The organism is Candidatus Omnitrophota bacterium (assembly GCA_016209275.1).
Classification (GTDB): Bacteria; Omnitrophota; Gorgyraeia; order Aquiviventales; family Aquiviventaceae; genus JACQWM01.
Map to the genome: position 1 here is coordinate 1 of JACQWM010000036.1, position 41,257 is coordinate 41,257.

At 61.7% G+C, this 41,257-nt stretch carries 33 protein-coding genes, 4 tRNA genes, 1 other RNA gene and 1 riboswitch; of the genes, 7 read left to right on the top strand and 31 right to left on the bottom strand.

The features are described from left to right. Positions 1-154: 154 nt before the first annotated feature. The 6 genes from HY737_05135 to HY737_05160 form a co-directional block, all read right to left on the bottom strand. The gene (locus tag HY737_05135; GenBank protein ID MBI4597772.1) at positions 155-487 is read right to left on the bottom strand and encodes a hypothetical protein; all 333 of its coding nucleotides are present in this window, start codon (positions 485-487) and stop codon (positions 155-157) included. 37 nt (positions 488-524) lie between these two features. Then, positions 525-845 carry a GIY-YIG nuclease family protein gene (locus HY737_05140; protein ID MBI4597773.1) on the bottom strand — a complete coding sequence of 107 codons (321 nt, stop codon included), beginning with the start codon at positions 843-845 and terminating at the stop codon, positions 525-527. Positions 846-977: 132 nt separating this feature from the next. Then, positions 978-1,051: transfer RNA gene (locus tag HY737_05145), tRNA-His, on the bottom strand. A 46-nt stretch (positions 1,052-1,097) separates the two neighbouring features. Beyond that, positions 1,098-2,390: a DUF748 domain-containing protein gene (locus HY737_05150; GenBank protein ID MBI4597774.1), complete on the bottom strand. Its 1,293-nt coding sequence runs from the start codon at positions 2,388-2,390 to the stop codon at positions 1,098-1,100. Between the two features lie 30 nt (positions 2,391-2,420). After that, positions 2,421-2,493, bottom strand: a tRNA-Arg gene (locus HY737_05155). A gap of 30 nt (positions 2,494-2,523) precedes the next feature. Further along, positions 2,524-2,600: transfer RNA gene (locus tag HY737_05160), tRNA-Pro, on the bottom strand. Between the two features lie 143 nt (positions 2,601-2,743). Between HY737_05160 and HY737_05165 the strand changes: the two genes are divergently transcribed. After that, on the top strand, positions 2,744-5,380 hold the full coding sequence (locus HY737_05165) for a DUF748 domain-containing protein (protein MBI4597775.1): 2,637 nt from the start codon (positions 2,744-2,746) through the stop codon (positions 5,378-5,380). Here HY737_05165 and rdgB read toward each other — a convergent pair. The 8 genes from rdgB to HY737_05205 all read right to left on the bottom strand — a co-directional run bounded on the left by rdgB (position 5,304) and on the right by HY737_05205 (position 11,068). Continuing rightward, positions 5,304-5,966 carry an RdgB/HAM1 family non-canonical purine NTP pyrophosphatase gene (gene rdgB, locus HY737_05170; protein ID MBI4597776.1) on the bottom strand — a complete coding sequence of 221 codons (663 nt, stop codon included), beginning with the start codon at positions 5,964-5,966 and terminating at the stop codon, positions 5,304-5,306. The two genes, HY737_05165 and rdgB, sit on opposite strands and share 77 nt — an antisense overlap. Next, positions 5,959-6,705, bottom strand: a complete 747-nt coding sequence (gene rph, locus HY737_05175) for a ribonuclease PH (GenBank protein ID MBI4597777.1) — start codon at positions 6,703-6,705, stop codon at positions 5,959-5,961. The genes rdgB and rph overlap by 8 nt, the downstream gene beginning before the upstream one ends. Further along, positions 6,702-7,511: a glutamate racemase gene (locus HY737_05180; GenBank protein ID MBI4597778.1), complete on the bottom strand. Its 810-nt coding sequence runs from the start codon at positions 7,509-7,511 to the stop codon at positions 6,702-6,704. Before HY737_05180 ends, rph begins: the two co-directional genes overlap by 4 nt. A 9-nt stretch (positions 7,512-7,520) precedes the next feature. Next, a complete protein-coding gene (locus tag HY737_05185; GenBank protein MBI4597779.1) occupies positions 7,521-8,255 on the bottom strand; it encodes an N-acetylmuramoyl-L-alanine amidase in 735 nt (244 codons plus the stop codon). A gap of 97 nt (positions 8,256-8,352) precedes the next feature. After that, positions 8,353-8,752, bottom strand: a transfer-messenger RNA (tmRNA) gene (gene ssrA / locus HY737_05190). After that, positions 8,741-9,223: an SsrA-binding protein SmpB gene (gene smpB, locus HY737_05195; GenBank protein ID MBI4597780.1), complete on the bottom strand. Its 483-nt coding sequence runs from the start codon at positions 9,221-9,223 to the stop codon at positions 8,741-8,743. The genes ssrA and smpB overlap by 12 nt, the downstream gene beginning before the upstream one ends. Then, positions 9,223-10,068: a methyltransferase domain-containing protein gene (locus HY737_05200; GenBank protein ID MBI4597781.1), complete on the bottom strand. Its 846-nt coding sequence runs from the start codon at positions 10,066-10,068 to the stop codon at positions 9,223-9,225. The genes smpB and HY737_05200 overlap by 1 nt, the downstream gene beginning before the upstream one ends. After that, on the bottom strand, positions 10,061-11,068 hold the full coding sequence (locus HY737_05205; GenBank protein ID MBI4597782.1) for a D-alanine--D-alanine ligase: 1,008 nt from the start codon (positions 11,066-11,068) through the stop codon (positions 10,061-10,063). Before HY737_05205 ends, HY737_05200 begins: the two co-directional genes overlap by 8 nt. An 83-nt stretch (positions 11,069-11,151) precedes the next feature. On the opposite strand from HY737_05205, the gene HY737_05210 reads away from it, so the two are divergent. Both HY737_05210 and HY737_05215 read left to right on the top strand, forming a co-directional pair. Further along, positions 11,152-11,233: transfer RNA gene (locus HY737_05210), tRNA-Leu, on the top strand. Positions 11,234-11,245: 12 nt separating this feature from the next. Continuing rightward, positions 11,246-11,662, top strand: a complete 417-nt coding sequence (locus tag HY737_05215; protein ID MBI4597783.1) for a YjbQ family protein — start codon at positions 11,246-11,248, stop codon at positions 11,660-11,662. Here HY737_05215 and HY737_05220 read toward each other — a convergent pair. Genes HY737_05220 through HY737_05250 form a run of 7 tightly spaced genes read right to left on the bottom strand, consistent with a single transcriptional unit; the run spans position 11,644 to position 19,773 of the window. Next, a complete protein-coding gene (locus HY737_05220; protein ID MBI4597784.1) occupies positions 11,644-12,177 on the bottom strand; it encodes a gamma carbonic anhydrase family protein in 534 nt (177 codons plus the stop codon). The two genes, HY737_05215 and HY737_05220, sit on opposite strands and share 19 nt — an antisense overlap. A 15-nt stretch (positions 12,178-12,192) precedes the next feature. Next, positions 12,193-13,455 (bottom strand): hypothetical protein, encoded by a 1,263-nt coding sequence (locus HY737_05225; protein ID MBI4597785.1) that lies wholly within the window; start codon positions 13,453-13,455, stop codon positions 12,193-12,195. Next, positions 13,452-15,773: a hypothetical protein gene (locus HY737_05230; protein ID MBI4597786.1), complete on the bottom strand. Its 2,322-nt coding sequence runs from the start codon at positions 15,771-15,773 to the stop codon at positions 13,452-13,454. Before HY737_05230 ends, HY737_05225 begins: the two co-directional genes overlap by 4 nt. After that, positions 15,773-16,441: a peptidoglycan editing factor PgeF gene (pgeF, locus tag HY737_05235; protein MBI4597787.1), complete on the bottom strand. Its 669-nt coding sequence runs from the start codon at positions 16,439-16,441 to the stop codon at positions 15,773-15,775. Before pgeF ends, HY737_05230 begins: the two co-directional genes overlap by 1 nt. Next, positions 16,422-17,000: a M23 family metallopeptidase gene (locus tag HY737_05240; protein MBI4597788.1), complete on the bottom strand. Its 579-nt coding sequence runs from the start codon at positions 16,998-17,000 to the stop codon at positions 16,422-16,424. Before HY737_05240 ends, pgeF begins: the two co-directional genes overlap by 20 nt. Next, entirely contained in the window at positions 16,997-18,394 is a 1,398-nt protein-coding gene (gene lpdA, locus HY737_05245) for a dihydrolipoyl dehydrogenase (protein MBI4597789.1), read from the bottom strand. Before lpdA ends, HY737_05240 begins: the two co-directional genes overlap by 4 nt. Next, the gene (locus tag HY737_05250) at positions 18,391-19,773 is read right to left on the bottom strand and encodes a GGDEF domain-containing protein (protein MBI4597790.1); all 1,383 of its coding nucleotides are present in this window, start codon (positions 19,771-19,773) and stop codon (positions 18,391-18,393) included. The genes lpdA and HY737_05250 overlap by 4 nt, the downstream gene beginning before the upstream one ends. An 86-nt stretch (positions 19,774-19,859) precedes the next feature. Here HY737_05250 and HY737_05255 point away from each other — a divergent pair, with 86 nt between their 5' ends. Further along, entirely contained in the window at positions 19,860-20,429 is a 570-nt protein-coding gene (locus tag HY737_05255) for a YbaK/EbsC family protein (GenBank protein ID MBI4597791.1), read from the top strand. Here the strand turns inward: HY737_05255 and HY737_05260 are convergent. After that, positions 20,426-21,070 carry a histidine phosphatase family protein gene (locus HY737_05260; protein MBI4597792.1) on the bottom strand — a complete coding sequence of 215 codons (645 nt, stop codon included), beginning with the start codon at positions 21,068-21,070 and terminating at the stop codon, positions 20,426-20,428. The two genes, HY737_05255 and HY737_05260, sit on opposite strands and share 4 nt — an antisense overlap. A gap of 36 nt (positions 21,071-21,106) precedes the next feature. After that, positions 21,107-21,505 carry a bifunctional nuclease family protein gene (locus HY737_05265; GenBank protein MBI4597793.1) on the bottom strand — a complete coding sequence of 133 codons (399 nt, stop codon included), beginning with the start codon at positions 21,503-21,505 and terminating at the stop codon, positions 21,107-21,109. Between the two features lie 143 nt (positions 21,506-21,648). Between HY737_05265 and HY737_05270 the strand changes: the two genes are divergently transcribed. From HY737_05270 to HY737_05280, 3 genes are all read left to right on the top strand, one after another. Next, on the top strand, positions 21,649-22,056 hold the full coding sequence (locus tag HY737_05270) for a hypothetical protein (protein ID MBI4597794.1): 408 nt from the start codon (positions 21,649-21,651) through the stop codon (positions 22,054-22,056). An 82-nt stretch (positions 22,057-22,138) separates the two neighbouring features. Then, a complete protein-coding gene (locus tag HY737_05275) occupies positions 22,139-22,558 on the top strand; it encodes an exosortase system-associated protein, TIGR04073 family (GenBank protein MBI4597795.1) in 420 nt (139 codons plus the stop codon). A gap of 44 nt (positions 22,559-22,602) precedes the next feature. Continuing rightward, positions 22,603-22,794, top strand: a riboswitch (cobalamin riboswitch). 126 nt (positions 22,795-22,920) lie between these two features. Beyond that, positions 22,921-24,975: a TonB-dependent receptor gene (locus HY737_05280; protein MBI4597796.1), complete on the top strand. Its 2,055-nt coding sequence runs from the start codon at positions 22,921-22,923 to the stop codon at positions 24,973-24,975. Here HY737_05280 and fabF read toward each other — a convergent pair. From fabF to HY737_05320, 8 genes are all read right to left on the bottom strand, one after another. Further along, a complete protein-coding gene (fabF, locus tag HY737_05285; protein MBI4597797.1) occupies positions 24,972-26,204 on the bottom strand; it encodes a beta-ketoacyl-ACP synthase II in 1,233 nt (410 codons plus the stop codon). The two genes, HY737_05280 and fabF, sit on opposite strands and share 4 nt — an antisense overlap. Positions 26,205-26,318: 114 nt before the next feature. Then, positions 26,319-26,567 carry an acyl carrier protein gene (gene acpP / locus HY737_05290; GenBank protein ID MBI4597798.1) on the bottom strand — a complete coding sequence of 83 codons (249 nt, stop codon included), beginning with the start codon at positions 26,565-26,567 and terminating at the stop codon, positions 26,319-26,321. A gap of 46 nt (positions 26,568-26,613) precedes the next feature. After that, entirely contained in the window at positions 26,614-27,354 is a 741-nt protein-coding gene (gene fabG, locus HY737_05295) for a 3-oxoacyl-[acyl-carrier-protein] reductase (protein MBI4597799.1), read from the bottom strand. Positions 27,355-27,407: 53 nt separating this feature from the next. Then, on the bottom strand, positions 27,408-28,523 hold the full coding sequence (locus HY737_05300) for a response regulator (GenBank protein ID MBI4597800.1): 1,116 nt from the start codon (positions 28,521-28,523) through the stop codon (positions 27,408-27,410). Positions 28,524-28,581: 58 nt separating this feature from the next. Next, positions 28,582-30,057 carry a GAF domain-containing protein gene (locus HY737_05305; protein ID MBI4597801.1) on the bottom strand — a complete coding sequence of 492 codons (1,476 nt, stop codon included), beginning with the start codon at positions 30,055-30,057 and terminating at the stop codon, positions 28,582-28,584. Next, positions 30,058-30,435, bottom strand: coding sequence for a response regulator (locus HY737_05310; protein MBI4597802.1), 378 nt, complete (start codon positions 30,433-30,435; stop codon positions 30,058-30,060). It lies immediately after the preceding gene. Between the two features lie 116 nt (positions 30,436-30,551). Next, positions 30,552-31,817, bottom strand: a complete 1,266-nt coding sequence (locus tag HY737_05315; protein ID MBI4597803.1) for an ATP-binding protein — start codon at positions 31,815-31,817, stop codon at positions 30,552-30,554. Between the two features lie 186 nt (positions 31,818-32,003). Continuing rightward, positions 32,004-41,057 carry a S8 family serine peptidase gene (locus HY737_05320; GenBank protein MBI4597804.1) on the bottom strand — a complete coding sequence of 3,018 codons (9,054 nt, stop codon included), beginning with the start codon at positions 41,055-41,057 and terminating at the stop codon, positions 32,004-32,006. Positions 41,058-41,257: the final 200 nt, after the last annotated feature.

The window sequence follows — 41,257 nt, forward strand, 5'->3', positions numbered from 1 at the left end:
ATGCCCTCTCAGTGCATATATTGCATCTAAACTAGCATTATAGTCAAGTATTAGTTACTTTATTATTCAAATTAGTGCCTTCACAGGGCACTATTATCATATAAAGTATAACATATCTGCCATCTTTCTGACATGATAAACCCCGTCCCTCGCTTCATGCTACTCCGAGAATCCAGCCTTCGAGGTCTGCGACGGCCCGTTCGTCCGCCGTCAGCGGTGGCTGAAATAGCGGCGCCAGATCGCCCGCCAGATCGGCTTCCTGCAGCCAGCGGCTGACGGTGTAGGCATCCTGCTGGTCCGATGTCCGTCCTGCGGCTGGATAGCGGCCGCGCCAGAAACGCGGATACACTTCCGCGATCACATGGACGCCGGACTTCGGTACCCATCCATCGAACGGCCAGAAATGGACGGTCGGCCAAAGGGTCCGGCGCAAAAATCTGAGCCACGGAATGCCAGCATGGCTGGAGTTGGCGACGGAGCCCGGCACGCCAAATGTCAGGTGTGCTCAGCCTGGACAATACGTCTCAGAACACCAACGCGCCGTGCCGGAGTGGCACGGTGTGTTGCTCCGGTTGCGCTGGGTGCAGAATTGATGGAAGCTTCGGAAGTAATCGCTTCTTGAGGAACGCATGGCCGGAGCCGGATTTGAGGTAGCGCTCGAATCTCTCAGCTACTTGCTGATCCTGAAAAGCCGTATACGCTTCAAGCTCCCACGAAGCATAGGTCTTGCTGTAAGTACCATCACCCCGACTGTGCTCAACGAGCCTCTTCTCGATATCTCGCGTACATCCGATGTAGAGGCGCTTCGGGTGATTGATACTGCGGAGGATATAGACGTAATGCATGAGTGTGCTCTGTTCTGCTTCGCTCTCCTACGCGCTTCGCGCTCCGGAGCAGCTTCGCAGCAACGCCTTCTTCGCCGCCCCTCAGCAAGCGCTTCGAAGCCGCCTCACGAAAGTGAGGCGGCGAAGAAGGCGGGTGAGCGAGGGGACTCGAACCCCCAACCCCCAGGGCCACATCCTGGTGCTCTAACCGGTTGAGCTACGCCCACCATGAAGGACAGGATCAATTGGAAGGGTGGTGAGTATCTTACCTGATCAGGCGCCGTCCGGCAACTGCCCAGCGGACGTGTCCGGTGAAGGCGCGGGCGATGACGGCGCCGTCGGCGGCGATGGGGCGGAAGGAGGCGGAACAAGGACCGCGTCATCGATCGCTGGCACGCTCGGCAGCTCCACCGGTGCTTGCGATGGCTCCTCGGCCGGCATCGCCAGCACCTCCAACGCTTCCTTAATCTGCTTGCTGGTCGCCTCGATCTCCGTCATCGTCGCCTCGGTGGCCGGCACTAAGCTGAGATTCAGCCGATGACCCCACAGCGGCAGCTGCACTATTTCCACCCCCCGATCGAGCAATCGGTTCGTCATGCTCTGCACCTGGTCATCCCCCGCCACGAATTCCGCGTGCCAGGCCTGCGGCTGCTCCATCGGCCCGATGAGATTGATTTCGCCTCGCAGCGAGAATTCCCGGTTCCTGCCGAATTGCTTCACGTCAAAGATCGTCCGACCGCTCACGGAGAAATCTTCGCCGGTTAAATGCCCCAACTCGAGCTGCACTTTCGCCTGCAAGACATTCCCTGCGGCCGACCACTGGCTGGTGATTTGCAGCGTCGTCCCGTAGACGCGAATCCGGCGCGGCCCGCGCAAGTATGACTCGAGCGCGGCCATCGGCAGCGGCTCCAGCTGGCACGACCCCTGCAGATCCCCCGCGACCGGCGCGATCCAGCCCGAACAGTAGAAGGGCGCGGCGTGCCCGGCATCTCCCGCCAGCTCCCCGCGAACGGCAAAGCTAATCGGCAGATCGCGCAGCGGCGCCGTGATGGGTCCCGCCGACAGCGAGAGGTGGTCAATCATGCCGTGAAACGGCTTGGCCGGCTGCTCATCCACAAAAATGAGCGAGCCGTCAACGATGTGGAGCGAATCGATGGAGAGCTGCCAGCCGGCGGGCGCTGGCAAGGCACCCCCTGGCGGCGACACGCTGGGCCAGCGCCAAGCGCCCTCGCGGGTCCGCGTGGCGCGGATGACGGGCTGGTCAATCGTCACGGCGTCAATCCACAAGGTCTTGGTCGGAATGGAGAATCGCCGCGGGACCACGGTCGCCCGCTGGATCGCGAAGGCGCGCTCCTCCGTGTTGGTCCGCAGCCGAAGGTGGCTGAGCGTCGAGGTAAATGGCAGGGACAAGCGCACGCGGCCCACGGAGACAGCGCCGCCTGCAAGCTGCCGGATGGCGCGCAGCACATACCTTGGTGCCAGCACCGTCAGCGCAATGTATTCGCCGAGCAGCAGTGCGCCGCAGCCAAGCACCAGCGCGCGAATCCACACGCGCGGACGTTTCATCTCACGTCTTCATAGGAGCAGCAGAGGAAGCGCGCCCGGAGGGACTCGAACCCCCAACCAACGGGTTAGAAACCCGCTGCTCTTCCGATTGAGCTACGGGCGCACGGTCGGGGCGGTCCCGCACACACGCTGATGGTCGGGGAGGTGGGACTCGAACCCACGGCCTCTTGGTCCCAAACCAAGCGCTCCACCAAGCTGAGCTACTCCCCGGTTGTGTGTGCGGGACGACCTACTGGTCCCAAACCAGTCGCTCTACCAAGCTGAGCCACGCCCCGGCAGTATTCGTGTAGAGACTTGTAAGCTTAACATATCGGATTCTTCCCTGTCATTAGCCTTGCTATAATGACCACGGAATGAAGCGCATCCTCATAACGGTTGTGGCCATCGTCATCAGTGTCGTGCTCCTTGGCACCCTCATCTTGTGGTATGTCCTCGCGTCGTGGCTGCCCACCGGGGGCAAGGCGCTGCTCATGAGAGAACTAGAGCGCAGCGCGCCGATTGAGGTGACCATCGCCGCCCTGCGCTACCATCCGCTGCACGGGATGCTGCTGGAGCGCGTCGTGGTCAATGAGCGCGCCACGCATGAGCGATGGGCCGCCATCCCCCGCATGCAGGTGCACGTGAACTGGCCGCTGCTCGTCTTCCGGCGCCAAGCGCGCTTCAGCGGAACGATCGTGCTGGAGCATCCCTGTGCGACGACGTTGTCCGTCTCAGGACGCGTCGCCGTCAAGCCACGAACGGCCGCGCTTGATCTGCGCACCGATGAGATCGACCTCGCCTCCCTGAAGGCTCCGCTGAACCAGTACGTCCCGTCCTCATTACAGGCTGGCCGATTTCGAGCGGATCTGCATCTGCGACAACCGACGCCGGCTTCAACCATCATCTCGGGACGCCTTGAGGGCGCGGCCGTCCAATGGGTCACGCCAACAGGGACGCTGCGCGGTCGGATCACCGCGGAGGGCGCGCTCACCTCGCCGTCAATCGATCGCGGGGCCTGGAACATCGAGGCTGTGGTGGCGCTCCAAGAGGCCGAGGTCACCCGCGTGCCGACCATCGGCGCGATCAGCCGCCTGCACGGAGCCGTGCGCGTCACGAATGCGCTCATCGCCTGGGAACAATTGACCGGGACGGCCCTGGGGGCTCCGTGGAACTCCAGCGGAACGATCACCACACAGCCGCCCATGCGCATGGAGACGCTGCTCACCTCAACGGTGAAGATCGAAGAGGCCGCCGCGGCCCTGCCCCAGATCTTTGCGCCGTGGACACCAACGGGATTGGCGGATGTTCGCCTTGTGTGCCGCGCCGTTTTCGAACCCTCAGCGCCTGTGGATTGTCTCGCGCGCGCAGCGCTGCATCAGATCACGGTGAACGGTCCGAAACTCCCGGAGCCGCTCACGAACGTGACCGGAACGCTACACCTCGATGCGCTCGGACGGCATCTGTCCATCGAAGAGCTGAAGGGTCAGCTGCACCATCAGCCCCTGGCCGTTTCCGGCGACGTGGAGCTGACCACCCCGACCCGGCTGAACCTGCATGTCGAGGGCACGCTGCCCTTGGACGCCGTGCGGCCATGGCTGCCATCCTCGATCTCCCTTGAGCAACTGCGCGGGCTGGCAGAGCTTGATGTGCAGCTCATCGGCCCGGTCACACGCCTTCAGCCGTCCGGTCGGATCGGATTTCAGGATGCCACGCTGATCACGCCCTCCGTGAGCCTGGAGCATGCGCATGGCGCTGCCCTCATCGCCCCCCATCGCGTCGATCTCTCGAATGTTTCGGTCCGCCTTCATGGCGAGCCGGTCACGATCAACGCGGTCGTCAGCCCGCTTGAGCCGTTGACCGTCGCCGGAACCATCGCGTTTTCACATGGGCAACTCGTCCTCAACGGCCGCATGACGCCGCGAACGTTTGCCATCGACGACAGCCGCCTGAGCCTTATCGCGACGCAGATCAGAGTCACCGGAACCATCGGCCGAACCGCCGCCGCGCCGAGCGCATTGGACGCCATCGGCACAGTCGAGCTCTCAGAGCTGGCGGAGGTGCCGTACGCGAAGCTCTCAGCGCTCGCCGCGTGGCAGCCGCGCGGGCTCGTCAATGTGGAAGCGCAGTTCCGCGGGCAGCTCTCAGCCTGGGAAGCCGCTGACCTGCACACGCGCCTGCGCGCGCACACCGTCAGCATCCGAGGCATTCCTCTGGATGAGATCACGGTCGCGGTTGAGCAGAGCGGCGGGCTGCTGCGCGCGCGCATCCCCTCGGCGTATGTGGCCGGCGGCAAGTACTGGGGGGAATTGACCGTGGCGCAGCGCCCCACGGAGCATCGCTACGCCGTGGAGAGCGATCTCGTCGGTCTTCAGCTCGATCGCCTGGCCAAAGCGGTCCCGGCCCTGCAATCGCGGACGATCGCCGGCACCGCCTCATCCCATCTGCTGGTCACGGGCACCTGGGAGCAGCGCGAGAGCTGGCGCGGCGAAGGATGGCTCAATGCCACGGGAGATCGCCTCGGCGACATGCCGCTGCTGGATGCGCTGTTTCGAGGACTCTTCGGCGTGCTCGGCGAGCGCTTGGGATTAGACAGTCTGCGGCGCGCCGAAATCAAACAGGCCGCGCTGCATTGGCGGCTTGCGGATCAGCGATTCCGGACGGAGGATCTTCGCCTGACCGGCCTTGCGGGCGCGGAGCCCGTGGCGATCTACGCCGCCGGCAGCGCGGGCCTTGACCGCACGCTGGATTTCGTGATCGAGCCGGAGTTCTCGGAGCAAGTGATTCTGCAAGCGCCAACCACCGGATCGCTGGCGAGCACCGTGCTCAAGGCGGCAGGACAGTTGGATCGGTTTCGGCGGCTCATCGGCCGGCACCGGCTGACCGGAACGCTCGAGGATCCGAAGTACCGGTTTGAATTCTCCACCCAAGAGATTTTCAAGCAGCTCTCGCCCTCCGGCGGCGCGCTGCTCGAAGGGCTGCTCGGCGCGTTTCTGAACCCGTCGACCCAATAAGGCGCGTCAGCGCGCGGCGCATCCGGCGGGCCGCGATCGCTCGATGGCTGATCCGCTGTTTCACGGCCGCCGGCAGCTGGCCAACGGTTCGGCTGAGCCGCGGCAGGAAAAACACCGGATCATAGCCGAACCCCCGATGCCCGCGCGGTGCTGCCGCAATCCGCCCTCGCCAACGCCCCTGCGCAACAGCGAGCACTCTCACCGGTGAGGCCAGCGCTAAGACACACCGATACTGCGCCCCACGACGAGGGCGCTTCACCCCGCGCAGCAGCCGCAGCAGTTTGGCATTGTTCGCCGCATCATTCCCGTGGGAGCCGGTCCATCGAGCGGATCGGACCCCTGGAGCGCCCTTGAGCGCGTCCACTTCAATCCCCGAATCATCCGCCAGCGCCAAACGCCCTGTGGCCTTGGCGGCGGCGCGCGCCTTTTTGATCGCATTCGCCTCGAACGTGGCGCCGGTTTCGCGAATGGCGGGCACAGGACCCACATCGCTGAGGCAGCACCATCGCGCATGGCGCACGGCGAGCAGCCGCTTCAATTCGTGGACTTTGTGGCGATTGCGGCTGGCAATCACGATCTCAAGCATGAAGCTCGCGCAGCGACGACACGCCGAGGGCTCGGCGCTGCAGGAGGAGCAGATCCTTGATTCCCGCCTTGGCGAAACGCAGGAGCGTGGCGAGGTCGGCTGAGGTAAATGGCGAATGCTCGGCGGTGCCCTGCACCTCCACGAACTGTCCCCGGCCGGTCATCACCACATTCATATCCACGTCCGCGAGCGAATCTTCCGCATAGTTCAAATCGAGCATCGGGCTTCCCTTCACCATCCCCACGCTGGTGGCGGCGACAAAATCTTTGATCGGGAGTGCTGTGATCAATCCGCGCTTGCGTAATAGGCGCAACGCTTCCACCAGGGCCACGAAGCTGCCGGTAATGCTCGCACAGCGCGTGCCGCCGTCGGCTTGAATCACATCGCAGTCGATCACGATGCTGCGCTCACCGAGCGCGGCCAAATCCGTCACCGAGCGCAAACTCCTGCCGATCAGCCGCTGGATTTCGTGGGTGCGTCCGCCCACGCGCCCGCGGATCGACTCGCGCTCGATGCGCTGCTGGCTGGATCTCGGCAGCATGCCGTACTCCCCGGTCACCCAGCCCGTGCCGCTGTTGCGCAAAAAGGGAGGCACTTTCTCATCGATCGTCGCTGTGCAAATCACTTTCGTGTCGCCCCATTCCACCAGACAGGAGGCGTCGGCGAATTTCATCGTGCCGGTGGTCAATGCGACGCGGCGCAATTGCTGTGCGGTCCGTCCGTCTGGTCGTGCGCTCATGGATGTCCGTTGGCTCGCTCGACGGTTTCAATGACGTGCCCCAGGAATCGATGTCCGATGCGGCTGAAGTGCGCCGGCTCATCCGTCACGAAAAACCGGTAACGCGCAGCGCCCTGCTGGTCCCGCAGGGTCTCCGCGCCCGAGAGCACGCCGCGGACCTCCGCCGCGGTCTGCCGCGCGGAATCGACCAACGTGACCTGGGACCCAAGGGCCTGCTGGATCGTCGAGGCGAGCAGCGGATAGTGCGTGCAGCCGAGAATGAGCGTGTCGATGCGGCGGCGTTTCAGCGGCGCGAGGTACTCTTCGGCGATGTGCCGCGAGATCAGGCCATTGAGCCAGCCTTCCTCGACCAGCGGCACAAACAGCGGACAGCTTTGAGAAAACACTTTCACCGCCGGATCCAGGCGATGGATCGCCGTTTCATAGGCGCCGCTATGGACGGTGGCGTTCGTCCCGATGACGCCGATGCGCTTCGTGCGGCTGGCCCGCACCGCCGCCAAGGCTCCGGGCCGGATGACGCCGATGATCGGCACTTTGAAATATTTCCGCAGGGTGGGGAGCGCCCAGGAAGAGGAGGTGTTGCAGGCAATCACGATGCACTTGACCCCGAAGCGCAGCAGGAACTCCACGTTTTCCAGGGAGAATTTCACGATGGTCGTCTTGGACTTCGTGCCATACGGCACGCGGGCGGTGTCGCCGAAATACACGATCGATTCCGACGGCAGCTCCTCCATGAGCGCCTTCACGACCGTCAGCCCCCCGATGCCGGAATCGAAAACACCGATGGGCTGCCGCGAGCCTTTCATCCCATCACCTCAGATATGTTGCACTCCCAATTCCCGAACGTACGAGACGATCCCCTCCGCCATCGCTTCCGCCGCCGCCTGGCGGTACTCGGCGGTGCCGAGGCGCCCGGCCTCCTCGCGGTTGGTCACATAACCGACCTCCACGAGCACCGAGGGCATCCAGGCTTCCCGCAACACCACGAACCGCGCGGCCTTGACCCCCAGGCACGGAATGCGCAATTGGGTTCGCATGCTGCGGCAGATGGCGGTGGCGAGCCGCCGTGATTGCGAACGGGTTTTTGACAGCACGAGATCCCACACCACCTGGCGCACGTCGGGCGAGGCGGTGCCAATCTCATTCGGGGAGAGAAAGGCGGGCCAGTTGGATGAGGAGACCACCGACACGCGGGGATAATACACCTCGACGCCGGAAATCTTTCGACTATTGGGACTCGCATTGACATGGACGCTGACAAAGAGATCTGCGCCCAGGCGATTGGCCACCGCCGGTCGTTTCTCCAAGGCGATGAACTGATCCGACTCCCGCGTCATCGTCACGTCAAGCCCGGCATCGCGCAGTTGATCTCGCAAACGGCGGGACATGTCGAGGACAAGATGCTTCTCCTGCAAGCCATGGTGGGAGGTCCCGGGATCGTGGCCGCCATGGCCGGCATCCACCACGATGCGCTGGATCGGGCCTGGTAACGGGGCTTGGCGGTGCGTCACCGGGCTGCGCAGGGGAACAGCGATCGTCGGATGAGGCACTGAGGCGCACCCCGCGGCAACCAGTGACCCCAGCAGGAACACACAGGTAGGATTTTTCAACGCGAAATATCCACACTCAATACTGAGAGATGGTAAATGGTGGAGGCGGCGAGATTTGCACTCGCGTCTTCGGTCCGAGAGCGTGAGCCCTCTACATGCGTAGCTCCGCGCTGAGCATTCGTCCTGGCCCGTCTACGGAGCCGGCGTCTCCAGAACTAGCGATCGATGTGTTCCTCGCGGCCGTCCTCAATCGCGAAAACGGCCGCCAGCCTGCTCGTACCACCCGCTGACCTGCAGGCCGTCTCAGCAGATGGCGCCCCTGAAGATTAGTTCAGGAGCGGCGAGAACGCCATCGGGGCCGGCATTCTGGTCCCGAGGACGTTTGCAACGCGATTTGCGTTGGCATTTGTGATGCTGTCAGGTGTTTTACGAGGCCTCCTGACCACCTCGGCATGCCCCTCGCAACTCTTGAGCCCGAATCGATTCTAATCGCCCCCATGTTTTTGGCGATGGCGCACGAGCCGCTGGATTTCTCGAGCAGCTTCACGTTCGCGGATTCGGTCCCGCTTTTCAAAGACCCGTTTTCCCTTGCCCACGGCCAGCTCAACCTTGACCAACCCGTGCTGTTGATACAACCGTAACGGCACGAGCGTCAGCCGCTTTTGCGTCAGGAGCCCTTCGAGGCGGTCAATCTCTTTGCGGTGCATCAGCAGCTTGCGCAGCCGCACCGGCTCAACGTTAAAGCGATTCCCCTGGGCGTACGGACTGACATGCATATTATACAGGAACAGCTCGCCCCCATCAACGCGGGCGAAGCTGTCGTCGATGCTGACCCGATGCTGGCGGATGGATTTGATCTCCGTGCCCCGCAGCGCAATACCGGCTTCGAACGTTTCCACGATGTCGTAGTCGCGCCGCGCCTTATGGTTCGTGGCGAAGACCTCTGGCGTCTCCTTCGCAGATGTCATCAGCGTTTCTTGAGCACGCTGATCATCCGCCAGGACAGCGCCTCGGCCGTCAGGGGTTGGGTGAGATGAAAATCCCCATAGATGGAGAGCAGCGCAAAAGCACCGGAATGCTCCACGAGGACGCGGAACTCCTGGGGCAGAATCAAGCGCGTGCGGGTGGGGCCGCCGCGGATCGTCTTCGTTTCCCCGCCTTCTTCCACTTCAAAGACCAGCTCGTCCTCAAACGTCTGGGCGATGGGATCCGCCGTCTCCGGATGCTGCAGGTAAAAAACGCGGACGGTGGTCTCGCCCTCGGTTTGCTCCCACTGGTAGACCTCGTTGCCGATTTGATCCCATTGGCGCGGCACCCAGAAGTCGAGCAGATACAAGCCGCCGGGAGCCAGCAACCGCGCCACCGTCTGCAGATGCGCCACGATCTCCTCGGACGTCAGCAAAAACCGAAAGGTATCCATCACGCAGTAGGCCGCATCGAAGGTGCCGCGAATCGAAAGATGCCGCAAATCATCAACTGACGCGGCGATGGTCAGGTCCTCCGCCTGCGCCTGCTGCTGGACATACGCGATCATCTCAGGATTGAGATCCACCCCGGTCATCGAAAACCCGCGCTTCGCCAGCTCGATGAGATGCCGCCCGGCCCCGCAGCCGATATCGAGGAGCCGTCCCTCGACTCGCGTTGCTCGCTCGGGACGGCCCCGAGCGACAGAAATGGAGTCGAGGGGCCGTGTCGCATCTTCCGGCCCGTGCGCCTTCACGCACGCCTCGATAAAATCGCACTCCGCCTCGGTGTTCCAGCGGTAGCCCAGGGCGTAATAGGCGGGATAGTTGTAGACTTCAGAATTACTCATCGCCTAGCCGATCGATATCAGATCTCGAATTCGATATCTGATATCGCCTTACGCCTTGAACACGGCACCAGGCCGCGTCGAGGATGCGGCCGATGATCTCTGGATACGTGATGCCAAGATACTCAGCGAGCAGGCCGATCGTGCCGGCAGGATCAAACGACGGCAGCGGATTGATCTCTAAAAAAAAGAGCTGCCCGGCGGCATCGACGCGGAAATCCACGCGCGCCATGTCGCGGCAGGACACCGCCTCATACATCGCCACGGCGGCCGCCTGCGCGTGATGATCGAGTGCCAGATCCAACGTCAACGGATGCTCGACAGGGCCGGCTGACCCCGCCACATGGCAGGACAGGCCGCTGACCGGATCAATCGGCCGCTGAATCGCCGGATAGGCTTGCGGCGGATCATTGCCGATGACGAGTACCGTGACTTCTCCGCCGGAAATATATTCCTCAATGAGCATCGGCTGCCTGCACTGTTGCCAGAGCCACGCCACTCGCCGGCGCAGCGCAGCCTGATCATGGACAACGGCTCCGGCGTCGATGCCCCGCCCGGACCCTTCGTAGCGAGGCTTCACGATGAGGGGAAACCGCAGGCCCATGGCTGCGGGCAATTCCTGAGGATGGTCAATCTTCAACCACGTCGGCGTCGCAATTCCTGACGTGATGGCCACCCGCTTGCACAAGACTTTATCCAACCCGATCATCAAGGCCAAGGCATCCGATCCGACATAAGGAATACCGTGCAGCTCAAGAAGATTCGGCACCCAGGCTTCGCGGCATCGGCTGCCATTCCCCTCCGCGATGTTGAAGACCAGTTCAACATCGCGCAAGCGCTCCGGCGCGGCCAACAGCTCGGACGCATTTCCTAGGCGCACGGCCTCGTGGCCCAGGCTCGCCAGCGCGTGCTCTAAGGCATCAATCGTCGCCGGCGGATCAAACTCCGCCTGCTGAGGATCGCCTGGATCGGTTTGCAGATCAAATGTCAGTCCTATTCTCATTGCGTCGACGATTATACCACTCCAAAAGCGATATCAGATATGAAATGGCCATTTGATATCTGATATCATATAATCGTCGATGCGCGGTGGTGGTGAAACTGGCAAACACGCAGGTCTCAGAAGCCTGTGCCGAAAGGCTTGGGGGTTCAACTCCCCCCCTCCGCATTGTAATTTCCGATGATCACTACCCAGAGCGAATCTCTCCGCACGCAAGGCCGGGATGACTGCATTGACATCACGGATCGGGTGCAGGAAGCGGTCACCACAGCGAAGCTGCGTCAGGGCATTGCCACGGTCTTTGTCACCGGCTCAACGGCCGGGGTCACGACGATTGAATATGAGCCTGGGCTGGTCAAAGACTTGAAAGAGGCGGTGCGGAGATTGTTTCCTGAAAATTTACGGTATGCTCACCATGAAAGCGGAGGGGATGACAATGGCTTTTCCCACCTTCGCGCCTCGTTCATCGGCCCGTCGCTGACGGTGCCCATCGTTGACGGCAAGCTGGCCCTGGGCACCTGGCAGCAGATCGTCCTCATCGACTTCGACGTCCGTCCCCGTTCCCGATCCTTCGTCATTCAACTGCTCGGCGAATAAAAGGGGTCAGACCCCTTTTTATAGGCGTCCGCCAGGCGGACGTACTTGGCGACCCAACCCGTAATATATTTCAGATCGCGGGCCGTGACAGGACGCACCACCTTCGCCGGTACCCCGACGGCCAGCATCCGCGGCGGGATCTTCGTGCCCTCAAGCACCACACTCCCCGCCCCCACCATCGCCCCGGCTCCGATCCGCGCTCCGCTGAGCACGATCGATCCAATGCCGATCAAGGCCCCGGTCTCCACGACGCACCCATGCAGATTCGCATGATGCCCCACATGCACATGGTGGGCGATTAGGCAGGGGGCGTGGCTGTCGACGTGGAGGATGGATCCATCTTGAATGTTGGTCGCCTCCCCGATCTCGATGCGGTTCACATCCCCGCGCAGGACGCAATTGAACCACACGCTGGCGTGTTTGCCGACGCGCACGCGGCCGATCACGTCAGCGCTGGGGGCAATAAACGCCGTCGGATGCACGATTGGGGACTGTCCCTGATAGGGCCACATCATGAGTGCCTCCGCTGTTCAATCATCTTGGTAGCGCCGCACGATGGCATCGCGCCGCTGTATCAGCGTCTGTGTGAGATAGGCCGCATCCGCCGGGTGGCTGTACTGCCCGGCCGAAACCGCGGCGGCGATGCGCGCGTCGGAGAGCTGGCTCATCCGTCGCGCCATCCAGTCGGCGTCGTCTTCGGTCATGGCCTCAAAGGCGATATTGGGCACATATGGTTTCCAGCGCTGCGGATCCGCCTGGGGCGAAAAGAGGCCGATCGCCGCCGAAAAGGGCTCGCGTGTGGCGTCACAGGTCGGGTGACGCATCCCGAAGGTGAGCAGCTTCACGACTGCCTGCCGCAGATCGACCACGCTGGTCCACCCGGCGCACGGATGCTTCGGCCCGCCACGGCCCGCATCCGCCCCAAGCGACGTGCCGAAATCGAGGAGGTAGCCCACGGTCTTCGTCCCATCCCAGACCAACAGGGTCTGCTGATCTTTGGTATCGATGTTGTTGACCCAGGCAAACGCGAGCCGTAACGCGCGAATCTCCGCGCAATCGCGGAACCGCTTAAATCGCGCCGGGCCCAGCACGGTGCCTTCCAGAATTTTGCTCGCGGAGGCCCGAAACGTTCCCTGGCTCAACCGCTCATCCAGCAGCTGGTGCAGGTGCGACTCGGTAAAGGGCTGCTCAAGACCGAGCGGCCCCTTCCACGCGGCACCGGGCGCGATGCGCACATCATCCCACGAGAGCCGGGCGATCTCATAGCTGGGCACATGATACCCCAACGCATGCAGCAGCTTGCTCGTGACGACCTCAGCGCCGGAGAGCAGCTCCGGCGCCGCCACCGGATCCAGCTTCAGGAGGAATCGCTGCCCGTTGGCATCGGTCACGAAAAATCCCGCGGTTTTGCCTTCCATCTTGGATTTGGTGATCGTCACCGGCGGACGCGGCACATCCTCCGGCGTGCTTGGGCCCCATCGGATCTGCTCCGGGGGGGTGCTTGCGATGTCCCGATTCGTGAAAAACGCGCTATCCGCCACCCGTCCCGAGGAGAGATTCAGGGCTCGCACCGGTGAGCCGGCCCAGGCTCTCAGCGGGCGGCCAAGACGCAACGGAAATTCCAAGGGCTCCAGCACGGCGACATCCAAGACATGCCACCAGACAGGCTGTTTGATCACATGCGGCTTCGTGGCAATGCAGCAGGGTGCCACCCCATACGCCCGGGGCCAGCTGGCGCATCCGGCGACGAGCAGATAGCAAATAGCAGATAGCAAATAGCGCCGAGCAATCACGATTGACTCGCTAAATGCAACGCCACTTTGGCGGCGCTGGAGATCACATGGGTCGGATGCCGGGAGGCTTTCTCGAGCTCTTGCCGCAGCGGGGTCAGGCGCAACCGCCCGACCGCGCAGAGCGTTGTGACGCTCAGCCAGCAGTGGTGATCCCAGATCGCCTGCTGCAGAATGCGATACGCGGTCGTGGGCTCCTGGGTTGCGCCAACCGCGTCTTCCAGCGCCGAGAGAAACCGATCCTCATCCAGAATCGGAAAAATCGCGCTCCGCATGGCGGGATCGATCAGGTTATCCAGCAACTCGATGGCGTCGGCGCGGACATACGCATCGGTGACGGTCATTTGCTCGTAGGCCAAGTGGATATCCTCAGGCCGATAAATGAGCATCAGCAAGCGGAACACTTGCTCCACGGATTCCTCCATGAGGATCCGCAAGAGGGCGATGATCGGGTCATTGGCCGCGACTGGACCGCGGCAATGGCGTCGGTACACATTAATCACATCCATAATCCGTTGATAGCCGGCGACTTCGCTGGCGATCTGCCGGCGGATCTGCGGCACCGGAAATTCCACGCGCGCATGGCGCAGCCGAAGCTTCACCAACCCGCGGACGGCCTCATGGCGCAGCACGGTTTCCGTTTCCACGACCATCAGGCTGAAGAGATAATCCACCGTGGCTTGCTCCGGAATCCGCGCCAAACTGCGAAGGGCCTGGCGGCGCTTGGCCATCGAGGTATGATGATCGCTGATGATGGCTCTCAGCCGCAGCGCCTCCGACTCAACCTCGGCGGCCTGGACCAGCCGGCTGTCGTATTGCGAAAGCTCGTCAATCAAGCGCTTCACGTGCGGCGGCGGCACGGACGCTCCCTGGACCAGCTGGTCGACCAGCGCTAATTTTCCTCGCGCGAATGGCGCCTCCGCCAGCAAGCGGAATGGCTCGCTCCCCGGCTCCTGGGCAAAGAGCCGCTGGCGCCCGGCATCCGGACCCTCCGCGGCGGCCTTCGGCCGGGGAGCCGCCGCGCGGGCCTGCAGCATCGTGCGGATCGTGCCCACATATTCGCGCCGCAGCCGCAGCGCGATGAGGATCCAGAGCGCCACGAGCGGGAGGCTCAGGCAGCTTAAATATTTTGGATGCAGATGATAGATATCGAGCATGAGAATCCCCGCAATCGCCGCCACGCCCTTGCCGAATCGGAACACCACCATGTCGATAAACGGCTTGACCTTGTACCGGATCGATCGGTCGATGGGCAAGTACAGGACTTCCTTCGAGGTCTGCTGCAGCGAATAATTGAGCGAGCCGTCGCCCAGCTCGGTCACGGCCGCCAGCCAGAACGTGGGGAACAGCAGCAGGCCGGCCGATCCGAAGAGGTCCACGATAGGCAACACCAGCAGCGCCACCGCGAGGCCCCACCGGCGCAGCACCCAGCTCGTCAAAAAAAACTGCACCACGAACGCCGTCGCATTCATGCCGCCGAGGAAAATGCTGGTAAAGTGTGTCTTCGCATCCACCGTCGGAAAGCCCAGCTCGATAAACGGGTTCAACTGATAGTACACGAGTGTTGCGACGATCTTATTGATCCCCACCATCGCCACGAGCAGCAGCAAATAGCGGGAATGCCAAAACAGCTTGGCGAACGCCATCGGATGCGAAGATGCCGGGTGCGCGCGCGCCGTGCCGGACGCCACCGGCTCGCTGGCCAGGACGCGCTCCGGGAGCAGACGCCAGAGGCGCTCCACCACCAGCCAGCACATGGCCAGCAAGGCGGCCGAGACCAGCAGCAGATGCTTCGTGCCGACCACATGGGCGCCGAAGGCGGCAATCGAGGAACCGGCAATGCCGCCTAAGATGCCGCCGGAGCCGATAAATCCGAAGAGCCGTTTCGCCTCGCGGGGCCGGTACAAATCGTTGGCGACAAGCCAAAACAGCGTCACGACCAGCACCGAGAACACCGCGACCCAAATGTAAAAGGCCGCCGCCACCCACCACATCGAGGTCAGCAGCAGCCGCCAGGCCACGAGCAAAATGCCGATGATCACGAAAAACGACGAGCTGATGAGCCGAGGTTTCGGCACCCGGTCCACGAGTTTGGCGAAGAGCGTCACAATGGGCCCCATCAGCACGGCGCAAATCAAATCCGCATACGGCACCATCCGCGAGCCGAGCTCGCCGAGCACGAGCGAGCGGCTGACCGGCTTAATGACGTAGTAGCTGGTGATGATCAGGAAGAAATAGAGGAAGGTGAGGAGGACTTTCGGCCCCTCGCCGGGCGCGATGCGCACAAACCGTTTAGAAATAACCCCGATCGTCCGATGCATTATGGTTTCAACATGATCCACGACGTCATGCGCCCAGTGCTCTGCCCTTCCCGGCGGACCGAATACCACTGGTCGGGCTCGCAGCCGGTGCAGTGTTCGCTGTCGATGATGTGGTGGGCCGCCACACCGGCCTGGCGCAATTGCGCGGTGGCAACACCGATCAAATCGCACATCCACCGCCCGCTCTGCCGCGCCACGCACGCGCCGAAGCGCGAGAGAAACTCCGGCCCCACCTCATAACAACAGACCCGGATCGCCGGGCCGATGGCCACCCGCAGGCGCGACGCGTGCGAAGAAAAACTCTGGCAAAACGCCGCCACCATGCGCATCGGCAGGCGGGCCAGGAGCCCTCGCCAGCCGGCATGCGCAATTCCGATGACGTGCCGATCCGCATCGGCGAAAAAGATCGGCACGCAATCCGCGGTGCGGACCGTCAGAAGCTGCTGCGGTATGCGGCTGAGCAACGCGTCGCAGCCGGCGATCACGCACGGATCGATCGCGGCCGAACCCACGATGGCCAGACTGCCGCCATGCACCTGTTCAACCGCCACGGTCGCAACACTCGATCGCGCCGCAGGCTCGCCGGCCGCGCGCGTCGTGATTCCGGCCATGATGCGGCCGCTGGCGAAGCGGCGCAGCCATCCCGCGCTATTCTCCTGCGTCATCATCGGTCAGCGGCGAACCAGGCCACCCCGCGGGCGCTGCCGGCTCGATGAGGCGCAGGCCGAGGCGCGCGGGGTCAATCGGCTGGCCATCACGCACCACTTCGAGATGCAGATGCGGCGCGATCCGAGCAAAGCGGGCGTTGCCGGTTTTCCCGACGGCACCAATGACCGCACCCTGGGCCACCCGCTGCCCCTCCGACACCGTGACCGTCTGCAAGTGCGCGTAGAGGCTCCGAAGGCGCCGGCGATGCTCGATCTCCACATACCGGCCGAGCCCGCGATGCCTGCCGACCGTCACCACCGTGCCGCTGCGGATGGCGCGCACCGGGCTCTCGAGCTCGGCGACCACATCGATCCCCCGATGCCGCCGATGCCCGCTGCGAGGAGCCAAGAACCGCCCATCGCCCCCGGCGTCCTGGCGAATCACCAGCGGCCGCGCATCGATGGGGGCGACGACAGGATACCAATTCACATACGGCAACTCGATGGCGGCGGTCAGCGCCCCGCAGCCGGCGACCAGCCCCATCCACCATGAGGCGCGGGTCGGCACGATGGGCCTCATGCCACGGCCCGGCTCCGCGCGCGGGCGGCGACGCACAGCGACTCGCCATAAAAGTACGCGGCCGCTTCGGTGAGGCTCTCCGGCAAGGTCGGGTGGGCGGTGATCGTCTGCGCCAATTGCCTCGCCGTGAGATGCTGCTGCACCGCCAGCACCGCCATCTGGATCAGGCTTGAGGCATGCGCCCCCACAATGGTGGCTCCCCGCACCTGATCCGTCGCCGGATCCACGAACAGCTTCACGAACCCCTCGGTTTCTTCGTCGCAATAACTCTTGCCGAGCGCGCCAAACGAAAAGCGGCTCACCCGGACATCGCGCCCCTCAACCGCGACCGGCCCGACCTGCGCTAATTCCGGCTCGGTGAAGACGCACCGAGGAATCATCGCGGCGTCGGGTGCGAGCGTTTGAGCGCTCAGCAAATTCTCCACCGCGAGCCGGCCGTCGGCGCTGGCCCAATGCGCCAACCCATGGCCTTCGAGACAATCGCCGATGGCGGCAATGTGCGGCTGGCTGGTGCGCAGATACGCGTCAACCGTCACCCCTCGCCCTGCGGCCACACCGGCCGCGGGCAATTGCAGCGACTCAATGTTGGGGCGCTGCCCCATAGCGAGGAGCGCATAGGCGGCCTTCACGTCCGTGCCATCCGCCAGGGTCGCGGTCACACCGTTCGCCGATGCGGCCAGGCGCGTCACCGTCGTGTTCACATGCATCGTCACCCCGTCGGCGTGCAACCGGCGGGCGACCCATCGCACCGCTTCGGGATCATCCATCGGCAGCAGTTGGGGCTGCTGTTCAACGATCGTCACGCGCGTGCCGAACGCCGCCAGCAGCGAGGCGAACTCGCAGCCGATGACGCCTCCGCCGATAATCAGCAGTGACGGGGGGATCACCGGCAAGGCCAAGAGGCCGCGATAACTCAGCACGCGGTGTTCGTCAATCGGCCAAGGGCCGGAGAGCGGCCGTGCTCCGGTGGCGATCACGACGCGCTGCACGCTCAGTCGTTGCGTCTGCCCCTGGCGCGCCACTGTCAGATGATGCGGATCCTCAAACGTGGCGGAGCCGCTCAGCAGCTCCACCCCTTCGCGGCGCAGCACATCCGTCAGCCCCGCGCGAAGCGTGGCGACGATGCGCTGATTCCTCGCCAAGACCGCCGGGTAATCGACCTGCGGCTCGCCGATCGTAATGCCGAATTGGCGCGCGCGGCGCATCCGGCGCACCATCGTCGCCACCGTCACCAGCGACTTCGTGGGAATGCAGCCCGTATTCAGGCAGATCCCGCCGATGTGCTCGCGCTCAATCAGGCACACCCGCAGGCCGCGGCGGGCGCCCGTCAGGGCCGCGGCCGACCCGCCCGGTCCGCTGCCGATGACCGCCACATCATATGCGGAATCGCTCACAGGATCGCCTCAGGGGTTTCCGGCGAGAGCACGCAGACTTTGTTCTTGCCGGTGGTCTTGGCCCGATAGAGCTGCTCATCCGCCATCCGGATCAGGTCGCGATAATCGGTTTCGCGGCCTTCGGGAAACCGCCTCACCGACACCCCGATGCTCACCGTGAGATTCAGCGGCTTCTGCAAGCCGTGAAATTCTTCATCGACGGATTTCCGGATCCGCTCCGCCACGACCATCGCGCCCGAGGCGGCCGCGCCCCCCTCGCCGAAGCCGGTTTCCGGCAGCATGACGACGAACTCCTCGCCGCCGTAGCGGCCGACGAGATCAATCGCGCGCACTTCCTTCTTCAAGATCTTCGCGACAATCTTCAGCACGGCGTCGCCCTGCGGATGGCCGAGGGTGTCATTGACCAATTTGAAATTATCAATGTCCACCATGAGCAATGACACCGGCAGCTGATAGCGGTTGGCCCGTTCGATTTCCTGCACCAGGCGATTCATGAAGTATTCCCGCGTGTGGACGCCGGTCAGCCGATCCAGAATCGTCACCGCCCCCTGGATCGCAATCACCCCGGCCAGGGTCAGCTCGCCCCAAATCGCGGCATAAAACGCCCGTTGCTCCTCGTACTGCTTGAGCATGTCCGCATGGCAGAAGATCACCAGCACGCCCAGCACCCGCCCCTCGATGACAAACGGAATCAGCATCGCCGCCGTGGCGGACCGCAGCTGCCGGACTTTGTCGGGGGCCAGGAAGGCGGCCACCATCTCGTCCGTCAGCTGCGAGACCATCGACGGCTTTTGCGTGGCGACCACATGGGCGAAGGGCTGCTCGTTGGGTTGGAATTCTGTTTTCTGGAACAAGGTTTCATCGCAGTATCGGCCCATTTCAAACCGGAAGGTTTCCGTCTCGTAATGCAGCAGCCAGAGGCTCGCCACGCTGTTGGCCTGCACCGAGCTGGTCACGCGGCTGGCCGTCTCGACGATCGTCTGCACCAGCACGCGCTTATCCAGCCGCTGGGCCAGCGTTTGCTCCATCAGGGCCAGCTGCTCATAGTGCCGATGATGCTCCTCTTTGAGGCGATCGGCGTCCCGCTTGGTTGAGGCGACCTGCAGCAGCTCGTGTTGCTTGCGCAGGGCCAGCCGCGCGGCGACGGCCACCACCAGCGTCACGCACAGACTCAGCAGGAGAAAACAGACGAAGATGCTGGAGACGGTGAGGACCACCAGGAAGGCATCGAATCCGACGGTAAGAGGCAGGGATAAATGGATCGTCCAGAGATAATCTTTCAGGCGATCCAACAACTCGGCGTTGCCGATCACGATAAACGCCGCCACCACCACGGAGAGCACGAACAGCAGCAGCAGCGCCCTGCGCAGGAACGTCATGCTACCGTAATTTTACCATAGGTGGCCGTTGTCAGGCGCGGCCAGTTGCGCTAAGATACGTGCACAACACAAACGTGGAGGAGCTCATGGCCATTTCCGGCAAACTGCAGGAGTTGTTGAACGCCTCGAAGGTGACGTATACCACGGCGAAGCACCCCACCGCGTACACCGCGCAGGAGCTGGCCGCCGCCTTGCATGTGCCGGGGCGCTCCGTCGCGAAATCGGTGCTCGTCAAGACGAATCGCGGCAATGCCCTGGCCGTGCTGCCGGCCGTCGCCCTGATTGATCTGAAGAAACTGAAGGCCGCGCTGAAGGCCGCCACCATCAGCATCGGCAAGGAAAGCGACATTAAAGCCCAATTTCCGGATGTGGAAGTCGGCGCCATGTCCCCGTTCGGCAATTTGTACGGCGTGCCGGTGGTCGCGGAGAAGCTGCTGAGCGAATCGGCGCAGATCGTCTTTAACGCCGGCTCCCACACCGACACCATCACGATGCCCTATGAGGATTTTGCCAGGCTCGTGAAGCCGACGATCGGCGTGTTTGCGCTGCCGATCGGCGGCCCGAAAAAGGCCAAAAAGAAACGCGCCGCCTCCTCGAAAAAAAAGAAGAAGCCGGCGCGCCGTCCGAGCGCGAAGAGGAAACCTCGACGCTCTTAAAACCAGCCCACGCCCTCGTGCGGAAGCCCCTCGAGGTGCGCGGTGTCATTCACCCACAGCACATGCGGCGTGCCCTCGCCGCATTCCAGCGCCGTGACCCCCGCGTTATCTAACCGCATCCGCCGAAGCACGGCGTCGTACGTGGCCTCGAAGAGGTCGGCGAGCACACAGGCAATCACTCCGCCGTGCGACACGACGACATGCTCGCCGTCGCCGATGTGCTGGATGACGTGCCCGAACACCTCGCGAACCCGGCGCTGAAAGCGCTCAAACGGCTCGGCCCCGGGAATCGTCACGGCTGAGGGCTGGCGCCGCCATCGGGCATAGGCGCCGGCAAATTGCGCGTCCACTTCCTCCGGGGTGAGCCCTTCCCACGCGCCGAGGTGCATTTCGGCAAGGGCCTCGCGCACCACCGGGACCACCCCGTGGCCGTTGCCGGCGAGAATGGCGGCGCCCGTCTGCTGGCTGCGCACGAGCGGGCTCGTCACCATGTTGCGCAGATGCGATGAGGCGAAGTAGCGGCCCAGCTGCCGCGCTTGCTGCTGACCCAACGCGCTCAGCGGAATATCGGAGGACCCTTGAATCCGGTTTCCCTGGTTCCAATCGGTTTGCGCGTGGCGCACAAGGTAGAGTCGTTTCATCTGATCATCAGCGGAAATCGGCGCGGCAATCTGCGGTTACAAGCCGTAGCTGGAAGCCACCTGCTGCAGAACATCATCCGCGACAAAGATGGGCGCATCGGCGCGCAGGGCGACCGCGATGCTGTCCGAGGGGCGCGCATCCACTTCACGGAATTCCCCTTCCTTCGTTCGGAGGATGAGCTTGGCAAAGAAGGTGTTCAGCTCCAGGCGGGTAATGACAATCCGCTCCAGCGTCGCGCCCAGTTGGACGATCGTATCGCGCAACAGGTCATGGGTCAGCGGCCGCGGCGGCTGCATGCCGCTGATCTTCATCTTGATGGCCGTCACCTCGGAAATCCCGATGATGATTGGCAACAAGCGTGGCCCGCCCCGCTCTTTGAGCACAATCACCTGCTCGCCCCGCCGCTCATCGATGCGGATTTTGCTGACCTCCATCTGCACTAAGCCATTGCTCTCCATACGATCAATGGTATCATGCGCCGTCGAAACGTGTCAAATAGGCCCGCGTTCAGCGAAAGATGGCGCTTGCAATTTTCTCAGCGCGTGCTACAATTCCGAATCAACCACAGGAGGTGGGAATGAGTAAAGGCATTGGCTTGGTGAGGAGCACCGCGTTGGTGCTAGGACTCATGGGGGCGTTTGCCGTTGTTCCAGCGGTTGGTGAGGCAGCGGACGGCGCGAAGATGACGCTATCGCTGACGAAAGACTACACGGCCAGTTCCTGGACCCAGGAGTCCGGATGGTCCAATCGGGCCTCTGCTAAACTCGGCTTCGGCCTCAAAAATTTGCTTGTCGGCTGGACCGAGATCTTCCTCGAGCCGAAAAAGGCAGCGGATGAGGGCGGCAATGTGTTTGTGGGAATCGGTAAGGGCTTGGTCAACGCTGTCGGCAACGAAGTTGGTGGCGTGATCCATACCGTGACCTTCCCGCTGACGGAGCTGGATGCTCCGCTGCCCAACGGCGGCACTCAGCTGTTGAGCTCGTAACCGCTTCTTGTTTTTGTTGTTGCGCGTCTCAACAAGCCCTTGCTTGCGCAAGGGCTTGTTGTGTTTCCGTCAAGGAGCACCCATGGCACGGCGCATCGTCATCCTACCGCTCACCCTCGGCTTGGCCCTGGGCGCGGGAATAGCCGCAGCCGCCACCGCCGATCGCGTCCCCGCAACCGAGCCGCGCCCCGCCATGTGCCCGATTTGCGGCCGTGCCGGCAATGATCAGGCCGGCTACCCGGAAAAAGCCGGCAGCACCTTGGCTCGCGGGGTCACGAACACCGTGTTTGGATGGACGGAGATGCTCCGCGAGCCGGCTGATGAAGTGAAGGCCGGCGGCAACGTCGTGGCGGGCATCGGCAAAGGTATCGCGCATACCGTCACGCGAACGCTCAGCGGTCTTGGCGAAGTGCTGACCTTTTGGACGCCGAAGACCAACACCGGCTACGTGCGTTTCGCGACGGACTGCCCGCTCTGCATGAAAAGCCGCCACCAGCCATAATCGTGCTTGACACGCGCGCTCAGCTGGCGTAAGGTACGAAGACGTTTGACAATTGGACGTTCGGTGCGGCGAAGGGAAGCCCGTGCAAATCGGGCGCGGACCCGCCGCTGTGAGCCTTAAGCTTGTGCTCCTGCTGTAGCCACTGTCTTGACACGACGGCAACCTGTCGTGGCGGATGGGAAGGCGCAGGAGAGGTGAGGCAAGCCAGAAGACCCGCCCATCGAACAACAACCTACAGCTCCGTGGAGCGAGTCTAGGGGTAGCAAACTGGGACTGTCCCTGACGAATGGCCGTCAGGGTTTTTTTGTTGGCCCTCGACTCCCTCCCGCGACGTCCCCGAGGACCGGGACAAGGAGATCCTGATGCATCGAGGGTTCTTGCTATGTGCTGTGTGCTATGCGCTATGTGCTATGTGCTGTGTGCTCATCAGTCCTCCAAGTTGGGCCGCATCACAGCATCCATCGATTGACGCCGAACCATCGCTCCGCGCTCCCTCCCGCATTCCCGGCCGCTCGGTCAGCGCCTCGCAGTTTCCCGGCAATGCCACCATCATCACCGCCGACGATATTCAGCGCTCGGGCGCTGCCACGATCCAAGAGGTGATTGCCAGCGCCGAAGGTGTGGCCGTGCTGGACACCGGCGGCCACGGCCTGGGCTCGGACTCCAGCTTAAGCCTGCGCGGGGTGGCCAATAACAGCCGCACGAACGCGCTCGTTCTCGTCGACGGCGTGCGGCAAAACCGCATCACCGGCGATGAGGTCCATTGGCAAAGCCTCCCCGTCGGCCAGGTGGAACGCATTGAAATCATCCGGGGCGGCGGCGGCACGACGTACGGAGAGGGCGCGCTCTCCGGCGTCATCAATATTTTCACGAAACACGACAGCGCGAAACCGCTGGACGCTGAGGCGGGTGTGGAGTTCGGCTCCTTCGGCTGGCAGAAGTACTCGGTGGCCGCCCGGGGCCGGAGCCGCCGGCTGACGTACGGGACCAGCTACACCAGGAATCTCCTGACCGGCTATCGCGAATACTCCGCCGCCCGCACCACCACCGTCACATCGCACGGCGGTATCGAGGTGGCCCGCGGCATCCGCGCCTCGGTGAACGTGCTGCACAGCGAGAATACGAATAGTTCTCCCGGCGGCCTCACACCGGCCCAGGCCGAAGCGCGCCGCCGGCAGGCGGTCCAAAGCCGAGTGCTGATTTTCGAGGATGAGATCGATCAGGTGTCGGCGGATCTCGTGCTGGGACCCTGGCAGGGCGTGACGTGGCTGATCAACGGCTACTGGCGCCAATGGACCGCGGACTCGCGGCGCAGCGGATTGTTTACCCTCACGCCATCCCGCGGCCTGAATCTCCGCTCCATGTCCGAGTCGCGCGGCCCTCACCTGGCGAATGCGCTCATCAGCGGCATCGAGCTCAGCGACGACAAGGCGTCCACCGGCGTGCGCGGCGGAACGCGGGTTGATGAGTCCAACCGGTTCGGCTACGGCCTCTACCTGGAAGACACCCTGACCCTCTGGGACCGGCTCTCGCTCGTGGGCGGGTTCCGCTATGACCGCTTCCGATTCGAGGAAGATATCGTCGCGTTTGACGCGCTGTTCAACGAAGTCAATTACGTCGGCACGCTCACCTTCGAGGGCAAGTCGCCGAAGATCGGGCTGACCTACGCCGCCCTCCCCGAGGCCCTGTGGGTCTACGGCAGCTTCAGCCGGCCGTTTAAAGCGCCGAACATCGATGATTTCGCCTCACGCAGCTCGGAGTTCCGCGGCAATGTGGCCTTGCGGCCGCAGCAAGCCAATACGTATGAAATCGGCGCGCGCGGGGCAGCCGGTCCGTGGCGGGCCAATGCCGCGTGGTTTGTCATGACCACGAAGGACGAAATTCTCTTCGTGCAGGGCATTCCCAGCAACCCGTTCATCTTCCAAAATCAAAACTTCGACACGCAACGATTTGGCATCGAGTTGGCCGCCGGCATTGAGGAAGCACGCTGGCATACGCATCTGACCTACACGTACGCCGATGCAGAATTCCGCAAAGGCCAATTCGCCGGCAACACGTTTCCCGGCACCCCGGCGCACCTCGGCAACATCAATGTGGGCATCTCGCCCGTTGCCGGTTTATGGGTGGATCTGGATTGGCAGATCGCCGAGCACTTTTTTCGGATCAACGACGTGGCAAACCTGTTTCCGGCCGACGGCTTTAACGTGCTGAACCTCACCCTCGCCTATAACTTGCCGGAGGCGTTTGGGCGGCGGTTCGGGGGTGCGAAAGGGCGGGCGTACCTGAAGTTTCAAAACCTGGCCAACAATGAATATTCGGCGTTTCAGGCGAGCAATGGCTCAAACTTCTCGACAGGAGCCGGCGAAAATCCGATGCCGCCCTTCAGCGTGCGGTGGGGCCTCCACGTCGATTATTAAAATTTCTTGAAGACGACGGTGGCGTTGTGCCCGCCGAACCCGAGGGAGTTGGAGAGGGCGACGGTCACCGCGGCGTTGCGGGCGTGGTTGGGAATATAGTCGAGATCGCACGCAGGATCCGGATGCTCGTAATTGATCGTCGGGGGCATGACCCCATCTCGAATCGCCAAGACCGAAATCGCCGCCTCCACCCCGCCGGCCGCGCCGAGCAAATGGCCGGTCATCGATTTGGTCGATGAAATCGCCACGGTTTTGGCCGCCGCGCCGAAGGTCTTTTTGATCGCCAGCGTCTCAATCTTGTCGTTGAGCTCGGTGGACGTGCCGTGGGCATTGATGTACGTCACCTGCTCGGGCCGCAGGCGCGCATCCTCAAGGGCCAGCGCCATCGCTTTCGCCGCCCCGCTGCCTTCAGGGTCCGGCGCCGTCACGTGGTAGGCGTCTGCGGTCGCTCCATAGCCGACCATCTCCGCGTAGATCTTCGCCCCGCGCCTGGTGGCATGTTCTAGCGCTTCGAGCACCAGCACGCCGGCTCCCTCGCCCATCACAAAGCCGTCGCGCTCCCGATCGAAGGGACGGCTCGCGCCGATCGGCGCGTCATTCCGGCGCGAGAGAGCCATGAGCGCGCAGAAGCCGCCCATCGCCAGCGGAGTGATGCAGCTTTCGGTCCCGCCGCCGATCATCACATCGGCCTGGCCGTGCTGAATGATTCGAAACGCCTCCCCCACCCCATGCGCGCCCGAGGCGCAGGCGGTCGTTGTGCAGAAATTCGGGCCCTTGAACCCAAGATTGATCGCCACATGGCCCGCCCCCATGTTGCAAATCAGCATCGGAATCATGAAGGGGGTGAGCTTCTTCGGCCCTTTGGCGAGCATGATGCTGTGGGACTCTTCGATGAGGCTCATGCTGCCCATGCCCGTGCCGATAATCACCCCGCAGCGGAAGGGGTCTTCCTGCTCGATCTGGATGCCGCTGTCGGCGGCGGCTTGCTTCGCCGCGGCGACCGCGAACTGGGTAAACCGCTCAGTGCGCTTGACTTCCTTGGGGGTGAGGTACTGGGCTGGGTCAAAGCCTTTGACCTCGGCGGCGATCTGCGACTCGAGGAGGCTCGGGTCAAAGCTGGCCACGCGGGCCACACCGCTTTTGCCGGCCAGCAGTGCCGCCCACATCGCGGGCGCAGCATTGCCCACCGGGGTCACGGCCCCTAAACCGGTGATCACGACTCGTCTCATTTGACCCGCCAAGGCGATATCAGATATGAAATGCCCATTTCATATCTGATATCAAAAGCGTGACGTCCCGCCGAGGCGGGACGTCCTATGGTGAGGCTCAATTCTGCGGAAACGCTATTTGGCGTTGGCAATCTTGGACTCGATGTACTTGATCGCATCCCCCACCGAACCCATCTTTTCGGCGTCTTCATCGGGGATTTCGATCCCGAACTCCTCTTCCAGCGCCATCACCAGCTCAACGGTGTCCAGCGAATCAGCGCCCAGGTCCTCCACGAACGATGCTGAATCGGTCACCTCTTCGAGCTTCACCCCCAGCTGCTCGGCAATGATCGCCCGCACCCGATCCGCAACAGCCTCTGCCATAATCTAATCCTCCTTGCCCCGCCCTGAGCGGGGCTGGTTCTCGATCTTACATCGCGAGGCCGCCGTCCACCACCAGCACGTGGCCGGTAATGTAGCGGGCCGCATCGCTGACCAAAAAGAGCGCCGCCTGCGCAACGTCCTGGGGCTGCCCCAGCGTGCCCAGAGGAATCGCGCTCATCAGCCGCTGCTTGGCGTCTTCCGGCAACGCCTCGGTCATCTCCGTCTTGATGAAGCCTGGAGCGATCGCGTTGCACGTAATACCGCGGCTGGCCAATTCCTTGGCCACCGCCTTCGTAAAGCCGATGATGCCGGCTTTCGAGGCGGCGTAATTGGCTTGCCCTGGATTCCCAAAGATCCCGACGACTGACGCGATGCTCACAATCCGCCCGCGCCGCTGCTTCAGCATGTGCTTGGCCACGGCCCGGGTGCAGAGGAAGGTGCCTTTCAAATTGATATTCAGCACCCGATCCCACTGCGCATCATCCATGCGGATGAGCAATCCATCCTTGGTGATGCCCGCGTTGTTGATGAGTATATCGATTCGTCCGAGCTTGTCAAGCACTTTCCCGACACCCTCATCCACGGCGGCACCGTTGGTCACGTCGACGACGAATCCCTCGGCGCGCCGCCCCAGCCCGCGCAGCTCCGCGGTCGTCGCCTCCAGCTGCTCCGCATGGACATCAAAGAGCGCGACGTCCGCGCCCTGCCCAGCCAGGACCAGCGCGATCTCCCGCCCGATGCCTCGGGCGCCCCCGGTGACAATGGCGACTTGGGTGTTGAGCGGCATGACCGCTGCATTATACGTATTTGCCATGACCAAGACAAGCGCCTATCGCTGAATTAGGACGATGTTTTCGGAGGGGTGTGGTCGTGCGGTGTCTTGGCGAGGGGCGGGGCCCCGTTGGTGCCCAGCGAATGGGCCGAATGCACCGGATCCGGCATGCACGCGGGCTTGAGCTCGCCCACCTCATAGAGCGCGATCATCGCGTCGACCACGTGCGGATCAAACTGGGTGCCCCGGTTGCGCTTCAGCTCTTCGATGGCTTTCTCCACCGTCATGCCTTTGCGATACGGCCGGTCGGTCACCATGGCATCGAAGGCATCCACCACCGTGGCGATCCGAGCGCCGATGGGAATCTCCTCGCCCTTGAGCCCCTCGGGGTAGCCGGAGCCGTCGTAGGCTTCCTGATGGTAGCGCACGATCTTGGCCATCTCGGCGAGCTCCGGAATCTGCTCGAGGATCTCGGCCCCATCCACCGGATGCTGCCGCATGATCCGCCACTCCTCATCCGAGAGCGGCCCGGGCTTAAACAAAATCTCTATCGGTGTGAAGATATTGCCGACGTCGTGCCGCAGACTCCCCGCCAGCAGCACCTCATCGCTCACCGTCTTCAGCGAGGGCAGCTGCATGCCGCGCAGCTGCCTGATGATGCGCCCGGCATACTCCACACTGCGGGAGACATGCTCATGCGTGTAATGGGGGTCGATCTTGGAGACGACCATGGAAAAGGCCGAGACGATGCCCAGCGTGATCCGCCGCAGCTCATCGTTCGACTTCTTTAAGTCTTCGTTGGCGCGGCGCAGATCCTCGTACAGCGACGTGCTCACTTTCGAGAGCACTTCTTCTTTGAGATACTCCAGGCTGAAGGGCTTGATCACATAGTCGGCGGCCCCCAGCAGGCGGGCTTGCTGAATCGTCTCCTCATCTTCCACCGCCGTGATGATGATGACTTTGATCGCGGCGTCCAGCGCCTTGGCTTCTTTGAGGATCTCTAGGCCGCTGACCCCGGGCATGTGCAGATCGAGAAACACCAGGTGGGGGCGCTCCGCGCGGATGCACGAGAGCACCGCTTCGCCGTCGTGGGCGGTCAGGACATTAAACCCCCGCTCGGCGAAAAACGATTCCAAGAGGTGGCAGATCTTCAGTTCGTCATCGGCCACGAGCAGCTTGACCATACGTCCCCCGTCCGCGCGCACTCCGCGCTACTACAACATTACCCGATGCCGGCACCCCTTAGCAAGCCGGCAGCTTGATCGTGAAGCAGGTACCCCTTCCTTCCACCGACTCCACCTCAATCGTGCCGCCGTGCGCCTTGATGATCCGCTGGCTCACAAACAGCCCCAGCCCGGTGCCGCTCGACTTCGTCGTGTAGAACGGATCAAACACCTTGCGCTGTACTGCCGGCGCGATCCCCGGCCCGTTGTCCTTCACCTGCAGGACCACATGCCCGTTTTTGGTCGTGGCGCTCAGCCACAGCTTGCCGCCCTTCTCCCCCATCGCCTGGCAGGCGTTGAGGATCAGGTTCAGCAGCACCTCCTGCAGCTGGTTTTGGTTGCCGCGCACCGTCGGCAGATTTTCCGGCACGTCGACGGCGCACTCAAACCGATCCATCCGCACCTGATAGCCCACCAGGGCGAGCGTCTCCTCCACCGTCGTCTTGAAATTGACCGTGCCCTGCTCCGCCACCGCCGGCTTGGCGAACCGCAGAATCCGCCGCGTGATATCCGCCGCCCGCTGGCACTCTTCGATGATGCTCCGTAAGACCTCATCCACTTTCGCATCCTGCCCCTTAAACCGCTCCAGGTAGAGCTGCGCTTCGCCCGAGATGATCGTCAGCGGATTGTGGATCTCATGCGCCATGCCCGAGGCGAGCTGCCCCAGGCTGGCGAGCTTCTCCGACTGCACCATGTACATTTCGTTCTCGCGCAGCTCCTCGAAGAAGAGCGCGTTTTCAATCGCCAGGGCCGCTTGGCTCGCCAGGCTGGAGAAAATCGCCATATCATCCATCGAGTACGGCTCGTTGGAGCACTTGCCGCCCAGGGCCAGAAACGCCAGCAATTTTTCGCCGGAGAAGCTGGGCACGATCAGCTTGACCTCCATCTTCCGCATCCACGCTTCGATGGCGGTCAGGTACTGCGCTCGGCCGTCGCCGATCTTGCGCGCCGACTCGGCCTGCGCGCGCAGCTCCTCGAGCACCAACACGTCGCGGCGCTCCTGCAGCACCACGGTCAGCGGATCGGTCTGCGGGACGACCTGCCCCACCGGGATCATCGACGGATACCGGCCCGCTTTCAGCACGTAGCGCTGCTCCTTCGGCTCATAGAGAAACAGCGCCGTGTTGCCCAGCAGCACCGTGCGATTCACCGTGTAGACGATCATGCGGCAGAGGCGCCCTAAGTCCTTGATGCGCGTCATGCCGCTGGAGGCCGCGATCAGCGTGCGCTGATACCGGCGCTGATCGTGGAACAGCTCCTCTTCCAGCCGGCCGATCAGCGAGGTGTAAACCATCGGCGCGATAACGGCCAGCGCCCCGAAGAGCCCCAGCGGCACCACCCACCACCACCCCGACAGCGATTCCCGGTTCCAGATGAACGTGAACAAAAACGCCACGGCCGGAATCACCAGCACCACGGCATAGAGCACGATGGAGAGCGCGGCCTTGCTGATGCGGATCTGGCGCGGGGTCAGGCGGCTCGGCATCGGCGTCATTTAGGCGGGGGCCACGGCGCGCTTGACGGTTTCGGCCAGGTCGCGCAGCGACGAGAGGGGTTTATCATAGTGGGCGAAGGCGCCCAAAGCGAGCAACCGGTCGCGGGTCTTGCCCCCGTCGTTGTACGCGGTGATCACGATCACTTTTGTGGCGGGATAGTCGCGGCGCACGAGCTGCAGCACCTCATCGCCATCCATCCCCGGCAGCTTCAAATCCACCAGCACCACCTGCGGCAGATGCCGGGCGATCAGCTCAACACCCGTGGGCGCGGTCAGGGCCACGTGCACGGTATAGCCCCGCGCGCTGAAAAACTCCCGGAGGGTGCTCGTAAACTCCGCCTCATCATCAATCGCCACGATCGTCGCCTGCCCCGCCATGTCAGCCCTTCCTATCATACTACATCTTTAGCGGAGCGAGATAGGCTGGTGATGCCGCGCGCTGTCCTTACTAATCGTGCCCCGGTTGCGCTCCAGCCCAAAGCCGGTCTGCGGATTTAGATGGGCGCATCACTGCCAAAAAGCCACCAGTCCGGCAGCGCGGTGATGTGCGGCGTGATCCGTTGGACCGTTTGCCCAGGATAGATGATATAGCCATGTTTCGCATCGGGATGATCGTCCAAAAACGCCAGCAGACCCGAGGCATCGCGTTTTGTGGGTCGCTGAGACCATGTGACTTCAAATGGCAGTAAGCCTTTGGGGGCCGAAATGACAATGTCCACCTCCGCTTGATCTTGGGTTCTCCACGTAAATGTCTCAGCAAAGAGTCCGTAGTTCGCGATGGTTTTTTGGAGTTCCGCAAAGACAAAAACCTCATAGAGGCGTCCGATTTCATGCGTGTTGATGGCGCGGTGGAACGAAAAACTATCGAGCGATTGATTTAAGAGCAGCGGATCCATGACGTAAACTTTCGGCTGCTTGACCAATCGCTTGTTGAGGTTCCGGAAAAACACTGGGACGAACTGCACCACCATCATGGCCTGCAAGATATGTGCATAGTGCTGGAGGGTGGGTTGACTGACCCCCACCGAGGAGGCTAATTGATTCGCATTGAAAAAACGGCCGCTACAGAGCATGATCGAGCGAGCGGCTTGCTCAAACGCCAAGCTTTCTCTGATGTGAAATTGCTCAACGACCAGCGGCAGGATATAGGTGCGCACATAGTCGCGTGCCCACAAGATGCGACTCTCTGGTTCAGGCTGCAACGCCGGTGCCGGCATCCCTCCCCAGAGCAGCCGTTCTTCTCGTTGGCGGTTCAGCTGTGTCAATGATGCGGGACGTGGTATGCGCAACGGCGCATGGCCCGAAGCAAAGAGGCTCACTAAACCAGGCCGCCGGCTCGAGCTCGCGAGTTCCTGCCACGACAAGGAATACATTGACACAAGACTCACCCGCCCTGCCAACGATTCCTTGATATTGCGCAGCCGCAAATAATTGCCAGAGTTCGCTAAGCAGATGCCGGTGGGTTTCGGGTCATGGCGATCGACCAGGATTTTTACCGCGCTAAAGATCTCCGGGACCCGCGCCGCTTCATCAATGACGAGATAGCGACCCTTCCGGTAGCGCTGTTCGACATAGCGCAGCGGGTCACGAGCCGCCTCTTGCCGCTCATTAGGATCATCCAGTGAAAAGAGCGTGCCGGGGTGGGTGTGGAGCATCTGCTGCAGCGCATAAGATTTTCCCACCTGACGAGCTCCCAGCAACGCCACCGACCGCCAGGTGTTCAAGCGCTTAATGAGCACTGGCTCGATCAATCGATTCATGGAGAAATTATATACTAATTGTACTTTGAAAAACAAGCTTATTTTTCAAAACACGTATTGTATATTTCGGGGGAGCTACGCGTTGGACGCCGCTTGCGCTTCGGGGACGACGGGGAATTCGAGGGTGAAGGTGGTACCCTTGCCGGGAGCGTTGTCCTCGCAATAGCTCGTTGGCACTTATGGAAGTTACTGGATCGTGACCTGGATCCCCGCCAAGGCGTTGTTGGTCTCGTTGGACTCCTTGACGCGGTTGGCGGTCTCGAAGTCCGCGATCGCGCCGAGGAAGTAGGTCGCGGGGGTCAGCGAGGTGGGGAGGGTCACGGTCGTGGAGGCGGTGGAGCTGGCGGTGGTAGTCCCGGCCGCTCCTACGCTGCTGACCCACCGGGCGCCAAGGCGCCGATCCGCCGTGGTGATGACCGGATCGGTGGAGAGGTACAGCCCCACGTAGAAGCCGGCACTGCTGCCTGGCCCGTGGTTGGTCACCGTTGAGCTGAGGACGATGCTGGTGCCCCGCGTGGCCGCGGTCGGGCCGCTGATCGCGGTCATCACCAGATCCACGCCCGAGGTGATGACGATGGGGTTGCCCGCGAGGGTGTTATTGGTCTCGTTGGTCTCCGGGCGTTGGTTGGTCGGATCCACGATGGCCCCCAGGATGTAGGTGCCGGGGGTGAGGGTGGTGGGAATCGCTAGCGAAGTGGTCACTGCCGAGCTCGCATTGACCGCAAGGCCACTGAGGGAGCGGGCGCCGAGGTAGACATCGGTGGTCGTGATGGTGGCATCGAGCGAGAGATAGAAGCGAATCGTCAAGCTGCTGACACTGCCTGTCCCTTGATTGGTGACGTTGTTCGCGATAGCGAGAGAGGTGCCGGTCACACCGGTCGCGGGACTACTCAGGGCGGTCAGCACCAGGTCCGCCCCGGGAGTGATGACCACTTGGTTGCCTGCGAGGCTGTTGTTGGTCTCGGTAGTTTCGGCGCGGCGATTGGTGTAATCGGCGATGGCGCCCAGGGTATACGTGCCCGGAGCGAGGGTGGCGGGGATGGTCAGCGTTGTGGTCAGGGTGGAGCTCGCCCCGATGGCGAGAGTGCCCAGGTACCGATTGCCCAGAAACGTATCCGTGGTGGTGATCGTGGCATCGGTCGAGAGATAGAACCCCACATAGAAGTCCCCGGCCGTGCCACTGCCCAGGTTCGCCACGGTAGTGGTGCTGGCGATGGGGCTGCCGGTGACCCCGGTGGCCGGACCGCTGAGGCTGGTCAGGACGAGATCAGCGCCGGGGCTGACCACGATCTGGGTGCCGAGGAACGTATTATTCGTCTCATCGGTTTCGGCGCTGTACCCAGCAAAATCCGCGATGGCTCCGAGGGTGTAGGTCGCGGGGGTCAGCGTGCTGGGGAGGGTCACGGTGGTGGACAGCGGACCGTTGGGGGTAGTGGCGGCGAGCCCGCTCACGTACCGATAGCCGATGCGGGCATCCGCGGTCGTGATCACCGCATCCGCGGAGAGGTAGTAGCCGACGTAGAAGCCGCTGGCGGCGACGGCCCCTTGGTTCTTGACCGTGTCGGTGAGACTGATCGGGCTGCCGATCACGCCGGTCGCGGGACCACTGAGGCTCTGCATCACGAGATCCGGCTTAGTGACTTGGAGGGGAGTGCTCAGGCAGCGGGTGTTATTCCCTTCCTCTTCTTCTGGAATCGTCTTGGCCGCATCGACCACCGCACAGAGGGTGTAGCTGCCCAGCGGGGTCGTGCTGGGCACCGTCAGGGTGGCGCTGCCCCCGCTGCTGAGCCCGATGCCAAGGGTGGAGATCGTTCGGCTACCGGTCAAGGCCACATCATCAGCTCCGCCCACGCTCGTATCGCTGGAGAGCACGAAGGTCGTCTTGACACTGCTCGCACCGGCCGTGCCTTGGTTCTTGGCGGTGCTGGAGGCATAGAAGGCCCCACCCGGGCGCACCACTGTGGTCGTGGTGGCGAGCGCGGTCAGCACCAGATCCGGCTGCGGCACGTTGGTGACGGTGATGGTGATGGTTTCGGTATCTAGAGAAGTTAACGCACCGCCTGGGAGCTCATCAGTCACTCCGAAGGTCACTTGGTAGGTGCCAGCTTGCGTTGTGGTCGGTGTCCAGCGGAACTCACCAGTGGCACCATCAAGCGTCGCCCCTGGCAGCACCGTGTCGATGCCGCCGATGACCCCGAAGGTGAGCGAATCGCCATCGGGATCGGTGGCCGAGAGCGTAAAGGTCAACAGTTGCCCTTCATCGACCGTCTGGCTGCCGATCGGTGCGAGCACCGGCGGCTGGTTCGAAGCCACAACCTGGAACACGAGATCATCCCGATCGTTATAATCTCCTTGGGTGCAGGGCGAGGCGCTGCCTTGATACCGGCTCTGGGCTCGGATGACATGGAGTCCTGCGGTCGGAGCCAGCGTGAAGGAATGCGAGACCACGTAGGGATTGCCCGGAGCAAAGTCCGTCGGGTCTCCCGACAACACACATTTAACATTGGTGGCAAGGGGCACCCACGAGGGCGCATTCGCCTGGGAGGTGTAGTAGAGATCGATGTTATCTGCCGTATTGGAAGAGCACCAGACGACCACATCAAGCGTCGCCGTCTCGCCAGCCGTCAGCGGCGTTCCATTGGGACTGCGCACTGTGATCCATTCGACACTGGCGTCCGCTTGATAGTCGCCGAACACGCCATCCGCACAGGCGCTCTGCAGCGTGTTCGGCTGGTTCAGTTCAGCAATTTTCTTGATCGAGGCTCGGCTGTACAGGGCATCGCTCGCGCACCCACAGCTAGACGAAGCACAGCTCGGCGCGTTCAGCGTTGCATCGTAGCTGGCCACTGAAGGTTTGCAGCTCTTGGAGCTGGTGACCGTGGTCAGGATGGTTTCCGAATCCGACTCGCCCAGTGAATCTGTAACTGTAATCGTCACCTCTCGAGTGCCGATCTGCGTCGCGCTGGGAACCCAGGTAAACACGCCGCTGACGGCCCGTAAAGCCGCTCCCGGTGGCAGCGAGTCGCTTGAGAACCGCAGCGTTGCATTGTTAGGATTTGAGGCGGTGATTTTGAACGTCAGCAGCTGCCCTTCTTCAACCGTCTTATTTCCAATGGCGTCCATGACGGGAGGCTGGGGGACGTTGGTGACGGTAATCGTAAAGGTCTCTTGATCGACGAGGCCATCGGGCGGGTTGCCATCTCTGGCCTCTGCGGTCAGGGAGTATTGCCCAGCTTGAAGATACGTTGGGGTCCAACTTACGTGCAGTCTATTCGGTTGCTCCATAAAGACCGATTGGGCCCCAGGAGGCAAGCCTTGGAGGCTATAGTTGACGGTGTCACCATCGGGATCGGTCGCCACAACATCAAATTCGATGAATTGCCCTTCGTTCATAATCTTGTTCCCAATAGGTTCCAATACCGGCGGGCGATTCGCTGGCAAGACGGTGAAGGGGTTGGAATCATACGCGTGTCCACCGCTGATGATTTCAATTTTGACCTGCCGAGGCAGTGGAAAATATCCCGACGAAATATTGATTGGCCAATCATACCAATATTGATCTGTCAGTGGATCATAGGTTCCCGGCGTATCGAAATTGATCCACTCCAAGCACCCCTCACAGGCAGAGTAGCCGATGGTAAATGAGAGCAATCGATTCCCCTGCCACCGAATGCGATACAATTGGCCTTGATGCAACGTTTCTCCTCCGGCGGGAGCAATAAAGGTGAGACTTTCAGGACCAGGATCGACCACAGTGACGGTGATGATTTCATAATCGCTTGAGACGCCATCGCTGACCGTAAAGGCCATTTGATACGTGCCTAATTGGAGATTCGGCGTCCATGAAAAGACGCGTGTCGAGGGATTAAAGGAGGCTCCGGCGGGTAACCACTCGGCGGTAAACGACAAGGCGGAGCTGTCCGAATCGGTGGCAGAGACAGTAAACGTCAACGGCTTTAATCCTTTCACGGTTTTGTTTCCGATCGGAGCAAGCACTGGTGGCTGGTTAAGTGTTGGAGGGCTTCCGGCAGTCACCGTGATGGTAACGGCTTCCGTATCTGAGGCGAGCCCGTCACTGACCGAAAAAATGATCGGATAGCTGCCGACTTGTTCGGGTGTTGGCGTCCAGCCAAAGACCCCTGTCGACACATTCAGCGATGCCCCTGTCGGTAATCCGTTGTGACCATAGACGAGGGAATCATTGTCTCCATCGACCGCCACAAGCGTAAAAGATATGGGACTCCCCGCAGTCACGGTCTTGCTGTTGATAGGAACCAACACCGGCGCATACAAATTGGCCAGGATGGTGAACCAGTTATCTGATTGATCGGTGACCGTTCGCTGACTCTGAAAACCCCAAATTTCGATCTTTGCTTGCATCGGCAGCGTGGTGAATGTTGAAGGAACGTGCCATAGATATCGATACTCATCCCGGACGGCATCGTAGAGCGGTGCGGCTGGCAGGCTGAACTCAATCCAACTCCCGCAACTATCGCACCACTCGAACATGATGGCCACGGTGTCGATGCGATTGCCCTTCCACCGAATCGGATAGACTTCCCCAGCTCGGATGACTTCCCCTCCATTCGGAGCCACGATGGTCACAAAGCGAGGCGTGGCATCGACGACGAAAATGCTCATCGTCTCCTCATCAAACAACGCCCCATCACTGACCCGAAACGTCACCGTATAGCTACCGGCTTGCGTGAAATCTGGGGTCCAGGAAAACGTTCCTGCCGATGCCGTCAATGACGCCCCGGTGGGCAGGACGCCGGTGACCGAGAATGTCAGCGGGTCATTCTCAGGATCAGTAGCTGAGAGCGCAATCGTCAGAGGATCCCCCTCATCTACGGATCGGTTGCCAATCGGCGTTAACACCGGCGCTTGATTCGGGATATCCACGACCGTGATCGTCGTCGTTTGCGTGGCGGATAACCCGAACGGGTCTTTGGCCGTAAAGGTGACCGGGTATGTCCCAGCTTGTCGAAACCCTGGGGTCCACGAAAACAATCCCGTCGCTGCATTGAGCGAAGCGCCCTGCGGCGTCGGGCTCATGGTATACGTCAGAGGATCTTGATCCGGATCGCTCGCCGAAAGAGTAAAGGAGAGGACTTGTCCTTCGTTGACGGTCTTATTGCTCACGGTCCCTAAAGTCGGCGCGCGATTGTTGACATTCTTCACGACGATCGTGATCGACTCAAAATCCAATAAGCCGCCGGGATCTTTCACGGTAAAGGTGATGCCGTACGTGCCGGATTGATTAAAGGCCGGCGTCCAGCTAAATAGCCCTGTTGTCGGGTTCAATGTCGAACCCGTTGGAAGGTTGGTTCCGATAAATGTCAACGAATTGCCATCCGGATCGCTTGCGGTCAACGTCATTGAGAAAGGCTGCCCTTCATCGATGGTTTTGTTGCCAATCGGATTTAAGGTCGGAGGGCGGTTAGTGGTCGTGCCCACTTGAAAAACCAGATCATCATGGTCATTGTAGGAACCGACGGTACACGTCGAGGCAGCGCCTCCATAGCGGAATTGGGCGCGCACGGCATGAAGTCCTTGCGCATTCACCAGCGTCAATGATTGACTGAACGTCTTTGTTTGACTGCTAGCAGCACACTGGAGATTTGTCGCGATGGGAGTCCACGACGGGGACGTGGCGTCTGCTGTGTAATAGAGATCCAGATAATCGCTCGTTCCCCAGCACCACACCGTCGCATCGACGATCGCATTCTTCCCCGGCGCTAAGGCTGAGCCGTCAACCGTCCGCACAATGAGCTGATCAATGCTTTCGTCGGAATGATACGTTCCACTCAACCCGTCGGCGCAGCTGGAGGCGATCGTATTCGGTTGGTTCGCCTCGGATTTACCGCCAATGGTCCCTCGGCTATCAAGCAACGTTGAGGAGTCGCAGCGAGCGCAGCCTCCAAGACGGCACGCCGGAGTTTGTAACGTAGCATCAAACGTCGCCAACGGAGAAGCGCACGATGGGGCGGACAGCTGAGGATTCCAGAGGAAAGTGTGGGCTGGATTTTGGCCATACATCGGCCAGTCCATGTGTTGCGAATCGTAGGCACTCGCCAGACCCCAGACATACACATCGACGCCCGCGGTTCCTTCATACGGGGCCATCGCGATCACATCCACATGGCCATCGCGATCAAGATCCGTCAGCGCAGGGGATTGAAAATAATCGACGTGCGATTTTGGCCAACCGGAAAGAAGGGTGCCATCCGCACGAAATGCGTAGAGAAAATTCTGAGTGCTACCATCGCTGGCTGGCACGACCACTTCTTGTTGGCCGTCTCCATCAATATCGCCGATCGTACAAGTGCTGACCCAGGCTGGATTAGAAAATCCAAAACTGCGCGGCCATCCCGGAAGCGCCGTTCCATCCGTTTGGAACACTCGCAGATAATTATCGTTTCCGACAGCAACAAGTTCCGGCTTCGCATCTCCCGCGAGATTTCCAACGCATAATCGACTGCTCCCCGCCGTCGCTTGAGGCCAACCAGGAAAGGCGGAGCCATCGCCTCGCAACACGCGCAAGGCAAACGTCACCTGGTTGTTCACAATCTCACTGATACTGACGATGATGTCCTGCTTGCCGTCACCATCAAGATCAGCAAGCACCGGCTGGGAGATTCCGTTATTCCCCAGCATCTTGGGCCAACCCGGCATCCGAGTCCCATCAGCGTGCCACACATACAATTGCTCATCGTTGGCGATGATGATTTCAGGCCCATGATCTCCGTCGACATCTCCTACCGCTGCTCCGGAGACGTTTTGACCATTGTCAACGCTCACCGGCCATCCGGTCACCGGTGTCCCGTCGTGGTGATAGGCATGCACTTTCCAATCTTCTTCTCCGAAGATTAATTCCAGATCGCCATTCCCGTCCAAATCGGCCAATGTAATCGGATCCGAAATATAATTTGCCGAGGTTTTCGGCCAGCCTGGCATTTCGGTGCCATCAAATCGAAGCAAATGCAGATCAGGCGTTGGACCCACCCCCGAGGGATGCGTGGAATTTGCACCGACAGCAACCTCGAGCTTGCCGTCGCCATCGACATCACCCAATGACGGTGTTAGGGCATCCCCATTCCAGCCCCCCACATAGACCGGAAAACCAGCCATGCGCATGCCATCCGCATGCCAGGCATACAGGTACCCTTCGTAAGAGCCACTGACGACCTCTAATGTTCCATCGCCATCAAGATCGCCCACCACCATGCTCGAGTTGTAGCTGCCTCCGCCATAGCCAACCTGCTGTGGCCATCCACCCAACAGTGATGGATCAACCGTCATGGTCACGCGATGCTCAACGCTCACCCCTAAGGCATCTGCTGTCACAAGACGGAACGTCCAGTCACCGCTGCTGACGCTTGACGCATCCCACGTGCCAAGGATGCCATCAATGACTTTGCTCGTGCCGCCATTTGTGAGCGTTACACCCGTCGTCTGCCATGCCGTGGGCGCGGCTCCCTGGCCGACAAAAATGTCGTAGCGATTGAATGCTTTCGCTGCCGCCGTACCGCGAACGGTCACCGTGCGACCATTCAATGAGCCGGATCGCGGCCAAATAATTCTGGCCAGTTGGTAGTTCGCTTGCCCGCGGACCGCTTCATGCGCATTGATTCGACCGAACCCATACTGCGGATCATGCCCCGGAGCTCCTCGCTCAACGCTGTAGCCAGCCAGACGCTCCTTGATATCATTGATCGTGAATGCGGGTTGTGAAGCAATCAATAAGGCAGCCACGCCACTGACATGAGGAGCGGCCATGCTCGTGCCGCGCGCACGATAATAGTTGTTACTCACCACCATTTGTCCGACCCAATTCGAGCCGCACGCCGCGTAGCCGTCAGTCTCTGCGGCACGTAGCGACAAAATATTTTGAGACGAAAAATCGGAACACCCAGGACCGCTGTCACCACCAGGAGCTGCCACATCCACCGTGGTCCCAAAACTGGAATACGTGCTGCGTTGATCAAAATGATCCACGGAGGCGACCACGATCGGTTTTGGATCGATCATATTCTCCGGGCTGTACAAGGCCACATCGTCATTGCCATTGCCTGCAGCAAAGACGACGACCGATCCTAACCCCATGGCCGTGGTAACAGCTTTCTCAATCGTCGGATTGGCGGGGCATGGATCACTACATCCCCAGCTGTTGTTGATCACATCGGCCCCGTTGCTGGCCGCGTAGACAATCCCGTTCGCTAAATCACTGGTGTACCCTGAGCCGGTATCATCAAGCCCCTTCACGGCCATGATGTTGGCGTGATAGGCGACGCCGACGACACCAATGCCATTATTGCCAGCGGCGGCAATCGTCCCAGCCACATGCGTGCCATGTCCCTCGCCATCCTTGGGATCGTTGTCCCCATAGGCAAAGTCCCATCCACGGACGTCATCGAGATAGCCATTCTGGTCGTCATCCACTCCGGGCGTTCCATTCGCTTCGGCGGGATTGGTCCAGACGTTCGCGGCGATATCAGCATGGGTGTAATCAAGACCTGTATCAACAACGGCCACCACCACTCCGGCTCCCTGAGTCGAAGCCCAAGCGCCTTCGGCGTCGATCTTTTTCAACCCCCACAGATCGTCATAGCCCTGACCCCAGGAGTTGTTGGAGAGGTAGAAAGGATCATTGGGAGCATCGCGCTTCATGATTTTGTAATTCGGCTGAGCATATTCCACATGAGGATCCTGGGCATACAGCGCGCAGAGCTTTTTCACGTCTTGCTTCGGATCCACATCTAGAACATAGACGTTGGTCAGATCGGGGAGATTTTCTTCTTGGGTTTGGGAGACGCGCCGGTGACGTTTGGCAAATTGGCGGTGGAGGGTATCACGCTGACGCCGCTGGTCGGCCTGGGCGGTCAGCGTGGATTTGCCGCAGCGGTGGACGAAGAGCGCTTTCGCGCCACGGATCTGGCATTGCTGGTTGAGCCGATCCAGAGAATCCGAAGCGTCGGTCGTGGCATGCGCGAACTTCTGCTTCTTGGCCAGCAGACAATGGACGCACTGGGTCACCGAGGACTTGTACTTGACGATGAGTTGGCTGGGGGCGTAGGCCTTGGCATTGGCGATGGTCTTTCGAAGGGGGTCGTGATCTGCTGAAAGAAGCGTCCCAGAGGTTGGTGTCGGAGTTTTCTCCGCCCTGATCGATCCGCCGCTGCCAAACAGGAGGGCCAGGCCCAACAGGCCGGTCAAGCTTCGCGCGGCGAGTCGTCTCATCCCACTCCCTGCGGGGCTGCCGCGAAGCGGCAGGTGCGGCCAACAGCCGCGCATCGCCTTCGGCGAACTCGCAGGGGGTGATAGCATGAAAACGCTGGGTCGCTTGAACGCTGTCATACTGGCACCAACCGACAGGAGGTGCCGCGATGACATCCATCGCAGTGAACACGGTGATCGGGATGGACATTGGACTCCACCAC

What these genes read in the sequence shown, in the direction of transcription:
- HY737_05140 (MBI4597773.1), bottom strand. Translation starts at nt 845, where the DNA reads ATGCATTACGTCTATATCCTCCGCAGTATCAATCACCCGAAGCGCCTC.
- HY737_05150 (MBI4597774.1), bottom strand. Translation starts at nt 2,390, where the DNA reads ATGAAACGTCCGCGCGTGTGGATTCGCGCGCTGGTGCTTGGCTGCGGC.
- HY737_05165 (MBI4597775.1), top strand. Translation starts at nt 2,744, where the DNA reads ATGAAGCGCATCCTCATAACGGTTGTGGCCATCGTCATCAGTGTCGTG.
- rdgB (MBI4597776.1), bottom strand. Translation starts at nt 5,966, where the DNA reads ATGCTTGAGATCGTGATTGCCAGCCGCAATCGCCACAAAGTCCACGAA.
- rph (MBI4597777.1), bottom strand. Translation starts at nt 6,705, where the DNA reads ATGAGCGCACGACCAGACGGACGGACCGCACAGCAATTGCGCCGCGTC.
- HY737_05180 (MBI4597778.1), bottom strand. Translation starts at nt 7,511, where the DNA reads ATGAAAGGCTCGCGGCAGCCCATCGGTGTTTTCGATTCCGGCATCGGG.
- smpB (MBI4597780.1), bottom strand. Translation starts at nt 9,223, where the DNA reads ATGACATCTGCGAAGGAGACGCCAGAGGTCTTCGCCACGAACCATAAG.
- HY737_05200 (MBI4597781.1), bottom strand. Translation starts at nt 10,068, where the DNA reads ATGAGTAATTCTGAAGTCTACAACTATCCCGCCTATTACGCCCTGGGC.
- HY737_05205 (MBI4597782.1), bottom strand. Translation starts at nt 11,068, where the DNA reads ATGAGAATAGGACTGACATTTGATCTGCAAACCGATCCAGGCGATCCT.
- HY737_05215 (MBI4597783.1), top strand. Translation starts at nt 11,246, where the DNA reads ATGATCACTACCCAGAGCGAATCTCTCCGCACGCAAGGCCGGGATGAC.
- HY737_05220 (MBI4597784.1), bottom strand. Translation starts at nt 12,177, where the DNA reads ATGATGTGGCCCTATCAGGGACAGTCCCCAATCGTGCATCCGACGGCG.
- HY737_05230 (MBI4597786.1), bottom strand. Translation starts at nt 15,773, where the DNA reads ATGCATCGGACGATCGGGGTTATTTCTAAACGGTTTGTGCGCATCGCG.
- pgeF (MBI4597787.1), bottom strand. Translation starts at nt 16,441, where the DNA reads ATGATGACGCAGGAGAATAGCGCGGGATGGCTGCGCCGCTTCGCCAGC.
- HY737_05240 (MBI4597788.1), bottom strand. Translation starts at nt 17,000, where the DNA reads ATGAGGCCCATCGTGCCGACCCGCGCCTCATGGTGGATGGGGCTGGTC.
- HY737_05250 (MBI4597790.1), bottom strand. Translation starts at nt 19,773, where the DNA reads ATGACGTTCCTGCGCAGGGCGCTGCTGCTGCTGTTCGTGCTCTCCGTG.
- HY737_05255 (MBI4597791.1), top strand. Translation starts at nt 19,860, where the DNA reads ATGGCCATTTCCGGCAAACTGCAGGAGTTGTTGAACGCCTCGAAGGTG.
- HY737_05260 (MBI4597792.1), bottom strand. Translation starts at nt 21,070, where the DNA reads ATGAAACGACTCTACCTTGTGCGCCACGCGCAAACCGATTGGAACCAG.
- HY737_05265 (MBI4597793.1), bottom strand. Translation starts at nt 21,505, where the DNA reads ATGGAGGTCAGCAAAATCCGCATCGATGAGCGGCGGGGCGAGCAGGTG.
- HY737_05270 (MBI4597794.1), top strand. Translation starts at nt 21,649, where the DNA reads ATGAGTAAAGGCATTGGCTTGGTGAGGAGCACCGCGTTGGTGCTAGGA.
- HY737_05275 (MBI4597795.1), top strand. Translation starts at nt 22,139, where the DNA reads ATGGCACGGCGCATCGTCATCCTACCGCTCACCCTCGGCTTGGCCCTG.
- HY737_05280 (MBI4597796.1), top strand. Translation starts at nt 22,921, where the DNA reads ATGCATCGAGGGTTCTTGCTATGTGCTGTGTGCTATGCGCTATGTGCT.
- fabF (MBI4597797.1), bottom strand. Translation starts at nt 26,204, where the DNA reads ATGAGACGAGTCGTGATCACCGGTTTAGGGGCCGTGACCCCGGTGGGC.
- acpP (MBI4597798.1), bottom strand. Translation starts at nt 26,567, where the DNA reads ATGGCAGAGGCTGTTGCGGATCGGGTGCGGGCGATCATTGCCGAGCAG.
- fabG (MBI4597799.1), bottom strand. Translation starts at nt 27,354, where the DNA reads ATGCCGCTCAACACCCAAGTCGCCATTGTCACCGGGGGCGCCCGAGGC.
- HY737_05300 (MBI4597800.1), bottom strand. Translation starts at nt 28,523, where the DNA reads ATGGTCAAGCTGCTCGTGGCCGATGACGAACTGAAGATCTGCCACCTC.
- HY737_05305 (MBI4597801.1), bottom strand. Translation starts at nt 30,057, where the DNA reads ATGACGCCGATGCCGAGCCGCCTGACCCCGCGCCAGATCCGCATCAGC.
- HY737_05310 (MBI4597802.1), bottom strand. Translation starts at nt 30,435, where the DNA reads ATGGCGGGGCAGGCGACGATCGTGGCGATTGATGATGAGGCGGAGTTT.
- HY737_05315 (MBI4597803.1), bottom strand. Translation starts at nt 31,817, where the DNA reads ATGAATCGATTGATCGAGCCAGTGCTCATTAAGCGCTTGAACACCTGG.
- HY737_05320 (MBI4597804.1), bottom strand. Translation starts at nt 41,057, where the DNA reads ATGAGACGACTCGCCGCGCGAAGCTTGACCGGCCTGTTGGGCCTGGCC.